Genomic DNA, 54,999 nt, shown 5'->3' on the forward strand with positions numbered 1-54,999 from the left:
AAGGAGGCAAAACAAAACAATGGCAAAGAAAAAGTTTGAAAGAAATAAACCCCATGTAAACATAGGGACCATCGGTCACGTTGACCATGGCAAGACCTCGCTGACAGCAGCGATTACGCTGACCCTGTCGAAAGCAGGCGGAGCTGAATTCATGGCTTATGACATGATCGACAAAGCACCTGAAGAAAGAGAACGCGGTATTACGATTAATACGGCCCACGTGGAATATGAAACGGAAAAACGCCATTATGCGCATGTGGACTGCCCGGGACATGCCGACTATGTAAAGAACATGATTACCGGAGCAGCGCAGATGGACGGAGCTATTCTGGTAGTAAGTGCGGCTGACGGCCCGATGCCGCAAACCCGTGAACACATTCTGCTGTCCCGTCAGGTAGGCGTACCGGCCATGGTAGTATTTTTGAACAAAGCCGACCTGGTAGACGACGCAGAACTGATGGAATTAGTAGAAATGGAAGTGCGTGAACTGTTGTCCAGTTACGAATTTCCTGGGGACGACATTCCGGTAGTAAGCGGATCGGCAGTAAAAGCATTAGAATGCGGCTGCGCTAAACGTGACTGCCAGTGGTGCGGAAAGATCATGGAATTGATGGATGCCGTTGACGAATACATTCCGACGCCGGAACGTGCAACTGACAAACCGTTCCTGATGCCGGTCGAAGACGTGTTCACCATTACCGGACGTGGTACGGTGGCAACCGGTCGTGTAGAACGTGGCGAAATTAAAGTCAGTGACACGGTAGAAATCGTGGGGATGACCGACAAAGCAAAATCGACGGTGGTAACCGGGGTAGAAATGTTCCGCAAACTTCTGGATTCGGCAGTAGCCGGTGACAACATCGGGGCGCTGTTAAGAGGTGTGGAAAGAAAAGACATTGAGCGCGGTCAGGTATTGGCCAAACCGGGATCAATTAAACCGCATACCAAATTTAGAGCAGAAGTATATGTACTGTCCAAAGAAGAAGGAGGGCGTCATACCCCGTTCTTTTCCAACTACCGTCCGCAATTTTACTTCCGTACGACGGACGTAACCGGAGTGATCACGTTGCCGGAGGGTGTAGAAATGGTAATGCCTGGCGACAACATTCAGATGGCAATTGAGCTGATTACCCCGATCGCGATGGAAGAAGGACTGCGTTTTGCCATTCGCGAAGGCGGCCGTACGGTTGGCGCCGGTGTGGTAACCGCTATCGAAGCATAAGACTCATTGGCTGTTTAACAGCCTGATATAAGGGCGACCGTTGGGCCGCCCTTATATCAGGAGTAAATATAAGTTCCTAGGCGATGACGTGGGAGGTTGCCCGCGTAGCTTGCGGGGAAATTTTCACGGAGAATGTCCGTTCATAGAAACCGGGCGATAAGGAGGAAAAAGTAATGGCTAAACAACAAAAAATCAGAATTCGTCTCAAAGCTTATGATCACAAAGCATTGGATCAGAGTGCGGCTCGAATTGTGGATACAGCGAAAAGAACCGGTGCATCCGTTTCCGGTCCCATACCACTTCCAACTGAGAAGAATATTTTTACAATTCTGCGTTCACCTCATGTCAATAAAGATTCCCGTGAGCAGTTTGAAATGCGCACGCATAAGCGCTTGATTGACATTGTAGAACCGACTTCGAAGACTGTAGACGCATTGATGCGTCTGGACCTTCCGGCTGGTGTGGACATAGAAATTAAGCTGTAGGAGGAGGTGGCAATAATGGCTAAAGGAATTTTAGGAAAAAAAATAGGTATGACGCAAATTTTCACTCCGGAAGGCAAGGTTGTTCCGGTAACGGTAGTGGAAGCCGGCCAAAGTGTTGTGCTCCAAAATAAAAGTGTTGAAAACGACGGCTATAATGCAGTGCAGTTGGGGTTTGGCGCTGTTAAAGATAAAAATGTCACCAAGCCGATGAAAGGGCATTTTGCCAAAGCTGGTGCCAAAGCAGTTCGGTTTATCCGCGAGATCAGACTTCCTGCTGCTTCTGAATATACTGTCGGACAATCAATTAATGCGGATATTTTTGCGGAAGGGGAACTGGTTGATGTAACCGGTACATCCAAGGGCAAAGGTTTCGCCGGTGGTATAAAACGTCATAATTTTAGACGCGGACCTATGGCTCATGGTTCCAAATCGCATCGTGAACCTGGTTCTATCGGTCCCCGCATGAGCGGTGGCGGCGGTAAAGTATTTAAAGGCAAAAAACTTCCTGGCCGCATGGGTGCTCAAAAAGTTACAATCCAACGCCTGAGTGTGGTAAGGGTGGATACCGACCGCAATTTGATTCTGATCAAGGGTGCAATTCCCGGCCCGAAGGGCGGCTATGTAATCATTAGAAATACCGTAAAACCTGTAAAATAAATTGACAGGTTCGGTGGTTTGCAAGCCAGGTGGTGCTGCGGATTCCGGGCCTCGAACCACGAAAGGAGGATGTGCTATATGCCGAAAGTAGCAGTATATAATATTGCCGGTAAACAGACTGGCGAAATGGAATTAAATGATAACGTTTTTGGCGTAGACGTAAACGAAGCTGTTTTGCATCAAGCTGTGGTAATGCAACTTGCCAGCCAACGCTTGGGCACAGCTGCTACAAAGACGAGAGGAATGGTACGCGGTGGCGGTAGAAAACCGTGGAAGCAAAAAGGTACAGGCCGGGCACGTGCCGGCAGCACCCGCTCCCCTATTTGGGTAGGTGGTGGTACTACGTTTGGACCGCAGCCTCGTTCCTATGCGTTTAGAATGCCGCGTAAACAACGCCGCTTGGCTATTAAATGTGCGCTTAGTGCAAAAGTTAAAGCGGAAGAGCTGGTTGTTGTGGAAGCCATTGAGTTTGCACAGCCTAAAACGAAAGATGTCGTGAAGATGCTTAGTGATTTTAATGCGGTTGACAGCAAAGCTTTAATTATTACCGGCGAATCGTTGGAAAATGTCGAGAAATCGTCGCGCAATATCCGGGGAGTAAAAGCCATTGCTTCCAATGGAGTCAATGTATATGATCTTTTGTATCATGACAAAGTGCTCATCACGAAAGATGCCGTGAATCGCATCGAGGAGGTGCTGGCATAATGGCAAATGCACGCGATATCTTAATCCGGCCATACATTACTGAAAAAACGACAGCTTTAATGGCGGATAACAAGTATACTTTTATTGTCCCCTTGCAGGCCAATAAAGTAGAAATCCGCCAGGCAGTTGAACAGGTATTTAAAGTAAAGGTAGAAGCGGTAAATACTCTGCGGGTTCTGGGTAAGACCAAACGGATGGGCAGAACCGAAGGTAAACGCCCGGATTTTAAAAAAGCAGTTGTAAAATTAGCTCCTGGCGAGCGTATTGAGTTCTTTGAAGGTGTATAACGAAAACTGTAAAAAGGAGGGGCACAAATGGCAGTAAAAAGCTTTAAACCCTATGCTCCGGGTAGAAGGTTTATGACGGTGGCCAGCTTTGCTGAAATCACCACTGACAAACCGGAACGTTCACTAGTTGAACGGCTGCAAAAACATGCCGGGCGTAATCAGCAAGGTCGTCTTACGGTAAGACACCAAGGCGGCGGCCATAAGCGCCTGTATAGAATAATTGACTTTAAGCGTAATAAAGACGGCGTTCCTGCAAATGTAGCCACAATTGAGTATGATCCTAACCGCTCAGCTCGTATTGCTCTCTTGCATTATGTCGATGGAGAAAAACGTTACATCCTGGCTCCGAACGGTTTGAAAGTTGGAGATAAGGTGATGAGCGGTCCGGAAGCCGATATCAAAGTCGGTAACGCATTGCCGCTTAAAAATATTCCTGTTGGTACTCAGCTTCACAACATTGAAATGAAGATCGGCAAGGGCGGCCAGATGGTTCGTTCGGCCGGTGCATCAGCTCAGCTGATGGCGAAGGAAGGCAATCATGCTCTTTTACGGCTTCCTTCCGGTGAGTTAAGGAAGGTACATGTAAATTGTAAAGCTACTGTGGGCCAGGTGGGCAACCTGGAACATGAGAATATTACAATCGGTAAAGCCGGACGTTCTCGCTGGCTTGGTATCCGCCCTGCCAATCGTGGTGTAGCTATGAATCCGATCGACCATCCGCATGGCGGTGGCGAAGGCCGCTCTCCTGTCGGCCGTAAGCATCCGGTTACTCCTTGGGGTAAACATGCTATGGGAGCTAAAACCCGTAAAAAGAAATCTTCTGATAAATTTATTGTCAAGAGACGGACGAAATAGGTAGAGAAGGGAGGACAATCAGGTGTCGAGATCTACAAAAAAAGGACCCTATGTTCATGAAAGCCTGCTGAAAAAAGTAGATGCTTTAAATGAGAAAAATGATAAAAAGGTTATCAAAACCTGGTCGCGTAGCTCTACCATTCTTCCTAGCTTTGTCGGACACACCATTGCGATTCATGACGGACGTAAGCATGTTCCGGTGTTTGTAACCGAAGATATGGTAGGTCACAAATTGGGTGAGTTTGCACCAACGCGTACCTATAAAGGTCATGGTGACAACGAAAGGTCAACCTCACTTAAATAAAATTACACCCGTTACTTGAAATAGTTGCCGAAAGGGGGCTAACACATGGAAGTCAAGGCAATTGCCAGACATATTCGCATTGCACCGCGTAAAATCCGTATCGTTATGGATTTGATCCGTGGGAAAAATGTTGGTGAAGCATTCGCAATCCTGAAGTTTACTCCGAAAGTCGGAGCGGAAGTTGTTGAAAAAGTGCTGAAATCAGCTGTTGCCAATGCTGAACACAATAACGACATGAATGCAGATAATCTTTATATTGCTGCTGCATATGTTGACCAAGGTCCTACTTTAAAACGTATACACCCAAGGTCACGTGGGCAAGCTTTTAAAATCTTAAAGCGCAGTAGTCATGTAACTGTTGTAGTAAAAGAAAGATAACCGGCGAAGGAGGGAAAAATAAGTGGGTCAAAAAGTTAATCCACATGGACTTAGAATCGGTGTTATTAAGACCTGGGACGCGAAATGGTATGCCGACAAAGACTATGCAAAAAACCTGCATGAAGATATTAAAATCCGTGATTTTCTTAAAGAAAAAACCTATACTGCTGGCGTATCCCAGATCCTTATCGAACGTGCGGCCAACCGTGTGAAAGTTACTATCCATACAGCAAAACCTGGTATGGTTATTGGTCGTGGCGGCGCCGGTATCGAGGAACTAAAAAAAGGTCTTAAAAAATTAACCGACAAACAAGTCGATCTCAATATTTCTGAAATTAAACAGCCAGAATTGGACGCTACTCTAGTGGCGGAAAATATTGCGGCGCAATTGGAAAGACGTATTGCTTTCCGACGGGCAATGAAACAATCGGTAACCCGTACCATGCGTCTTGGCGCAAAAGGTATTAAAGTGATGGTAGGCGGACGTTTGGGCGGTGCAGAAATTGCACGCAGCGAAAGCTACCGCGAAGGCAGCATTCCTTTGCACACATTAAGAGCGGATATTGATTATGGTACAGCAGAAGCTCATACTACTTACGGCCGTATCGGTGTAAAAGTCTGGATCTATAAAGGTGAAATTTTACCGGAAGTAAAAAAGACCGCTGCCGCTGTTGAAGGGAGCGAACAATAATGCTACTGCCAAAAAGAGTAAAACATCGTAAGCAATTTCGTGGACGTATGAAAGGCAAAGCGAACCGGGGCAATACTGTTTCCCATGGTGAGTTCGGACTGGCTGCGCTTGAACCGGCCTGGATTACCAACCGCCAGATCGAAGCAGCCCGTATTGCGATGACCCGTTATATTAAACGTGGCGGTAAAGTTTGGATAAAAATTTTCCCGGATAAACCGATTACGGCAAAACCGGCTGAGACCCGTATGGGTAGTGGTAAAGGTTCACCGGAATACTGGGTAGCCGTGGTAAAACCCGGACGCATTATGTTTGAGATGGACGGAGTCAGCGAAGAAGTGGCGAAAGAGGCAATGCGTTTAGCAGCACATAAACTTCCTATTAAGACTAAATTTGTAAAACGGGAAGAAGTGGCTAAAGAGCAGTCAGAAGTGGGTGGTGAAGTAGATGAAGGCTAAAGATATCCGCGATATGAGTGCGGCTGAACTGGATCAGAAACTAGCCGGCCTTAAAGAAGAGTTGTTTAACCTGCGGTTCCAACTTGCTACCGGACAGCTGGAAAACCCTATGCGGATAAAAGAGGTCAAGAAGACGATAGCCCGCATCAAAACTGTACAACGTGAGCAAGAAATCAAAGCTGAGCAGGCATAAACCAGCCTGGGGCATGGAATAAACGGACGTTCTCAAAATAAAGTAAAGATTGATTTTGGTCCCAGAGTACAAAACAATCTTTCAAGCAGGACGGAAGGAGGATGTTAGAACGTGACCGAAAGAAACGAGCGCAAAACCCGTATTGGTAAAGTGGTCAGCGATAAGATGGAAAAAACGGTTGTCGTGGCTGTCGAACGCTTGGTACCGCATCCGCTATATAAAAAAGCAGTAAAAAAGACGGTTAAATTTAAAGCTCATGATGAAAATAATGAAAGTCATATTGGCGATACCGTGGAAATCATGGAAACTCGTCCGTTGTCCAAGGATAAGCGTTGGAGAGTTGTAGAAATTATCGAAAGAGCAAAATAATGTCGATTCGCGGGTGTCCGATGTGCGTTAATTGACCCTCGCACCTCGCATTTTGTGAAGGAGGGATAAAGATGATCCAACAACAGACAATCCTCAATGTTGCTGATAACACCGGTGCCAAACAAATTATGTGTATCCGGGTTTTAGGCGGTTCTTTCCGCAAATATGCTAATATTGGCGATGTTATCGTGGCAGCAGTCAAAGATGCATCTCCTGGTGGCGTAGTTAAAAAAGGTGATGTGGTAAAAGCTGTCGTTGTACGATCCCAAAAAGGATTACGTCGTGCCGACGGCTCATATATTCGTTTTGATGAAAATGCAGCAGTGGTAATTAAAGAAGATAAAAGTCCCAGAGGTACGCGTATTTTTGGGCCGGTAGCGAGAGAACTCAGAGAAAAAGATTTTATGAAAATTATCTCGTTGGCACCGGAAGTAATCTAACGTTAGGAGGTGTCGGTAAGTGGCTGCAACCAATAAACTGCATGTGAAAAAAGGTGACACCGTTATTGTGTTATCAGGTAAAGATAAAGGTAAAAAAGGTAAAATTATCGAAGCTTTACCCAAGAAGAGCAAGGTTATTGTAGAAGGCGTAAACACGGTGAAACGCCATACAAAACCCAGCCAGAAACTGCCGCAGGGCGGTATTTTGGTCAAAGAAGCTCCTCTTAGCTCATCTAAAGTCATGCTGGTATGTTCCGCATGTGAAAAACCTACCCGCATTAAGAAGAATGTACTGGCGAGCGGAAAATCGGTACGTGTCTGCAAAAAATGCGGCGAAATCATTGATAAAGAGAAATAACACGCGGAAAGGAGGTAACTGCACATGGCCAGATTAAAAGAGAAATATACCAATGAAGTAGCGAAAGCTTTGATGGAAAAGTTCGGCTACAAAAATGTTATGGAAATCCCCAAAATTGAAAAAGTTGTTCTCAACATGGGTGTCGGCGAAGCGGTGGGAAATCCCAAAGCGTTAGATGCAGCGGTTGGCGACCTGACTACGATTGCCGGACAAAAACCGGTTGTAACCCGGGCAAAAAAATCAATCGCTGCCTTTAAGATTCGTGAAGGGATGGCTATCGGAACTAAAGTTACCCTGCGTGGCGAGCGTATGTATCAATTTTTAGATAAGTTGCTGAATGTTGCGCTGCCCCGTGTACGTGACTTCCGCGGTGTAAGCCCCCGTGCTTTCGACGGACGCGGAAATTATACACTCGGCGTTAAGGAACAGTTAATTTTCCCTGAAATTGAGTACGATAAAATTGATAAACTTCGCGGTATGGACATTATTATCGTAACAACAGCGAAAACGGACGAAGAGGCCAGGGAACTGTTAAGGCTAATGGGTATGCCATTCAGCGCGTAATGCGTAATAAGGAGGGAAATTTGTGGCTAAAAAGGCATTAATTGAAAAATGGAAAGCCGAGCCTAAATTCAAAGTGCGCAAATACAACAGATGCAAAGTTTGCGGTCGTCCACACGGCTATTTGCGGAAATTTGAAATGTGCCGTATTTGCTTCAGGGAATTAAGCTACAAAGGTGCTATTCCAGGGGTAACCAAAGCTAGCTGGTAGACAGGAAGGAATAGGAAGGAGGTTGTATTAATGGTAATGACCGATCCAATAGCCGATATGCTGACACGTTTACGTAATGCGAATTCGGTTTATCATGATAAAGTAGAAATTCCGGGCTCTAAAATTAAGCAGGCAGTTGCTGCCATTCTTAAAGACGAAGGTTTCATAAAGGATTACGAACTAATCAGTGATGATAAACAGGGCGTGATCCGGGTGAGCTTAAAATACGGCCCGAACCGCGAAAAAGTTATCACCGGTATTAAACGTATTTCCAAACCGGGACTTCGGGTTTATGCAAAAAGAGATCAACTGCCGCGCGTATTGGGCGGCCTTGGTATTGCAATCATTTCGACGTCTAAGGGAATTATGACGGACAAACAAGCGCGCCATAATGGACTGGGCGGCGAAGTACTAGCATATGTTTGGTAATTTTTGAAGTTAGGAGGTGCACAAGATGTCAAGAATTGGGAGAACACCGATTGCTATTCCGGCAGGCGTAACCCTCAAAATAGATGGCAACGTGGTAACGGTAAAAGGACCTAAAGGCGAACTTACCCGTACTGTTCATAAAGATATGATTTTGGAATTGGAAAAGGACACACTGTTGGTAAAAAGACCATCCGATGAAAAAGAACACAGATCCCTGCACGGTTTAACCCGTACACTGATCGCAAATATGGTTACCGGTGTAACAACTGGTTTCAGTAAAACCCTGGAAATCGCAGGTGTTGGTTACAGAGCGGCCAAATCCGGTACAAAACTGGCACTGACCTTAGGCTTTTCGCACCCTTTGGAAGTGGAACCGCCTAAAGGCTTGAGCATTGACGTTCCTGCTCCAAACAAAATCGTTGTATCGGGAACCGACAAAGAAGCGGTAGGCGCTTTAGCCGCTAAAATCCGTGGTTACAGAGAACCCGAACCGTATAAAGGCAAGGGCATTAAATATGAAGGTGAAGTGATTCGCCGTAAAGTAGGTAAAGCCGGCGGTAAAGGTAAGAAGTAAGATTCTTAGATAGAAAGGAGTGAACACCTTGCTTCGTAGAGAAAACAAAAACGTGTCACGCCAAAAAAGACACCGCAGAGTCCGTAAGAACATACTGGGAACAGCAGAAAGACCTCGCCTGAATGTCTTTCGGAGTTTGACGCATATCTATGCTCAGATCATTAACGATCAGACAGGAACAACTCTTGTCTCAGCCAGTACGCTGGATAAAGAAGTTAAGGGAAAACTGGAATATGGCGGAAATATTGAAGCGGCTAAAGTAGTCGGGGCTGAAATTGCCAAACGGGCTTTGGCGCAAGGAATCAGTAAAGTCGTATTTGACCGTGGCGGTTATATTTATCACGGCAGAGTAGCTGCTTTGGCAGCGGCAGCACGTGAAGCAGGGCTGGAATTTTAGGAAGAAGGAGGGACATTAATGGCCAGAATTGACTACACAAGTCTTGAGTTGAAAGAAAAAGTTGTATTCATCAATCGGGTAGCCAAAGTGGTTAAAGGCGGTCGACGCTTTTCCTTCAGCGCATTGGTTGTTGTCGGCGACGAGAACGGTCATGTTGGCGCAGGTCTGGGTAAGGCTTCCGAAGTACCTGAAGCAATCCGAAAGGGCATTGAAGATGCCAAGAAAAATCTCATAAAAGTTCCATTGGTTGGTACTACGATTCCTCACGAGATAGTGGGAATTTTTGGTGCAGGGAAGGTGCTTTTAAAACCGGCTTCCGAAGGTACCGGTGTTATTGCCGGCGGTCCTGTACGTGCCGTACTTGAACTGGCAGGCATTCATGACATCCTGACCAAATCGCTGGGTTCAGCTAATGCCAATAATGCTGTTCGTGCAACATTACAGGGTCTTGAGCAATTGAAACGGGCTGAGAAAGTTGCAGAACTTCGCGGTAAAACCGTTCAAGAACTTTTGGGCTAAGCCTAAAGGAGGAAACAAAGTGGCAAAACTCAAAATTACCCTTACCAGAAGCTTGATTGGCAGACCTGAAGATCAGCGTGCCACAGTAAGAGCTTTGGGCTTAGGTAAAACAAATAGCTCGGTAATACAAGAAGATAATGCGGTAATTAATGGTATGATCCGCAAAGTAGAACATCTGCTTACAGTAGAAAAAGTACAAGACTAAAGTTGAGAGGAGGCGCTATAAGTGAAATTACATGAGTTAACTCCTGCGCCTGGTTCAAAAAAAGTGCGTACCCGTGTTGGACGTGGACTTGGTTCCGGTCTTGGAAAAACTTCGGGTAAAGGACATAAAGGTCAGAATGCACGTTCTGGCGGCGGCGTCCGCCCTGGCTTCGAAGGCGGCCAAATGCCGATTTATCGCAGACTGCCGAAACGTGGTTTTTTCAACAAATTTGCTAAAGAATATTCCGAGATCAATGTGTCGGAGCTTAACCGTTTTGAAAACGGTGCTACCGTTGATTTAGAAGCTTTAGTAAACAGTGGGTTGGTGAAAAAGGTTCTTGATGGCGTGCGGATTTTGGGTAACGGCGAACTGACTAAGTCACTTACCGTTAAAGCAAACGGTTTTACCAAATCAGCAACCGACAAGATTACTGCTGCTGGCGGAAAAGTAGAGGTGGTATAGGTGCTTTCAGCCCTTTCCAATATACTCAAAATAACTGAATTAAGACAAAAAGTTTTATTTACGCTGGCAATGTTTTTGGTATTTAGAGCCGGAACACATATTCCAGTCCCTGGGGTTAATGCCGCGGTTATCGAGCAGATGTTTACCCAAGGAAACTTATTCGGTCTGCTTGATTTATTTTCCGGTGGTGCATTAAGTAAGTTTTCAGTATTTGCTATGAGTATTACGCCTTATATTAATGCTTCCATTATCATGCAGCTCCTGACGGTAGTAGTGCCGAAGTTTGAGCAGTGGGCCAAAGAAGGCGACGAAGGGCGAAAGAAAATTACCCAAATTACCCGTTATGGAACAGTGCTCTTAGGTTTTATCCAGGCTATGGGTATGGCAATCGGTCTAAAAGCCGCCATTGTCAGTCCGGGCATCGGATCAATCTTATTGATAGCTGTAACACTAACTGCCGGAACTACCTTTCTGATGTGGCTGGGTGAACAAATCACTGAAAAAGGAATAGGAAACGGTATATCACTGATTATCTTTGCTGGTATCGTATCAAGACTTCCCGATGGATTGTATGTCATCTACAAATATTTGGCGGCAGGTACCATTCAATGGTATAATGTACTATTATTTGCACTAATTGCCCTTGCAATGATTGTATTTGTTATTGCGATTCAACAGGGGCAACGTAGAATTCCCGTGCAATATGCTAAACGGGTAGTCGGCCGGAAGATGTACGGCGGACATTCCACACATATTCCGCTTCGAGTCAATCAAGCGGGTGTTATTCCGATAATCTTTGCGTCATCCGTGCTCATGTTCCCGGTAACCATTGCCCAGTTTATTAATGTTCCCTGGGTAAAAACCGTGGCAGGATGGTTTGCGTGGGGCACGCCGCTGCAAACAGTATTGTATGCACTGCTCATTATATTTTTCACGTATTTCTATACTGCGGTTACCTTGAATATATCGGATATGGCAGAGAACATGAAAAAACACGGCGGTTTTATTCCAGGGTTACGCCCGGGTAAACCGACTGCTGACTATTTAGATCGCGTAATGACTAGGATCACCCTTGCTGGATCAGTTTTCCTGGCGATTATTGCAATACTGCCAAATTTCGTGGCTGCTGTTACCAACATCCAAGGGGTATATTTTGGCGGTACTGCACTCCTGATTATTGTAGGGGTGGCTCTTGACACAATGAAGCAAATTGAGGCGCTGGTATTGATGCGTCATTATCAAGGCTTCATGAAGTAGAGAGGAGTAAGTTCAAATGTACATCCTGTTAATGGGACCGCCTGGTGCCGGTAAGGGAACTCAGGCGGTGCAATTGGTAGAGAAGCTTGGGATACCCCACATTTCTACCGGAGATATGTTCCGGGCGGCGGTGAAGGAAGGCACTGAACTTGGCAAACAGGCGAAAGCCTGCATGGATGCCGGGCAATTGGTGCCGGATGCGGTAACAATCGGCATTGTTAAGGAAAGACTGACGAAAGCTGACTGCAAAAAAGGTTTTATCTTAGACGGTTTTCCACGAACCCTGGATCAGGCCAATGCTTTGGACAGTACTCTTAAGGATTTGGGAATTAGCCTGACCCGTGTGGTAAATATCACTGTTCCCGCGGAAGATTTGATCAGTCGCATTACCGGACGCCGTATTTGTAAAAACTGTGGTGCAACCTATCATGTCACTTTTAATCCGCCGGCAGCGGACAGTAAGTGCGATAAATGCAGCGGAGAATTGTATCAGCGTGCTGATGATAGTGAAGCTACGGTGGCAAACAGGCTGAGTGTATATGCCAAGCAGACCGAACCTTTGATTGAGTATTATCGGACACAAGGTTTGTACAGTGAGATTGACGGCCGTCAGGAAATTGGCAAGGTATTTACCGATATTATGAATAGTCTGCGAGGCTCAGCGGTATGATTATCCTTAAATCCGATAGGGAGATTGAGTATTTGCGCGATGCCGGTCAGATTGTCGCTGAGACTTTTGTCGAGATTAAGAAAGCGATTAAGCCGGGAGTTACTACCCTGGAACTGGATCAAATCGCCGAAAAATATATAAAAAACCGTGGTGCGACTCCCGCCTTTAAGGGCTATCACGGCTTCCCCGGCAATATTTGTGCTTCGGTAAATGAAGAAGTGGTACACGGAATTCCAGGATTAAGAAAGTTAAAAAACGGAGATAATGTAAGTATTGATATCGGAGCGGTAATTAATGGATATAATGGGGATTCCGCAGTTACCCTGCCGGTTGGAGAAGTGGACGCCGAAATGCAGAAACTTCTTGATGTTACTGAACAGTCGCTGTATAAAGGGATTGAACAGGCCATTTCTGGCAATCGCCTTAGCGATATATCCCACGCGGTTCAGTCCCATGCTGAAAAGTACGGTTACGGCGTAGTGCGCGATTATGTCGGACACGGTATTGGACGGAATATGCATGAAGATCCCCAAATCCCGAATTATGGCAGCCCTGGACGCGGCCCACGATTAAAATCCGGTATGACGCTGGCTATAGAGCCCATGATCAATATGGGAACTTTTGAAGTGAAAGCCCTGGATGACGGATGGACAGTCGTAACACTGGACAAAAAACCTTCGGCACACTTTGAGCATACCGTGGCCATTACGGATAATGGACCGGAAATTTTGACCAAATTATAGGAGGCACGGCTGTGCAAGACGATCAACATGTCGTTCTTGGCCAACTTGTAACAAGTGTTGCCGGGCGTGATCATGGCGCTGATTATATAGTGGTGGGTATCGATGATAAGCCTCCCTATATTTATGTGGCAAACGGCTGCAACCATTCCGTAGCCAAACCAAAGAAAAAGAACATCCGGCATGTTAGGGCTTGGCAGCTTGTCAGTGTTGAAATGGCAAAAAAACTGACTGCAGGTGAAAAAGTTACTGATGAAGCTGTCCGTCAGGCTATTGCTTGTTTAGTAAGGCCGGATAATCTGTGATAAGCGGACGAGGAGGGACATCTCGTGTCCAAACAAGACGTAATTGAAGTGGAAGGTACTGTCGTCGAGGCTTTACCGAATGCCATGTTTCAAGTTGAACTAGAGAACGGGCATGTTGTGCTGGCTCATGTATCCGGTAAAATCCGGATGAATTTTATCCGCATACTGCCCGGGGATAGGGTAACGGTGGAACTTACACCGTATGATTTGAAACGGGGCCGCATTACCTATCGTTTCAAATAAGCTGCAAAATAATTTACAGAGTTTGTTTTTAATATAACGTTTGCAGTGTAGATAAAACAGACTCAAGGAGGAAGAAGCAAATGAAAGTAAGACCGTCGGTCAAACCCATTTGTGAAAAATGCAAGGTTATTAAACGTCATGGCAATGTCATGGTGATTTGTGAAAATCCTAAGCATAAGCAAAAACAAGGTTAAGGGGGTGTATGTATAGATGGCTCGTATTGCCGGAGTTGATTTACCGCGCGATAAAAGAATTGAGATTGCATTAACATATATTTACGGCATTGGACTTACTCTGTCAAAACAAGTACTGGCTGCCACCGGTATCAATCCTGACACTCGCACGCGGGATCTCACAGAAGAAGAAGTGTCAAAGCTGCGTGAAGCAATTGATAAGAACTACAAAGTGGAAGGCGACCTGCGTCGTGAAGAACAACTCAACATTAAGCGTTTGATTGAAATCGGTTCCTACCGGGGAAGACGTCATCGTATGGGCTTGCCTGTACGGGGACAACGTACTAAAACAAATGCCCGTACCCGCAAAGGACCCAAGCGGACTGTTGGAGCGAAACGTAAGAAAGCGTAAAGGAGGGATAAAGAGTGGTTGCGAAAAAAGTAGTTAGACCCAAAAGAAAAGAGCGTAAAAATATCGAACATGGTGTAGCCCACATCCGTTCGACCTTCAATAATACAATTGTTACTATTACCGATACGAAAGGTAATGCGCTGTCTTGGGCCAGTGCCGGCGGACTGGGATTTCGCGGTTCACGTAAAAGCACTCCTTTTGCTGCCCAGATGGCTGCCGAAACGGCTGCTAAAGCCGCAATGGAACATGGCCTAAAACAGATTGAGGTTTTTGTAAAAGGACCTGGTGCCGGACGTGAAGCGGCTATCCGCTCACTGCAGGCCGCAGGCTTGGAGGTCAATCTGATTAAAGATTGTACACCGGTTCCGCATAACGGATGCCGTCCGCCTAAACGGAGAAGAGTATAAGGATTTTCGGGAGGTGCTTAAGAGAGAATGGCTAGATATATAGGACCTGTTTGCAGACAGTGCCGTCGTGAAGGCGTAAAGCTGTATCTGAAGGGTGATAGATGCTACAGCGACAAATGCGCGTTTTCCAAACGTGGTTACGCGCCTGGTCAACATGGCCAGGGCCGTAAGAAAGTTTCTGAATATGGTATTCAGCTTCGTGAAAAACAAAAAGCACGCCGTGCATACGGTATTTTAGAACGTCAGTTCCGTGCTTACTTTGACAAAGCTGACCGCCAAAAAGGTATTACCGGTGAAAATTTGCTGGTATTATTAGAAAGAAGACTGGATAATGTAGTTTACCGTCTGGGCTTTGGCAGCAGCCGGAATCAATCCAGGCAATTGGTGCGTCATGGACATTTCACTGTCAACGGACGCCGGGTTAACATTCCGTCCTATCAAATTAAAGCCGGAGATGTGATCCAGGTCCATGAAAGCAGCAAAGAATCACCGATTATGAAAGAAGTAGCAGAAGGAATCGGCAGCAAAACCGTTCCTGCCTGGCTGGAGCTTTCAGCCGCCGATTTAAGTGGTAAAGTAGTACGCTACCCCAACCGTGAGGAAATTGACATTCCAATTCAAGAACATCTTATCGTTGAACTATACTCCAGATAACAACTGTGTGTAGTAGAAACTAGCAATTTACCCTCAGCCGTGGGTTATAGCGTAACTTCAGCAGTGCGCAAAGAGGAGGGTTTTTTTCGGATGAACGATATCGAAAAACCGAACATCGAAATCGTAGAAATTAGTGAAGACAGTCGATATGGAAAATTTGTTTGTGAGCCGTTAGAGCCGGGGTATGGTACTACGTTGGGGAATAGTTTGAGGCGTATCCTCCTCTCTTCGCTTCACGGAGCGGCGGTTACTTCGGTAAAAATCGAAGGCGTGCTTCACGAATTTTCTACCATTCCCGGTGTACGGGAAGACGTTACCGACATTATTTTAAACCTGAAAGAACTGTGCATAAAAATGCATACGGATGAGCCAAAGGTTTTACGGGTGGATTTTACCGGGGAAGGTGAAGTTACCGCTGCGGATATCCTTGCTGATGCCGATGTGGAAATACTGAATCCGGATATACATTTGGCTACCGTCGATGCCAGCGGTTCACTAAAAATGGAAATCACCGTAGAGCGTGGTCGCGGGTATGTTTCTGCTGATAAGAACAAAAGACCTGAACATGTTATCGGAGTTATCCCCATTGATTCAATTTTTTCACCTATTCAGCGGGTTAATTACAACACTACTGATACTCGTGTCGGCAATGTAACCAATTATGATAAATTGACCTTGGAAGTGTGGACTGATGGCAGTATAAGGCCGGAAGAGGCTGTCAGCAAAGCTGCCGGAATTATGATTGCCCATCTTAAACTATTCCAAAATATGGCAGGTATCCCAGCAGAGGAAGAAGGAACAGAAGGAACGTTCAATGAAGCACCGCAAGAAGGAACATCCAAAACGCTGGAAATGACCATTGAAGATTTGGATCTTTCGGTACGTTCCTATAACTGTCTGAAACGCGCTGGAATTAATACGGTAGCAGAATTAGTTCAAAAGACGGAAGACGATATGATGAAGGTCCGTAATCTCGGACGTAAATCAATGGAAGAAGTCAAGAAAAAACTCGTTGAACTTGGACTTTCGCTAGCCGAAACTGAAGAGTAGGGGAGGGAAGAAGCAAGTGGCTTATAGAAAGTTAGGACGTGACTCTAGTGCACGTAAAGCACTATTTCGCAGTATATTGACTTCCTTCTTTGCATACGAGCGTATTGAAACAACAGAAGCAAAGGCTAAAGAAATCAGCGGTTTGGCCGAAAAAATGATTACCTTAGCCAAGCGTGGCGATTTGCATGCTCGCCGCCAAGTTTTATCATACCTCATGGATGAAGAAGTCGTAAAAAAATTGTTTGACTCAATTGCACCTAAATATGCCGACAGACAGGGCGGATATACCCGCATCATGAAACTTGGTCCCCGGCGCGGTGATGCTGCACCGATGGCGATTCTGGAATTGGTGTAGTAAAATGAAGGCGACCATTTGGTCGTCTTTATTTCGCTTTTTCGTGGTGTCGACGTTCGTTTGCTCTTTTTTGAGCAAGCGAGCTTCGAACTCATGAAATAGATCGCAATATACAGTAGCTGCATAGCCGGCAGTGCACGGTGACAGGTATTTATTTTTGTTTTCTAAAATGCACTGTGCTTGAACAGTCTAGACAATAAAAATAAACCTCCGGCACTCTGCAGCGTCACATCATCATATTAACTTATATCGTTATGGGAGAGAAATCATGCAAGAGTTTGCAAAACTGGAAGGTATGGGCTATCACTATACTGACAATGAGGGCAGGCGCGTGGCTGCACTGCGACACATTGATTTAACAATACGGCGTGGAGAATTTATTGCTGTCATTGGGACCAATGGTTCAGGAAAATCGACCCTGTCCCGCCACTTCAACGCCCTGTTGCAGCCAACCCAGGGATACTGCCACGTATTGGGTATGGATACAACAAAACCGGAACATATCTGGCAAATCAGGCAAAACGTAGGTATGGTTTTTCAGAATCCGGATAATCAGATTGTGGCTACCATTGTAGAGGAAGATGTGGCTTTTGGGCCGGAAAATCTGGGGCTTTCCTCTACTGAAATTACCGGACGGGTAGCGGAGGCACTGGCTCTTGTCGGTATGGAAGAGTATCGTATGCATGCACCACATCTTTTGTCCGGAGGACAAAAGCAACGGATCGCTATTGCCGGGGTACTGGCAATGCGTCCAGAATGCCTGGTGCTGGACGAACCGACGGCCATGCTGGATCCACAAGGGCGTCATGAGGTGCTAGGCACCGTGCACAACCTGCATGAAAAGGAAGGTATGACCGTTATTTATATTACTCATTTTATGGAGGAAGCGGTCACCGCCGATCGTGTGATTGTTATGGATCAAGGGAATATCGTGCTGGACGGAACGCCGCAGCAGGTGTTCAGTCGGGTTCAAATATTAAAAGAGATTGGCCTGGATGTGCCGGTTGCCGCTGAAGTGGTGTATCGGCTGCAACAACAAAACATAGACCTGCCGGCGGGCATCATTACCAACGAGGCATTGGCGGTGGCGCTATGTCCATAGTTTTGCATGAAGTGACCCATGTCTATATGCAGGGTACTCCCTACCAGCGTGTGGCCATTGAAAATATAAATCTGGAAATTAAGCAGGGAGAGTTTGTCGGTATCATTGGGCATACCGGCTCAGGAAAATCCACTTTAATTCAGCATCTTAACGGACTGCTTAAGCCAACCAGCGGTGAAGTGCTGGTAGAAGGGGTGAATCTGGCTGGAAAAGGACTGGACGTAAAACAAGCCCGGCAAAAAATCGGCATGGTTTTTCAATATCCGGAGCACCAGCTGTTTGAAGAAACCATCTATGATGATATTGCGTTTGGGCCACGCAACTTAGGACTGCTGCCGGAAGAGGTGGAACGCCGGGTGCGGATGGGAATCGCCTTTGCCGGGCTGGACTTCGACACTTTTGCCAAACGGTCCCCTTTTCAACTCAGTGGCGGACAGATGCGCCGGGTGGCCATTGCCGGAGTGATCGCCATGCAGCCGGAATATTTGATTCTGGATGAACCTTCGGCCGGCCTTGACCCCAGGGGGCGTAATGAAATCTTTGAACATATCAGGCGGCTGTATCAGGAAACAGGAATTACCGTGATTTTGGTTTCACATCAAATGGAAGAAATCGCTAGTATGGCAAACCGTCTTATTGTGATGCATCATGGCCATATTTGTCAGGACGGTGAACCTCGGACAATTTTTACCAGATACCGGGAAAATTTGAAGGAGGCCGGGGTAGATGTGCCGCCTGTAACAGCACTGTTAGCAACCATCAAGGCAAAAGGTCTGGCGGTGGATGATACGGCCATCACTCTGGAGGAAGGCGTAGCTACTATTGCTGAGGCAGTCAGGGGGCGAAAATGATGTTAACCGATATTACACTGGGACAGTATTTTCCCGGGAATTCTCCGGTACACCAGCTTGATCCCCGCACCAAGATTATTGCCGTTTTACTTATCATATCGGCGGTGCTGCTGGCCACCAATTATCTAGCCTATTCACTTATCCTGCTTTTTGTGCTGGGAGTAACCTGGCTGTCTTCCATTCCTTTTATTATGGTCGCTAAATCGGTTAAACCATTGTGGATGATCATTCTGCTCACACTCATCATTCATTTTTTCAGCACGCCCGGCGTGACCATTGTCTCATTAGGGCCGCTTACCCTCACACAGGAGGGGGTAAGGCAGGGCACACTGATGGCTGCACGGCTGGTTTTACTTATTGTAGTTTCATCGTTATTGACGTTCACCACCTCGCCCATTGCATTGACCGATGCTATTGAGCGCTTACTTAAGCCCTTTCAAAAAATCGGGTTGCCGGCCCATGAACTGGCGATGATGATGACGATTGCCCTGCGCTTTATTCCCACTTTACTGGATGAAACCGACCGCATTATGAAAGCACAAGCATCCCGGGGGGCGGATTTTACTTCCGGGAATATCATCAAGCGGAGTAAAAATATGATACCGCTGTTGGTCCCCTTGTTTGTCAGTGCCTTCCGCCGGGCCGACGAACTGGCTACTGCCATGGAAGCCAGATGTTATCGCGGCGGCGAAAAACGGACACGAATGAGGGAACTGGCTTTTTCCGGCCGTGACATGGCCGCGTTTACGCTGGTTTTGGCGTTATTTGGCATCTTAGTGACTCTAAGGCTGTTATTAGGCGGAGCACTGCCCGTAGGATAGGAGGTTGCCAGGAGCATGACCCTGCCATTGGCTGATAGTCAAGATACACCTCGCAATATTAAGCTTACGATTGCTTATGACGGAACGGCCTATCACGGTTTTCAGCGTCAGAAAAATGCTCTGACCGTGCAGGAGGTGCTGGAAAACTGTCTGGAAAGGCTGTGCCGTCATAAAGTGAGCGTCGCTGGTGCCGGACGAACCGATACCGGAGTACATGCCTATGGGCAGGTAGTTAACTTTTTTACCTATACCCGTATTCCTGGCGAGCGGATAGCACCGGCTTTAAAAGGACTGCTGCCGCCTGATATTGTGGTGAAACGGGCCGAAGAAGTGGGGCAGCAGTTCCATGCACGGTTTAGCGCCCAAAGTAAAGTATATGTATACCGTATTTATCAACAGGAAACGGCAGATCCTTTTTTGCGGCATTATGCCTGGCACATCAGGCATAAGCTTAATGTGGAGGCTATACATTCAGCCCTGCAGGTAGTGGTGGGTACCCATGATTTTTCCGCTTTCCAGGCAGCCGGCGGGCCGAGGCGTGACCCGGTAAAAACCATATTGTCGGCAGCGTGCCGTAGAGAGGAAAGCATCCTGGAATTGTCTTTTTGGGGAACCGGGTTTCTCTATCATATGGTGCGCAATCTGGTGGGGACGCTTATTGAGGTGGGAATGGATAAACTGAGCAAAGCTGATTTTTCCTGCATTTTGGCTGGCGGTGACCGTACAAAGGCCGGTATGACCGCACCGCCGCAGGGATTGTATTTAAAAGAAATTTTTTATTAACGGTCTGGAGCAGTCAATTCATGTTTGGTGCTGGACCATGCGGCAGACACGTACTTATATTACCTGTTGGAAATAAAACATTACATTTTTTATTCAATTTATAAAAAAGTTGCGCTTTGCAAGTGATTATCCTTGACATTGAAAGTCGGATTGATTACAATGTTTTTATGAGATTTATGCCATGTATTCCATTAGCCCCGGAATCAAGGAATGTAATCGATTTGGACCCGTAATGTTTGTAACAAGGAGGGATACTATGAAAACAACGTTTATGGCAAATGCAGCCAATGTAGAACGTAAATGGTATGTTATAGACGCAGAAGGCAAAACCGTAGGTAGATTAGCCGCTGAAGTAGCAAAAATTCTTCGCGGTAAACATAAACCGACTTTTACTCCGCATGTGGATACCGGTGACCATGTTATCGTAGTTAATGCGGATAAGGTAGCATTTACCGGCAAGAAATTGATTCAAAAAACATATTTCCGTCATTCAGGCTATCCTGGAGGAACCACGTTTACTACTGCCGGAAAAATGCTGGCAGACAGACCGGAAAGAGTCATTGAACTGGCTGTAAAAGGCATGCTGCCGAAAAACAGCCTGGGACGCCAAATGTTCCGTAAATTGAATGTTTACAAAGGTTCGGCGCATCCACATGAAGCTCAAAAGCCGGAAGTACTGGAAATTGATATTAGATAATACCGGAAGGAGGAACATAGTATGGCATTAGTTAACTACTACGGCACAGGCCGCAGAAAAACTTCGGTTGCCAGAGTTCGTCTGGTTCCGGGTGAAGGCAACGTTATTATTAACGGTCGTCCGCTTGTTGAGTACTTTGGTTTAAAAACCCTTGAATTAATCGTAAAGCAGCCGTTGAATTTAACAGAAACTATTGGTAAATATGATGTATTGGCTAAGGTAGAAGGAGGCGGCCCCTCCGGTCAGGCAGGCGCTATCCGTCATGGTATTGCCAGAGCTTTGCTGAGAGTGGATCTGGAATATCGTCCGGCTTTGAAAAAAGCAGGATTTCTGACCCGTGACCCGCGCGAAAAAGAACGTCGTAAATATGGCCTTAAAAAAGCGCGTAAAGCCTCTCAGTTTTCCAAACGTTAATATTTTTAACGATAGAAACCCTGCAAATGTTGAGTTTGCGGGGTTTCTTTTGCTTTAAGCAGCTAAAACAAGCTGAAATTTTATTCATTAGTGACAGGTCAAAGAGAAACTATATCAAATTATAGCTTTGACTGACTGCCCATGGTTTATGAGTTAATATTTACAAAAAATGCAGCCCGGGAACTTATTGCCGGGCTGCATTTTTGTCCTGTTATTCTTTTGCCAGCGTGATAGGAGTCAGTTTGGCTTCCTCTGCGGTGGAGGGGCCGATGTAAGCGTTTTTCACCATGGAACCAAGAACGATGGCCTGACGTTTTTTTGCTGCTCCAAAATCAACATAAGGGGAATTGAGGGAAGGGGCATTAGGCAGTCCGGCCAACATGGCGATTTCAGCGAGATTTAAGTCGGCCGGCTGTTTACCAAAATAAATTTGGGCTGCCGGTCCGATCCCGTAAGCCCCCGAGCCAAAATAAATACTGTTCAGATACATCTCCAGTATTTCTTCCTTGGAATAACGAAGCTCCATATCCAAGGAAAGGAGGGCTTCTTCTACCTTGCGTCCCATAGTTTGGTCATGGGACAGGAAAATATTCTTTACCAGTTGCTGGGTAATGGTACTGCCGCCTTCGGCAATGGCCCCGGCCTGCATATTGACCAATGTGGCACGCAGTATACCTTCAATGTCAAGACCAATATGCTGATAGAAGCGATTATCTTCAACAGAAATAATGGCCTGCTGCATGGCGATGGGAATATCGGCCAGAGGGACATAACTTTCTGTATTTAATTTGGACTGTACTGCGGTTTTTAAAGCAACGATACGGTATAGGCGCTGACCGATCCCGGTTACATTTACTTCGCCGGCAGGCAGTTCCACTTCAGCGAACTGAGTAACCCGCGGTGCCAAATTCGTTTTTTTTTCTGATAGAACCGACAAGATGCTTGTGCCGCCGGCCCACCAGAAAGATGCTAAGAATAAAATCATGAGAAATAGCAAGAATCTCTTGATACGCATAATGCCCTCCTGTTATGTTAAAACAGCGGATGCCGGGTTTTATGACAACTGGTCTGTAAAACTCCGATACTATTATTCTACTCCAGATCTTACTTTTTGACTATAGTACGGACTAGTACCGTATCAATCCTAATCTTGTGGATACTGACGGTATATTTTCCGTAAACCTGCGTTGTCGTCATCTTCCATCATTCCTGATATGCGCGCATGGCAAAAAATCTCCGCAATCTAACCGGAATTTTTAGCCGGTCAAGGTGCTAGACAGTCATAGGACGCTGCCTTCCGTAGTATGATTGTAGAAATGGTTCCGGTATGCCGGAAGAATTTGGTGCGGAGGGATGAGCATGCGGATAGTGTCCATCCAGCGTAAAAATTGGCAATGGCTTGCTGTTTTCAGTGTGGCGGTTGTAGTTTTGAATTATTTGGCTATACGTTTTCTGGCAGCCGACGACATTGAAAATGTGAATCTGGAGAATTTACAGGGGCGGCGGATTGCCATTGACCCGGGGCATGGGGGGATTGACAGCGGGGCCAGCGGTCACGGTGTCATTGAAAAAGAAGTTAATATGGCGATAGCTGGAAAAGTTACAAAAATATTACAGGATCATGGTGCTGTAATATTTTTAAGCCGTGAGGGTGACAATGATTACTATACACGGGGAAAAGGCGGCAAACGCAACGATTTGTTAACCCGGATTGACAAAATAGAGCAAGCACAGCCCGAAGTGTTCGTCAGTATTCACTGTAATGCCATTAAGGGGCCGGATTTATCGGGAGCCCAGGTTTTTTACAGTCCCAAATTTGAACAAAGCAAGCAACTGGCAGAGGTTATGCAGCGGGCATTAAAAGATTTTCCTCCGGGTAATCGCAGGCAGGCAAAGCAGGATTTGCATATTTTAATGTTGAATGGAATCAAAGTTCCCGGTGTTCTTGTTGAAACCGGATATCTGACAAATAAAAAAGAAGCTTCCCGGTTAGCCGATCCGGCCTATCAGGAAGAATTAGCCGGGCATATTGCCAAGGCGTTAGCGTATCATTTCAGCAAAAATGCGGGACAATAAACTGAATTCATTGTAATATGCGGGAGGAATTGAGCGCCATGAACAATTTAGTGTCCTGTGCTTTACTGCCTCATCCACCGATTATGATCCCCGAAGTCGGCAAGGACGAAGTTCATACCATTCGTTCAACTATCACGGCTGTAGAGGAGGTAGCCCGGAAGATAAAAGACGATAATGTGCAAACCGTAGTGATTATTAGCCCTCATGGCCCTGCTTTTGAAGATTCGGTCAGCATCAGTATTCATCCCCGGCTGAAGGGAAATTTAGGGGCCTTTGGTGCACCGGATGTTGTCCTGGGCTTCGAAACCGATGGATTTTTGAGCCGCCATATTATAAAAAAAGCGGACCGGCTGGGAGTTAATCTGGTACAATTGACCGACGATCTGGCGAAAAACTACCGGTTTCCGTTAGCCTTGGATCATGGTGCCTTGGTGCCGCTATATTATTTACATAAAACCGGTTTCAAAGGACAACTGGTACATTTGTCGGTAGGAAATTTGCCTTATGAGGAAATGTACACTTTCGGTAAAGCGGTACAAGGAGCTATCGGCATGGCGGACAAGCGGGTGACGGTCATTGCCTCCGGGGATTTGTCACACCGTTTACTGCCGCAGTCGCCGCATGGCTATAGCCCGTCCGGGGCAAATTTTGACAGACAGGTTTTGACTGCATTAGCAGCACTCGATAGCAAAACCATTTTAAATCTAGATAAACAAATGATAGCCGAAGCGGGTGAATGCGGCCTGCGCCCCATTTGTTTTTTACTGGGCGTGGCTGGCGGACTGGCTATGCAGGGCAAAGTACTGTCCTATGAGGGACCGTTTGGTGTCGGATACGGTATTGTTTTGCTTACACCCACCGTACAAGGAGGGAAATAGTATGCCGGTAAACGAGAGGAGTTTCCCGGTAGAACTGGCTGCAAAGAGCCTCAGACATTATCTTGCCACCGGCAGCTTGCTGGACGTTCCGGTGAATTTGCCGGCTAAATGGCAGACACGAGCCGGTGTTTTTGTATCGTTGAAAAAACAGGGACAGTTGCGCGGCTGTATCGGAACCTTTCAACCGGTTCAAAGCAATATTGCCGCCGAAATTATCCACAACGCAGTCAGTGCCGGAACGCAGGATCCTCGCTTTCCCGCAGTAACCGAACAAGAACTGGACGAGATTTCTTTTTCAGTAGATATTCTGGAGCCGCCGGAAGCCATCCGAAGTTTGGCGGAGCTTGAACCGCAGAAATATGGCGTAATCGTCTCCTCTGGCCATCGCCGGGGATTGTTGCTTCCCATGCTGCCGGGCGTGGATACGGTCGAAGAACAGGTTGCCATTGCCAAAGACAAGGCCGGAATCGGCCAACAGGAACCAGTACAGCTTTATCGATTTACGGTTGCACGTTATACGTAACGAAGGTGAAAATATGCAAAGGGCACTTTACTACCGGAAAGGGACCAATAGTGTACAATGCCTGCTTTGTCCCAAAGAATGCAAGATCAGTGAGGGGCAAAGCGGTTTTTGCCGGGTACGGCAAAACAGGCAGCAAACTTTATATGCCCAAAATTACGGAGTTTGCTCTGCTTATGCCCTGGATCCGGTGGAAAAAAAGCCGCTTTTTCATTTTTTCCCCGGCAGGCAGATTCTGTCGATCGGAACCTGGGGCTGTAATTTTACCTGCCATTTTTGTCAAAACTGGCGAATCGCCCAAGAAATGCCCGAGCTTGTCTCTCTCTCCCCGTATCAGGTAGCTGAATTAGCTTTTGAACAAACGCAACTGGGAAATATCGGAGTAGCTTATACGTATTCCGAGCCCGTTGTCTGGTATGAGTATGTGCTGAATACCGCCAGACAGGTGAAAGAACACGGTCTGAAAAATGTCATGGTTACCAATGGGTTTATCAATCACGAACCTTTATCTCAGCTTTTACCGTATCTGGATGCTCTGAATATTGATGTAAAAGCCTTTACCGGTGAGTTTTATCAAACGGTATGCGGCGGTCAGCTGGAGCAGGTCAAACGGACGGTTGAACTGGCGGCGGCATCATGTCACGTGGAGATTACCACCCTGCTGGTTCCCGGGTTGAATGACGATGAAAGCGAGATAGAAGCCCTGGCCCGTTGGTTAAGTGACGTGAATCCCGATATTCCGCTGCACATTTCCCGCTATTTTCCTAATTACCGGCTACATAAGCCGCCTACTTCGGCGGCGACGCTGGAAAAAGCCCGGCAAACAGCCGGAAAATATTTACATTATGTATATTTAGGAAATATGGGAGACAAGGGAGTCGATACCTATTGTCCGGTCTGCGGCTATAAAGTAATTGACCGCGTGCGCAGGGAGAGTGTTTTATCCAGTGATAAAAAATGCCCCCGATGCAGGGGCAGTATACCAATTAGCGGTGATGTAACATATTAATGGATTGCTTTTTTCTTTACCCGGCCGCCCATCACGTCGTGCACGTCGTTAATGGTGACAAAGGCTTCTTCGTCTTTTTCCTGGACAATTCCTTTTAATTTGGCGATTTCCAGCCTGGTTACAACCGAATAGAGAACTTTTTTTTGTGTTCCGGTGTAGCCGCCTTCGCCGTGCAGGACGGTTACGCCACGGCCCAGACGTGCGATCAGAGCGGAAGCAATTTCATCAGGGTTGTCCGATACAATGATAACGCCTTTGGACTCATCCAGACCTTCGATAGTGATGTCAATTACCTTGTAGGCTATATAGTAGGCTGCCAGGGAATACATGGCTTTATCCCAGGTATAGACTAAGCCGGCACTGCCCAGAATGAATAAATTAAAAAACATGACAATTTCGCCGACGGAAAATCCTGTTTTCTTATCCATAATGATAGCAATAATTTCCGTACCATCCAGTGAGCCGCCGTAGCGAATGATCAAACCTACACCGACGCCGACAATAATGCCGCCGAAGATAGCTGCCAGGAAGAGGTCATTGGTTAGTTGCGGTACGGGATGCAGGAGCGATGTCCATAAGGCCAGTGAAAGAACCGAAAATAAAGTGGACAAGGCGAAGGTTTTACCGATTTGCATATAGCCGAGATACAAAAACGGCAGGTTTAGTACTATTAAAAACAAACTCATTGGCAGATGACTCAAATGGCTGGCCATGATGGAAATGCCGACGATTCCTCCGTCAATAATCTGATTCGGGATTAAAAACTCTTCCAAACCGACCGCTGCCAATAGTGAGCCAAGAAATAACATCAGGTACTTTTTGCCGTAGGAAATGGCCCGATTCTTTTTCTTAATCAATCATATCGCTTCTCCTTTTATGTTTATTCGTCAAATTTATATAATTATACCATAATTTCTCCGATTGCTCCAGTTCCTGATGACGGAGGATTGGCAGGATGAATAGGGTTTGCATGATTTTGAAAAAAGATATTCCAAACGGTTAATCTCAAAAATATTCGCATTAGCGGCTGCTGGCTTCGGTTGCATGCCGTTGAAGGGCATGACAAATTTGTCCATAACTGAGGTATGGCCGGTAAACGAAATGCAATACAAAATACAAAAGGTATTGCATTTTTATTCATATAGGCGTATAATTATTAATCATTAGGGGGGGATGCAATGAAAATCAGCATTATTGGTGCAACCGGATATACGGGGGAAGAGCTGCTTAGACTTCTGGCAGGTCATCCGGACGCTGAAATCGTACATATTACCTCGGAAAGCCAGACAGGGGCAGCTATTCAAACGGTGTATCCTCACCTCAGGGGATTTTATGATAAAAAACTGGAAAGCCTTAGAGAGCTGGAGGCTATGGCTGACAGCGATGTGGCCTTTATTGCCCTGCCGCACGGTCATGCGATGGAAGCCGGGAAACAGCTTTCCCGGATGGGGGTTAAAGTGATTGATCTGGGGGCGGACTATCGCTTCCGTGATCCGGCGGTTTATGAGCAGTGGTACAGGGTTCCTCATACCTACAGGGATGCTCAGGCCGTATATGGATTGACGGAATTGTATCGTGCCCAGGTGAAAGAAGCCTCTATTGTTGGAAATCCCGGCTGTTTTACGACAGCCAGTATTTTAGCACTAGCACCTCTGGTGAAATTCCGGCTGATTGAACTGGATACCATGATTGTCGACGCTAAGTCGGGAGTATCCGGAGCGGGCCGGGGGCTGAACCTTAGCAGTCATTTTACCGAAGTATTTGAAAATCTGAAGGCCTATAATATTGCCGGGCATCGCCATACTCCGGAAATTGAACAGGCACTTGGGGAAATAGCGGGTTCTGCTGTGACTGTCAGCTTTACGCCGCATTTGATTCCCATGGCGCGCGGTATTTTAAGCACCTGTTATGCCGGCATTAAGCCGGGAGTTAGCGCCGGTGACATTGATGCTGCGTTTCAAGCGCTTTATGCCGGTGAGTTTTTTATCAGGCTGTTAGGCCGCGGCGGCTATCCGGCCACCAAGAATACCCGCGGTTCGAATTTTTGCGATTTAGGCTGGCATATCGACAGCCGTACCAATCGTGTCATTGTGGTTTCGGCAATTGATAATCTGGTAAAGGGCGCAGCCGGTCAGGCAGTGCAGAATATGAATGTGATGTTCGGGTTGGATGAGCGGGCCGGCCTCACGCAGGTACCTTTGTATCCGTAAGACAACAACAAGAACTTCAGACGGCTGAATGCCGCTGCGATAATATGGGAGGCTGCAAAATTATGTTTAAAGATATTACAGGTGGTATTACCGCACCACAGGGGTTTAAAGCTGCCGGTGTAAAAGCCGGTTTGAAAAAGAGCGGCAAGGAAGATGTTGCGGTCATTTATAGTACGGAACCGGCGGCTGCTGCCGCCGTGTTTACCACCAACACGATGGCGGCGGCTCCGGTTATTGTCTCCCGTCAGGCTGCCGAAAAAGGCAAGGCTTCGGCGATTATTGTCAATTCCGGTTGTGCCAATGCCTGTACTGGTGAACAGGGGCTGGCCGATGCCAAGGCCATGGCCAGAATTACGGCGGATTTACTGGGCGTGGCTCAGGATGAAGTGCTGGTTGCTTCTACCGGCATAATTGGCGTTACCCTGCCAATGGAAAAGGTTGCAGCCGGTATAAATAAAACCGTCGGGGAGCTGTCGGTGGAAGGAGCGGCCAAAGCGGCACAGGCCATTATGACAACCGACACGTTTGCCAAAAGCTGTGCGTATGAATTTGAACTGAGTGGCAAAATGGTTCGTATTGCCGGTATTGCAAAGGGATCGGGCATGATCCATCCCAATATGGCGACCATGCTGTCTTTTATCACCACCGACGCTGCTATCGCAGCACCGGTGTTAAAGCAGGCGCTGACCGAAGCAGTGGGTGTATCCTTTAATATGGTATCGGTAGACGGTGATACCAGCACTAATGATATGGTTGCGGTACTGGCCAATGGACTGGCCGGCAACACGGTTATCGCCGACAGTGCCGGTAAGGACTATCAGTTGTTTAGTAAAGCGTTGACTGCCGTTTGCATTGATCTGGCTAAAATGGTAGCGCGTGACGGCGAAGGCGCTACGAAATTCCTGGAAGTCAATGTGTCCGGTGCGGCCAGCTTTGCCGAAGCAAAAAAAGCTGCCATGGCTATTGCCAAGTCGCCGTTGGTGAAAACAGCTTTCTTTGGTCAAGACCCGAACTGGGGACGTATTTTATGTGCCGTTGGTTATTCCGAAGCAGCCGTGGTGCCGGAGAAAACGTCTTTAGATATCAGCGGCATTACCATTGTAGAGAACGGATTGGGCGTTCCATATGACGAACATGCTCTGCGTACGGTCATGGCGGCCCATGATATTGTTGTGAATGTTGATTTGGCTGCCGGCGCTGCCAAAGCTACCGTCTGGACCTGTGATTTCTCTTATGAATACGTTAAAATCAACGGAGAATATCATACCTGATAACAGACGCCTAAAAATGAAAAGTACGATAAGCCGGCTTAAGTGCCGGTTTTTCCTATAAAGGAGTGTTGCGGATGGTGAACTCGCCGGAGAGAACGGCAGCCGTACTGATTGAGACGTTGCCGTACATGCAGTTATTTACCGGTAAAACGGTTGTAATCAAATATGGCGGCAATGCCATGATTAATGAAGAGTTAAAGCAGCAGGTCATCAAGGACATTGTTTTAATGAAATGCGTAGGCATGCGTCCGGTTGTAGTCCATGGCGGCGGCCCAGAAATAACCGGTTTTTTAAAACAGCTGGGTAAACAGTCTTCTTTTGTCAGCGGGCTGCGCGTGACGGATACCGAAACGGTGGAAGTCGCCGAGATGGTATTGACCGGAAAAATAAACAGCGAGATTGTCTGCCTCTTGAATAGTCAGGGTGCCAAAGCCGTGGGATTGAGCGGCAAGGATGCCAACCTGGTTATAGCGGAAAAGCATCTGGCCGAGGTTTATGAAAACGGTGCAGTCAGACAGGTCGATATTGGTTTTGTCGGTGATGTGGTAAAAATCAATACCGGACTTTTGCATACCTTGCTGGATCAGGATTACATTCCGGTGATTGCGCCGATCGGCAGTGGTACGGACTATGCGACATATAACATCAATGCCGACTATGTTGCCGGAGAAATTGCCGGTGCGCTGGGAGCGGAAAAACTGATGCTGCTGACCGATGTGGAGGGGATTTACCACGATTACCACGATAAAAGCACTTTTATTTCCACCCTGACTTTTGACAATGCCAAAGAGATGATCCAGGAGGGCATAATCGACGGGGGGATGATTCCCAAAGTGGAAGCCTGCATCCGGGCGTTGTCGGGCGGAGCCGTCAAAGCGCATATTATCGACGGACGGCAGCCGCATTCGCTGCTTTTGGAGATTTTTACCTCGAAAGGGATTGGCACGGAGATTGTAAAAGAGGGTTAGCCTGCATTGGTGTTGGGAGACAAGTTGGTATAAAGGAGGAGAACAGCTATGGATCAACAGACGGTTATGAAAACCGATGAACAGTATTATATGAAAGTGTTTGCCCGGTATCCGATTGTGCTGTCGTACGGAGAAGGGCCCTATGTATATGACAGCAATGGGAAAAAATATATTGATTTTTTAGGCGGTATTGCCGTGAATGTGCTGGGGCATGCCCATCCGAAGCTGGTGGCGGCGATTACCCGGCAGGCAGGACGGTTGATTCACTGTTCCAATCTTTATTACACCGAAGAACAGGCATCGCTGGCCGCCAAGCTGGCCGAGGCCAGCGGTATGGACCGGGTGTTTTTCGGCAATAGCGGTGCGGAAGCCAATGAAGGCGCCATTAAACTGGCCCGTAAGTACGGCAAGACCGTCAGCCCGGTAAAAGTGGAGATAATTTCCGCTTACGAATCCTTTCACGGACGGACGCTGGCTGCCCTGACAGCTACCGGACAGCCTAAATACCATAAAGGGTATGAGCCGCTGCCGGGCGGATTTAAACACGTGCAGTATAATAACCTGGAAGAACTGAAAAACCTGATGTCGCCCGAACGGACCTGTGCTGTTCTATTGGAACCTATCCAGGGCGAAGGCGGGATTAATATGCCGGCACCGGGATATCTGGAGGCGGTGCGCGACCTTTGCGACCAGACGGGAGCACTGCTCATTTTTGATGAAATTCAGACCGGGATGGGACGGACCGGCCGGATGTTTGCCTACCAGACCTTCGGTATTAGGCCGGATATTGCCACTGTGGCCAAGGGACTGGGCGGTGGAGTGCCGATCGGAGCCTTTATGACAACGGATAAGATTGCAGCGGCGTTTGCCCCTGGTGATCATGGCACTACTTTTGGCGGTAACCCGCTGGCTTGTGCCGCCGGCAATGCCGTACTGGACAGTATTGCCGAAGAAAACCTTCTGGCTAATGCCGCGGCTATGGGTGAGTACCTGGATGAACAGCTTACAAAATTAAAGAGCAAATATCCGCAGTGGATTACTGAGGTGCGGGGTAAGGGTCTGATGATAGGTGCCAAGTTGACAAAACCCGGACGGGACATCGTCAACCAGTGCCTGGAGCAGGGTGTCATCATTAATTGTACGGCCGGAGATGTGCTGCGTTTTGTTCCGCCACTGAACATCAACAACGGTCATATTGATGAAGTCATGGCCGTACTGGACAGTGTGCTGGCTGCACAATAAGGCTGGGAAGGCTGTTGCGGGGACGTGGAAGGACCTCCGTTAACAGCCCCCTTCCGGCTTCACGATTTCTTTAGAGACAAAACTGCAAGTGGTTACCGGCCGGTTATACCGGCTTAATCATTTTGACAGTCAAGATGGATGTTTGTATAATGATAAAGTGGGGGTTAATACCATGGGAATACAAGGAAAGGATTTATTGTCCATTCATGATTTATCGGTTGCCGAGGTATCCGAAATACTGGATGTAGCTGAAACGCTGAAGGCCAAACAACAACGGGGTGAGGAACATCATTGGCTAAAAGGCAAAACGTTAGGCATGATTTTTCAAAAGTCTTCGACCCGTACCAGAGTGTCTTTTGAGGTTGGCATGTGGCAACTGGGCGGTTTGGCTTTATTTTTGAGCGATAGGGATTTGCAGATTGGCAGAGGAGAACCGATAAAGGATACGGCGCGGGTTTTGTCGCGCTATATGGACGGGATCATGATCCGTACCTTTTCCCATGATGAAGTCAAAGAATTGGCCCGCTATGCGACCATTCCCATTATTAACGGGCTGACCGATTTACTCCATCCCTGTCAGGCGCTGACTGATATTTTTACCGTTAAGGAGCATAAAGGCGAGTTGAAAGGCCTCAAAATGGCATTTATTGGTGACGGTAACAATATGTCTCATGCTTTGATGCAGGCCTGTGCCAAAGTGGGAATGCATATTACGGTAGCCAGCCCGTCTGCCTATGCGCCGGATACCGCCATTGTGGACGAAGCGCGGGCTGATGCCGCTGTTTTTGGCAGCCGGGTGGAGGTTGTGACCGATCCCTTTGCTGCAGCTAAAGACGCCGATGTGTTGTATACCGATGTCTGGGCCAGCATGGGGCAGGAAGCCGAACAACAGAAACGGGAACGCGATTTTAGCGGATTCCAGATAAACCGTGAACTGCTGCAGACAGCTAAAAAAGATGCCATTGTCTTACACTGCCTGCCGGCGCATCGCGGGGAAGAAATCACCGAGGAAGTAATGGAAGGGCCGCAGTCGGCAGTTTTCGACGAAGCCGAAAACCGTTTGCATGTTCAGAAGGCAATCATGGCACTGTTAATGGCGAAAAATAAGAATCAATAAGATACATGTAGAAATATACAGTAATTAGGAGGATATAGGAATGAGTGCGATCAAAAAGGTAGTCCTGGCCTATTCCGGCGGACTTGATACTTCGGTTATTATTCCGTGGCTTAAAGAGAATTATCAGTGCGAGGTTATTGCCATGTGTGCCGATGTCGGTCAGGGTGATGAACTGGCACCGGTACGGGAAAAAGCCATTAAGTCGGGTGCCAGTAAAGTATATATTGAGGATCTGACCAAACCGTTTGTTGAAGAATATATCTGGCCTACCTTAAAGGCCGGTGCTGTTTATGAGGGAAAATATCTCCTGGGGACGTCGTTTGCAAGGCCGATTATTGCCAAGGCCATGGTTGCCATTGCCGAAAAAGAGGGCGCCGATGCCATCTGTCATGGCGCGACCGGCAAGGGCAATGATCAGGTGCGGTTCGAACTGACGGTCAAAGCCCTGGCACCACATCTGCAAATTATTGCCCCGTGGCGTATCTGGGATATCCGTTCCCGGGAAGATGCCATTGATTATGCGGAGAAACATGGTATCCCCGTTCCTGTTACCAAAAAACGTCCATACAGCATGGACCGTAATATCTGGCATTTGAGTCACGAGGGTGCTGACCTGGAAGATCCCTGGAATGCCCCGCAGGATGATGTGTATATGGTGACTACCACACCGGAACAGGCACCGGATGTTCCTGCTTATGTGGAAGTAACCTTTGATCAGGGAATACCGGTCGCAGTTGACGGCGAAAAGCTGGATGCGGTGGCTCTGCTGGAAAAACTCAATGCGTTGGGATCTGCCAACGGCATCGGCATTACCGATATTGTCGAAAACCGTCTGGTAGGCATGAAGTCACGCGGTGTATATGAAAATCCGGGCGGAGCCATTTTATACTATGCGCATCGCGAACTGGAGTATCTGACACTGGATCGTGCCACACTCCATTATAAAGAACAGGTGGCTGTGCGCTACGCCGAACTGGTATATGACGGCATGTGGTTTTCACCGCTCAGGGAAGCGCTGGATGCATTTGTTAATTCCACGCAGCAGACGGTCAGCGGCATTGTCCGCCTGAAGCTGTATAAAGGCAATATCATCAGTGCCGGTGCTAAATCTCCTTATTCCCTATACCATGAGGGATTTGTCACATTTGGCCGTGATGAAGTATATAATCAGAAAGATGCCGAGGGCTTTATCAATCTCTTCGGTTTACCGCTTAAAGTCCGTGCGCTGATGCAGAAGGAGAACAAGTAGGATGTCCAAACTTTGGGGCGGCAGATTTGCTAAAAATACCGATGTAATGGTGGAGGAGTTTACCTCCTCCATTTCCTTTGATCAACGTATGTACAGGGAAGATATCGCCGGCAGCATAGCCCATGCCCGGATGCTGGCCAAATGCGGCATTATCGATACCACAGAGGCAGAAACCATTATTGACGGCCTGCAGGCCATTCTGGCCGATATTGAAAACGGTACTTTTTCGTTTGAAGTTTCGCTGGAAGATATTCATATGAATATTGAAAAACGGTTAACCGAACGGATCGGAGCGGTGGGCGGCAAGCTGCATACCGCGCGCAGCCGCAACGACCAGGTGGCGCTGGATACCCACATGTACCTGAAGAAAGAAATTGAAGTCATTGCCGGGCTGATTGCCGATATGCAGCAGGCTATTTTGGATGTAACGGAAAAATATCCCCGGGCGGTGATGCCGGGGTATACTCATTTACAGCGGGCGCAGCCCATTTTATTCGCTCATCATATGCTGGCCTACTTTTTTATGCTGGCCCGTGATTTTAGCCGCCTAAAAGGCGTATGGGAGCGCACGGATATGATGCCTTTGGGAGCAGGCGCCCTGGCTGGTACCACCTTTCCGATCGACCGGCATTTTGTTGCCGAGCAGCTTCACTTCAGTCAGATTTATGAAAATAGCATGGACGCCGTCAGTGACCGTGATTATATTATGGAGTTTCTTTCTTTTGCTTCTATTCTCATGATGCATTTAAGCCGTATCAGTGAAGAAATTATTCTCTGGTCTTCCAGTGAATTTTCCTTTATTGAGCTGGATGATGCCCATTGTACCGGTTCCAGCATTATGCCGCAGAAGAAAAATCCGGATGTGGCGGAATTGGTGCGGGGGAAAACCGGCCGGGTATTCGGGCACCTGATGGCAATCCTCACCGTATCCAAGGGCCTGCCGCTGGCCTATAATAAAGATTTGCAGGAAGATAAGGAAGGATTGTTTGATGCCATTGATACAGTCAAATTCAGCCTGACTACTTATGCTTCCATGCTCAGGGCCATGCGGGTTAATGAAAATAGAATGCGCAGTGTGTTGCGCAACGACTTTTCCAATGCTACCGATATGGCGGATTACCTGGTGAAAAAGGGACTGCCCTTCCGCCAGGCCCATGAAGTTGTCGGTAAATGTGTGGCTTATTGTATTGAGCAGCAAAAATGGCTGATGGATGTATCGCTGGAAGAATTCAAATCCTTTTCGGAGCTGTTTGAACAGGATATTCTGGAAGCCATCCAAATTGAGACCTGTGTGGATGCCCGTAACTCCTATGGTGGCACATCGTCCGTACAAGTAAGACAAGAGATTACAATTGCCCGGAAGATGATGGATAAGCAGCGGATGGTACTTGACATGTATACAAAGGGCAACATATAATAATAGTATTAGGCAATAGATTCCAAATTAATAGATTCCAGAATTGTGAGGCTGGTTAAAAACACAGGCTTTTGCTTTGTCGTTTTTAACCAGCCTTTGGCACAAACTAAAAATAGTAGGGGGCATTTCACTATGGCAATTCCAGTAACAATGGCCGACATTCTGCACAGCGTACCCGCTGAGGATAAACTGGGATTTGGCACAATCTTTACCGATCACATGTTTGTCATGGATTATGAAGCGGAGAAAGGCTGGCATTCTCCCCGAATTGTTCCGTATGAAAAATTCGGCGTATATCCGTCCAATATGACGCTGCATTACGGCCAGGCTATTTTTGAAGGCATTAAGGCCTTCCGGACGGAGGATGACCGTATTGTTGTATTCCGGGTGAATGATTATTTGAACCGTTTTAATCAATCGGCTGATCATCTGTGTATTCCGCGAATTGATGTCAGGGAAGTAAAACAGGGATTATTCCAACTGCTGGAGATAGAAAAAAAATGGGTCCCCAGTAAGCTGGGAACCGCATTGTATATTCGTCCGTTTATTATAGCTACCGATCCTTATGTCGGTGTTAAGGTGTCGGATACTTACCGGCTGTTTATCATTTTATCACCTGTCGGTGCCTATTATGCCGCCGGTTTCAATCCGGTCAGCATTAAGGTGGAAGACAAATATGTACGGGCTACACCGGGCGGTTTGGGTGAAGCCAAGACTCCGGCCAACTATGCTATGAGTCTGCGGGCACAGGTGGAGGCCAAGAAAGAAGGCTATACGCAGGTATTGTGGCTGGACGCCATCCATCGCAAATACATTGAAGAAGTCGGTACAATGAACATTCTTTTCAAAATCAACGGCGAGATTATCACTCCTGCTCTTAACGGCAGTATTCTTAGCGGTATTACCCGCCGTACCGTGCTGGAGGTAGCACGTGACTGGGGGGTAAAAGCCACTGAACGCCAAATTTCAATCGAGGAAGTATATGAAGCGCATGACAAGGGCACACTGGAAGAAGTGTTCGGCTCAGGCACAGCAGCGGTAATTTCACCGGTCGGTGAGCTTTCCTGGAAGGGTAAAAAAATCACGATCAACAACAATCAAACCGGCGAGACTGCTCATAAGCTCTTTGATTATATTACCGGCTTGCAATACGGAAAACAGGAAGATAAGTTTGGCTGGGTGGAAACAGTAACCAAATTATAATGTCCATGAAATGCAAAATATCTTCGGCATACAATCGCCGGAGATATTTTTTTTCCAAACAAACAATAATCGCTAAAGGTTTTTCCTAATAATGGGTAGAATAATGTAATGAACTAATTCATTATTTATAAGGGGTTATTTTATGTTATTGCAAATTCGGGGTATACTGTCAACAATAGGGCTGCTGGATATTGTTGATATAGTATTAGTGGCTGTTGTTTTATACAAGCTGTATATTTTGATTAAGGATACCCGTGCTATTGCGCTGGTTAAGGGTCTCATCGTACTGCTAATGGCCACTCTGGTAAGTAAATGGCTGGATCTTAACGTAATTAACTGGCTGATGCAAAAAACGATGACCGTTGTCCTGGTGGCTTTGCCGGTGGTTTTTCAGCCCGAATTAAGAAGGGCACTGGAGCAACTGGGACGGGGGAACGTATTCCGCAAACGTGCCTTCTTGAACGAAGAGGAAACGGAACTGTTGTTGGATGAACTGGCTAAGGGAGTTGCCGTACTGTCGAAAAATAAGATCGGGGCGTTACTCGTATTGGAACAGGACACCGGTTTGAATGATTATATTGAAACCGGAATTAAAGTCGACGGTTTGGTCTCCAATGAATTTCTGATCAATATCTTTATCCCGAATACGCCGATGCATGACGGAGCGGCCATCCTGCGCAGTGACCGTGTCATTGCCGCCGGCTGCCTTTTGCCGCTGACCGAAGACCGGAGCCTCAATAAGGAACTGGGCACACGGCACCGGGCCGCGATCGGGATTAGCGAGCAGACAGATGCCGTGGTTATTGTTGTCAGTGAAGAAACAGGAACCATTTCACTGGCAAGAAGCGGACGGCTCATTCGCTATCTGGATGTAGACAGTCTGAGAGAACACCTGCGGCCTCTATTTGTTGTTAAAAAACATCTGAAAATTACCGACTACTTAAACTGGAGGCAGTCGTCATAATGGACAGAATCCCAGGAAAACATAACGTTGCAAAAATTATTGCCTTGATTATGGCGGCCATTCTTTGGATCTATGTCATGAATGAACAAAATCCGCCGACCGAAACTTCTATTGAGGTGCCGCTTGAGGTCCGCAACCTGAGTTCTAATTATGTCGCCATGGATGTACCGGGACAGATCAGAATTAAAGTTCGGGCGGTACGAACGCTGATTTATGGTATCCGCTCGCACGACATCCAGGCCTATGTGGACCTGAAAAACGCACCGGAAGGGAAATATACCGCACAGGTAAATACCGTCCTGCCTCCGGGATTTGAACTGGTGGAAGTCAATCCGGACAAGGTAACCATTAACCTCGATCCTATTTCCAGCAAAAAAATGCCGGTTGAAGTGCGTTTGAGCGGGGCGATAACAACAGGAATGGTTGTAGGTAAAGTGGCAGTGGATACGGAACAGGTTACCGTTCAGGGGCCAAAATCACTGCTAAATGCGGTAGAAAAATTAGTTGCCAATGTGGATATTTCCGAAAAATATGCCGATTTCACAGCCGAGGTTCCACTGACGGCGTATAATCGCGATAACAAGAAACAGGAAGGGATTACGTTAAATCCGACAAATGTAAAGGTTTCGGTTACACTGGCGCAGAGCGTCACCAAAAAAACGGTTGATGTCAAACCCATCCTTTCCGGTGAATTGGGGACCGGTATTGTGCTGCAAAGTATCACCTGCGAGCCGGCTAAGATAGAAATTTCCGGTGATCCCCAGGTTTTGGGAAGAATTGATTTTGTATACACCGAACCCATCAATATGGCCGGAATTGATAAAAATATCAGCAAAGTGGTCAAGCTGCAGCTGGGCGAAAATGTGGCGGCACAACAAAACACGGTTACCGTGCATATTGTTGTGGGGACGAATCCGGCTATACCGCTGCCGCCCAAGCCTTAATGGAAAAATCTACTTTTCGTACAACAGCTGATAGTATATAATATATGAGGTGCGTACTTATCAGGGTGCGGCCGGGAAAGTATGTGGATTTCGTCGTCCGCAAATATAGTAAGGTGGTTGAAACTACTTGCTGCGTATAATGAACTTACGTGTGCCGATTGACAATAATGATTCACCGACTGAATTGGCTGCCCGCAGACTAAAGCTACCGGCAAGCGCCATCCACGAAACCATGATTGTCCGCCGGGCCCTTGATGCCCGGCGCAAACATAATATTAATTTTGTATATTCTCTTGAAGTAAGGACGAAAGTTCCGGAAGGTCAGGTATTATCCCGGCTTCGTTCAGACCGGGATGTCGCAGCGGTAGCGGAACCTGCGGTGATGCCTGTTGTACCCGGTGAAAAAGTTCTGCCTTCCCGTCCGGTGGTTGTCGGCCTGGGCCCAGCCGGTATGCTGGCGGCGCTGACACTGGCGCGCTACGGCTACCGGCCGCTGGTTTTGGAACGGGGGCGTGATGTAGACAGCCGTTCCCGGGATGTGGCTCACTTTTGGCAGACGGGCAGTTTTAATGCCGTCTCGAATGTGCAGTTTGGTGAAGGCGGGGCAGGAACTTTTTCCGACGGCAAACTGACAACCCGGGTACAGGATCCGCGGATGAGGGAAATTCTTGATATTTTTGTAGAAGCCGGTGCAGCTCCGGAAATCCGGTATCTGCATAAACCGCATATTGGTACCGATAAACTGCGTCAGGTGGTAAAATTCATCCGCCAGCGGATTATAGAACTGGGCGGTCAGGTGGAGTTTGAAGCCCAGGTAACCGATGTCGATGTGAAAAATGGCTGCCTGCGGGGGGTGGTAGTGAATGAGAACCGGTATATCCCTTGTCAGGTTGCTTTGTTGGGGATCGGGCATAGCGCCAGAGATACCTACCACATGCTGCACCGCAGGGGACTGGCGATGGAGGCCAAACCTTTTGCTATCGGCGTGCGCATTGAACACCCCCAGCAGTTGATTGACCGGGCACAATACGGTCCAATGGCCGGCCATCCCAAGCTGGGGGCGGCTGACTATGCCTTGGTATATCATCACAAATCCACGGGCAGAACGGCTTACTCTTTCTGTATGTGCCCCGGCGGCCAAGTGGTTGCCGCCGCTTCGGAAGCGGGCGGTGTAGTGACTAACGGGATGAGTCTGTACAGCCGTTCATCAGGGATAGCCAATAGTGCACTGGTTGTCAATGTCGATCCGGCCGATTATGGCCGGGGAGTTTTAGACGGCATTGCTTTTCAGCGACGGTATGAGGAACTGGCTTTTCAGTGCGGCGGCAGCGACTATCAGGCCCCGGTGCAGGCGGTAGGCGATTTTCTGACCGGAAAACACGGCAGTCAGGACTTTTTGGTATCCCCCAGCTACTGTCCGGGCACAGTCATTACCGACCTTACGTTGTGCCTGCCGGATTTTGTCAGCCATACCTTATTTCATGCGTTGCCGGATTTTGACCGGAAAATAAAGGGGTTTGCCCATCCTGAGGCCGTGATGACCGGAGTTGAGACGCGAACCTCGGCTCCTGTGCGCTTAAGGCGGGATGAACAGTATTGTTCGGTAAATACCGGCGGTATTTATCCGATTGGCGAAGGCGCCGGCTATGCGGGCGGTATTATGAGCGCCGCCATTGACGGATTGAATGCTGCCATTGCCTTAATAAACAACTACAAACCATGTTGAGCGCGCCTGCGTTCGTTGTGAATAGAAGGGAGAACAGCAATTTATGGGAAAACTATTTGGAACCGATGGTGTACGCGGGGTAGCCAACGCGCAACTAACTGCGGAAATGGCCTTTAAACTGGGCCGTGCGGCAACTGCCTTTTTCGGCAAAGAACATGTGAGGCCGGTTTTTTATATCGGACGTGATACACGGATTTCCGGGCAGATGCTGGAAGCCGCTTTGGCGGCGGGAATTTGTTCCGCCGGTGGTCAGGCGGTACTCCTGGGCATTGTGCCGACACCGGCTGTTGCCTATTTGACGCGCAAGCATCAGGGACAGGCAGGGGTAGTCATTTCCGCTTCGCATAATCCCTACCCGGATAATGGTATTAAATTTTTTGCCGGCACCGGTTATAAACTGCCGGATGCGGTGGAAGACAAGCTGGAAGAACTGGTATTGGCCGAAGACGATTCCATGCCCAGGCCAACCGGGGAAAATGTCGGCACCATCACGCACCATCATGACCTTATCAAAGAATATATTGATTATGTAGTAAGTACCGTAAACTGCCGTTTTGATCAGCTTAAAATTGTTGTGGACTGTGCGCAGGGGGCGGCTTACGAGATAGCGCCGGTAGCCCTTAAACGGCTGGGAGCGGATGTGATTGTATTACATAATCAACCCACCGGTACGAATATCAATGACGGCTGTGGCTCGACCCATCTGGAAAAACTTCAGCAGGCGGTGAAAGAGCACCGGGCCGATATCGGCATTGCGCATGACGGTGATGCCGACCGTTGTCTGGCTGTAGACGAAACCGGGGCAGTTGTCGACGGCGACCAGATGATGGTCATCTGTGCACTGAACCTTATGCGTCATGGAAAACTAAAAGACAATACATTGGTTACCACGGTCATGAGCAATATCGGCCTGCATCAGGCGATAAAAAAAGCCGGCGGCAAGGTGCTGGTGACGCAGGTAGGGGACCGTTATGTGCTGGAAGGTATGCTGGAAAAGGGATATGTTTTGGGTGGCGAGCAGTCCGGCCATATCATTTTCAGTGATTACAGCACGACTGGTGACGGCGTGCTGACCGCCCTGCAACTGATCAATGCAGTAAAAGAGAGCGGTAAAAAAGTATCGGCCTTGGCCGGACTAATGACCCGTTTTCCGCAAATGCTGGTCAATATCCGGGTGGCAACCAAGGATGGCTGGCAGGATAACCGGCAAATCAGTGAGGCTATCAAAGCTGGTGAGAATGAACTGGGTGATGAGGGACGGATACTGGTCCGCCCTTCCGGTACGGAACCGCTGATCCGGGTTATGGCGGAGGGCCCGCAGCTGGATCATTTAGAAAAGATTGTGAAAAATATTGCCGATGTGGTTAAAAAGGAACAGGGCTGAGTTGACCACAGGGGAAAATTATATTACAATGGTTATGGCAAAGGAGCACCCCGGTGCTCCTTTGTATATACTATGGTGGGAGGTGAGAGATGGATAAAAATACGAAAATCATGCATAGTAAGAAAAGCGCTGGTGCTTGCGTTATCTGGACGGAAAAGATTCTTTACGCAAGCAGACGAGGAAGAGGTTTATCGAGTAGTCAGCGGATACCTCTCGGCATGTTGCAGGCCGTAAAACAGCCCTACAAAACCACCGGGCGACTCGTGGGACAAAAAGGCTGCCGCAAAGACAACTGAATAATGATGTCATGTCGATTTGCATATTAGGAGGATAATATAATGTGTGGTATTGTTGGATATATCGGCCCTAATCAGGCCGCACCTTTTTTGATCGAAGGCTTGACGAAACTGGAGTACCGGGGTTATGACTCCGCCGGGATTGCGGTATTTGATGGTAAAGAGATCAACGTAGAGAAAAGTGTGGGCCGTTTGGGGATTCTAAAGAAAAAGATAGAAACCGCCTCTCCGAACGGACATGTAGGAATCGGGCATACCCGCTGGGCGACCCACGGGCGTCCTTCTGATGTCAACTCCCATCCGCACACCGATTGTACGGGAAAATTTGTCGTTGTGCATAATGGCATTATTGAGAATTACCTGCACTTAAAGGAAAAACTCATTGCCAGGGGACATGTGTTTTCTTCCGAAACGGACACCGAAGTGGTAGCCCATTTGGTGGAAGAATATTACGAAGGCGATTTTGAAGCCGCAGTAAGAAAAGTGCTAGCTGAAATCGAAGGCTCCTATGCATTGGTTTTCATGACCGAACATGATCCGGACAAAATCATTTGTACCAAACAGGACAATCCGTTGGTTATTGGCCTGGGTAACGGTGAGAATTTTATTGCGTCCGATATTCCGGCGATTATTAACCGTACCCGCAAGACCTATATCTTAAGCGACGGTGAAATGGCGATTGTAACCAAGGATTCCGTCTGGGTTATGAACCGCCAGGGCGTGCCTGTTACCAAGAAGGTCTTTGAAGTCAATTGGGATGCGGAAGCCGCTGAAAAAGGCGGTTATGAGCATTTCATGATTAAAGAAATTTATGAACAGCCCAAGGCTATCCGGGAGACGATGTCCGGACGTTTGGCGAAGGATAACAGTACGATCCTTTTTGATGAACTGAAATGGACGCAAGGCGAGGTTGCCGCTATTAATAAAATCGCCATTGTCGCCTGCGGCACCGCCTACCATGCCGGTATTGTCGGCAAGTATTATCTGGAAAATCTGGCCCGCATTCCGGTGGAAGTGGATCTTGCTTCCGAATTCCGTTACCGCTCGCCACTGATTGATGACAAGACCATGGTGATCGTCATCAGCCAGTCGGGAGAGACACTGGATACGCTGGCCGGCTTGAAAGAAGCGAAACGTCTCGGTGCGAAAACGCTGGCCATCACCAACGTGGTGGGTTCCTCCATTGCCCGTGAGGCCGATAACGTCATCTATACCTGGGCCGGTCCGGAAATCGCGGTGGCTTCCACCAAAGCGTATACGACCCAGCTGGTGACCTTGTGCATGCTGGCTATTTATATGGCCGGACTGCGGGAAACCCTGCCGCCCGCCAGGATTCAGGAACTGATTGGAGGCCTGCGCAATCTGCCGGCTCAGGCGCATGAGATACTCGAAGATGTGGAACCGATTAAAACCTTTGCCCAGCAGTACGGTTTTAATGAAGACGTGTTTTTCATTGGACGCGCACTGGACTACTGCGTTGCCCTGGAAGGTTCCTTAAAACTGAAAGAAATATCCTATATCCATGCCGAAGCGTATGCTGCCGGAGAACTGAAACACGGAACACTGGCGCTCATCATTGAGGGCGTTCCGGTCATTGCCCTGGCTACCCAGCCGGATGTATACGAAAAAATGCTCAGCAATATCAAGGAAGTAAAAGCCCGTGATGCCGTGGTTATCGGGATTGCGATGAAGGGCGACGACCATATTCACAACTATGTCGATCACACCATCCATATCCCGGCCGCCCACAAATATCTGGCACCGCTGCTCGCCGTCATTCCGCTGCAACTCTTGGCTTATTATGCGGCCATTACCCGCGGCTGCGACGTGGATAAACCGAGAAATTTGGCAAAATCGGTTACTGTTGAGTAAACCGGAAGCTTATGCAACAAGTAAATTATAAAAATTTGTTCTGAATTAGGATCGCCCATGCCGTTAAGCATGGGCGATCTTTATTTGAAAAAAGGGAAAAAATAGAACAACTGGCTTGACAAACACGTTAAGATATCGTAATGTCGTAATGTCAGGTATATTATCTGCCAATAATAGACAGTATAATTAGAGAATGATGTCAGGAGGAAACATTTGATGCAAGAGATGATCGTCAAAATAGATAAGAACAGCCATATTCCTTTGTATTATCAAGTAAAAGAAGATATAACCCAACGGATTAACAGCGGTGAATTGTCGGAAGGTGAACTTTTGCCATCTGAAAACGACCTCATGAATATGTATTCCGTAAGCAGGACCACCATCCGTCAAGCCGTAGACTTACTGGTGAGGGAAGGCTTTTTAGAAAAGCGCAGGGGAGTTGGGACCTTTGTTTTAAAACCAAAGTCTTTTTTTTGGGATTTAGCTGAATTACGAAGTTTTGATGAAGTAATTAAACGTAAGGGCCTGAAAAGTACAACCAAAGTAATCAATGTAAGTAAAGTTAAAAGAAATAAAGAATTAGAAGAGGTTTTTGGCGATAATTACGATTATTTTTACCAACTGGACCGTATAAGATATATTGAAAATGATCCCCTTGAGTTGGTTACTACTTATGTTCCTTTTGATTTGGCACCTTATCTGGATCAATTTGATTTTTCCGAGAATTCCTTGTTTACTGTGTTAAGAAATGAATTTAATATAAATATAAAATATGCAGACAAAACATTTAACGCGATCAATGTTACCAAAGAAGATTCAGAAATTCTAAATATAAAAAAGAATACGGCGATTCAATTGGTAATTACTGTGACTTATGATGATCATAACAGACCTGTGGAATACTCGGTTTCTAGAGACAGGGGATTGATATCCCGTTTCAAAGTGATTTTGAGCAGGGCGGATTGAGTGGCGTAACTAGTTATAAAGCAATAGAGAAAATGGGTAGAAGATTTTGTGTAAGTGGTATGAGTGATCTTCCTTAATAACCGGAAGTGAAGCTTATTAAGCACTTATGCAGAATTTTTTTTTGCCCTTAAGCCGGACTCTAATTGTTTTTGAAAGGGGCATCTGTTCAATAAGTTCGTAACTGTTGGCAAATATCTAAATATTTCTTTGCAACTGCAAGAATGGTATAGTTTTTTCTTCGGAGATATCCCTCTGATGATTTTTCAAAAGCAGGGAGGTTATGTTGCAATACTTGTTTGATGCAATTCCTTTTAGTTTTATGATATCAAAAATGTAAGAATAGACAGTAAATTCTGTCGAAATATGAGGTAGAAGCGTTGACAGGTAAAATGAATAGTGATATTATTATATCACGACATCACGATGTCTGTAGAAAGGAAAAGGAGGAATTATCTTATGATTTCGAATTGGATCGATCTAAAAGACAAAGTAATCATTGTTACCGGAGGAAGCATGGGCATTGGTTCCCGTATTGCGGAAAATCTTATTGTCAATGGGGCCAGGGTTGTCATTGCAGATTTAGCCAGCACGGATAAGTTTGTTAACAACGATAACGTTTTATTTGTTGAATGCAATGTAACGAAAAAGGCTGACGTTGAAAAAATGGTTAATGTAGTGGTTGAGAAATATGGAAAAATTGACGGACTGGTTAATAATGCCGGGGTGAACCGGGCCCGTTTATTGGTAGATTATTATAACGGTGATAAGCGTCACGAACTAAGTGAAGAGGATTTTGACTTTATGGTAAATGTAAATCAAAAAGGCGTATTTTTATGTACCCAGGCGGTAGCCCGGGTAATGATCCCACAACGGAACGGGGTGATTATTAATATTAGTTCTGAAGCCGGCATGGAAGGTTCAAAAGGGCAAAGTGTCTACTCTGCGACCAAGGGTGCCGTAAATTCGTTTACATTATCCTGGGCGAAAGAACTGGGGCAATTTAATATCAGAGTGGTAGGAGTTGCGCCCGGAATTAACGAGCCTACGCCAATGGGCAATCTCAAGCATGTAGAAGACCTGGCCTATACCAGAGGAATCAAAGCTTCTAATGTTTCCGGTGATTATGCAAAAGTAATTCCCTTGGGCAGAGTGGGAAAACTCGATGAAATCGCCGATTTAGTAAGCTATTTAAATTCAGAACATTCGAGCTATATCACGGGCACTATTATGAATATTACCGGAGGCAAATCGCGGGGGTGAAGTCTGACGGGCAATCTTCCGGGCAATCCGGAAGAACGAAAGTATATTTGATAAGGGCTTTTATAGGAGTTTTATAGCGAACAAGGCGGGTGAAGATAATGAAAGCTGTGCATTTTGGTGCCGGTAGCATCGGAAGAGGCTTTATCGCTGATTTATTGCATGATTCCGGTTATGATATTGTCTTTTTGGATGTAGATGATCACTTAATTAACCAAATCAATCATACAGGGACTTATAATCTTTACTTAATTAATGAACATTTTAGCAAAAAAACAATTAATCAGGTGAAAGCCATCTCTTCGCTTAGCAATGAAAAAGAAGCTATTGAGGAAATACGAACGGCCGATCTGATTACAACCTCTGTTTGGGCGGATAATCTGCCTAAAATAGCGCCAATTCTGGTAAAGGGGCTTAAAGAACGCCGGAAAACGAAAGCAGCTAAAATTAATCTGTTAGCATGTGAAAATGCTTTGTTTAACAGCGAAATATTAAAAAGAGAGATACTAAAAATTGCTGACGGGTTTACCGAAAGTGATTTGAATGAAGTTGCGGCATTTCCTAATACCGCTGTTGACAGGCTGGTTTTGGAGGCTGTACGTGATGGTGAGCGAGTAATTGACATTGGCTCGGAGCATGAATTGGTAATTGAAAGAAACAAACTGGCGGACCCTGGAATCGAACCAATCAAAGGGGCAGTCTATACCGATAATTTACAAAAATATATTGAACGCAAGCTCTATATTATTAATTGCGGTCATGCCTGGGCGGGTTACATGGGTCATATATACGGATATACCGGCATGCAGGATATTTTTCATAACGAGCAGTTAGTTTCCGGAGTTAGAGAAGTTATGCTGGAATCTTCCGGGTTATTAGCCCAAAAATATGATTTTTCCCTGGAGGATTTAAAAGCGTATATCGAATTTGCTATTGCCAGATTTCAAACTCCGGGTATTACAGACACGGTTAACCGTGTTGCCAGATCCCCCATTAGAAAGCTACAACAAAATGAGAGATTAACCGGACCCTGTATACAATGCGAGGAATACGGGCTTCAGAATTCGCGCCTTTTACAGGGAATAGCTGCGGCCTTCTTATTTAACAACCCTGCAGATGAACAGAGCGCCGCGTTGCAATACCATATTAAAAAGTATGGTATTGCTGAATCCATACCCTTTTATACCGCCATTCCTGCTGATTCCCGGATGTATGCAGTGATTCTGGAGCAGTATGGAAGTTTGAAAAATTATCATTAAACATTACGAGGGGGTGAATTGTTTGACAGAATTTACAAATCAGGCGGGAGTAACACTGGTTCACGCTGTGATTGATGCAATAAAAACCAACCGGAATTATCTTAGTGAAATTGACGGGGCTGTTGGCGATGGCGATCACGGCATCAATATGAGCAAAGGCTTTACACTGGCTGAAGCTGAGCTTAAAGAATCAATGAACATGGGCGACGGTTTTATGCTCATTAGTACGATCTTGGTCAGCAGGATTGGCGGATCGATGGGGCCGTTATATGGGAGCTTTTTTAAAGGATTAAGTGCTGCCGCTAACCATAGTGAAAGCATTGACAAACATAAAATGTTCGAAATGCTGAATACAGCCTATCGTAATATTTCGGAATTAACAGCAGCAAAAATTGGCGATAAGACCTTGATTGATGTGTTAGAGCCGGCAGTTAGCGCATACAAAAGAGAGTTAGACAACGATGGCAGTTTTGAAGAATGCCTAAACAGCATGCTTATTGCCGCAGGTGAAGGGTTGGAGGCTACCAAACATATGGTGGCAAAATTAGGCAGAGGCAGCAGACTGGGCACAAGAACACTAGGCCATCAGGATGCCGGGGCAACTTCCTGCTACATTATTCTAAAAGCACTTGCCAAAACGGCCACCGGTTTAATGAACGAATAAAGGGGAGGTGTTACCATGCAAAGATTTGTAAATAATCCGGATTTTATTGTTGACGATATGTTGGCCGGTTTTGTTAAGGTACATCGAGAAGTAAGTTTGTCCTCAAAAAATGACCGTGTTGTGAAATTGAATAAGTTATCGGCTACCAATAAGGTAGGACTGGTAACCGGTGGAGGAAGTGGCCATGAACCGGCATTTTTAGGGTATCTCGGAGATCACTTGCTGGATGCGGTAGCCATTGGTGAAGTATTTGCTTCTCCACCGGCCCAGGCTTTCTATGATGCTATGGTAGAAGCCGATAACGGAAACGGTGTAGCCTGCCTGTTTGGTAACTATGCCGGAGATAACATGAATGTAAAGATGGCGGTACAAATGGCAAAAGAGGCCGGTATTACGGTTAAGTATGTCACGGCCAATGACGATGTTGCCTCAGCTTCTCAAGAGACCAAAGAAAAACGGCATGGCATTGCGGGAGGGTTCTTTATGTGGAAGATTGGAGGAGCAAGGGCGGCGCTTGGCGGGACTCTGGATGAGGTTATCCGGTCTGCCCAAAAAGCTGTGGACCATACGAGAAGTATTTGTGTAGGTCTGGCTCCCTGCACTATTCCGGCTGTCGGCAAAGCAAATTTTCAAATTTCACCGGGCACTATGGAATTTGGCGTTGGCCATCATGGTGAGGCTGGAATGAAAGTAGAGAAGCTGGGAACAGCAGATAAAATAGCGGAAGAGATGACTGCTTCGTTATTGGATGACTTCGAGTTTAGTGCAAAACAGGAATTAGCCGTCATGGTTTCCGGTTTGGGCAGTACGCCGTTAATGGAGTTATATGTTCTTTATAGTAAGGTTGAGCAAATGCTAAGAAGCAGTGGACATGATATTTTTCGGGTATATATTGGTGACTACGTTACTTCGCTGGATATGAATGGTGCATCGTTAACCATCATGAGCGTAGATGAAGAACTAAAAGAGTTATTAAACTATCCGGCTTCACCGGTTGGCATAAAAAGCTATTGATTAACAAGAGCCTTACCGGAAATCTGCTGCACCAGGTTTACCTTGGTGAAGTCAATGAGGAGAATTTGCTATGCATGAACAAAACAACAGACCTTGGATTATATTGATAACTCATGGAAGGTTTGGCGAAGAACTTAAAAAGAGTGCGGAAATGATCGTAGGAGCAATGACTGACGTGTATTGCTTTTCCCTGGTAGAAGGAATGGACCCCATAGATCTCACGGCGGCTCTTAAAGAGAAATTGAACGGGGCACCGGAGAACACTGTTATTCTCACCGATTTTTATGGAGGGACTCCTTCTAATGTGGCGGCCCGGTTTGCTACAGAAAAAGAATATACAGTGATTTGCGGACTAAACTTATCAATTCTTATTGAAGCCGAAATGATTAGATATAAAGGCAACTACGAGAATTTGAGTGAAAGGATACTTTCGGCCGGTGTAGACAGTGTAAAGAATATTACTGAAATGATGAAAGTGAGGAGAGGACATGATTAACGGAATTAAATTGGTGCGAATTGATTTTAGGTTAATTCATGGACAAGTTGTTACCAAATGGAGCAATACGATATCGGCGGAAAAAATTGTGGTTGTAAACGACCAACTTTCCAAGGATGAGTTTATGGCTGACATCTATGTAATGGCAGCTCCTCCGGGAATCGCAGTGGAGGTGTTGTCGAAAGCGGATTTTGTAAAAAAAGCCGAAGCGGGAAGTTATTCAACCGGAAATGTTTTAGTATTATTTAAAAATATCGAAGACGCTAAAACGGTAGCAGAGATGGGCATAAAATTCAGGCAAGTGCAGGTCGGCGGACTGGGAAGCGGCGGGGGAAAACAATCGGTAGTCAAAGGGATATCCATCGATGTTAACGATGCACAAAATTTATCTGTAATACAGGCCACCGGCGCAGAAGTGACCTTCCAAGTGACTCCGGAAGAACCAAAATTATCCTTAGACAAAGCGATCAAAAAAGTGGGGGTGTAAATATGGACATGTTGGGAGTAAGCATATTTGTCGGTATCTGGTATTGGATTTGTAAAACAGACATTGGTTACGCAATTACTCACGCCATCAGGCAACCTTTATTTGCTGCTCTGCCGATAGGCTTCCTTATGGGGGATGTCACCCAGGCCATTATCATCGGAGCGGCTGTGCAAATTTTATATATTGGACTGGTAGCGGCAGGATCTAACCTCCCGGCTGATGACTGCCTGGCCGGGTTGATCGCCATTCCCATTGCCGTCAAGTCCGGCCTCACACCGGAATTGGCCATCGCTATTGCCGTCCCGGTGGGTTTAATGGGTGTTTTTGTGGATCAATTGCGAAAAACAGTTAACGTCATATTTGTTCATATGGCGGATAAATACGCACAGCAGGGGAATATCAAACAGATTCAGCTTTGCGCCGTCGTATATCCCACCATCTTGAGCTTCTTTATGCGTTTCCCGATTCCCTTTTTCGCCACCTTGTACGGCGCAAACGCCGTGGATTCCTTTATGCAAGGAGTGCCCCAGTGGCTGATTCACGGCTTCAGCGTAGCAGGCGGATTACTGCCGGCCCTTGGCTTTGCCTTAACCATGTTCGTTATTGGGAAAAAGAATCTGTTGCCCTGGTTTTTTATCGGTTACTTTATGATTCAGTTTAGTGGAATTCCGGTTATCGGAGCAGCCATTTTCGGATTATGCGCCGTGCTATTAATCAACGCTTATAGTAAGAGGGAGGTTTTATAAATGGAGACTGCAAAATCCGGTTTAATAACAGAACAAGACGTAAAAAGGAGCTGGCTGACTTACTATATCACAGCTGAAATGGCGATCTCCTATGAACGGCTGCAAGCCTTGGGCTTAACATTTTCCCTGATTCCTATATTAAAGAAACTGTATCCAAAGAAAGAAGACCTGTCGGCGGCATTACAGCGGCATCTGGTATTTTATAATACGGAAGCCGTGTTTGGATCGGCCATAAACGGGATTACAATCGCCATGGAAGAGAAAAAAGCCCAGGACGAAGCGATTGAAGAGGATGCCATTACGGGGTTGAAAACCGGGCTAATGGGGCCGTTGGCAGGTATCGGAGATTCGATTGACTGGGCCACCTTAAAGCCGATTATCTTTGCCCTGGGCGCAACCTTGTCGGCAACAGGCAGCCCGATCGGTGCGTTTGTATTACTGCTGCTACCGATTATACAGATTATGATAGGTTTGAATTTATCTGTCTACGGTTACCGGGCCGGTAATGCCTCCATTAGGGGAATATTACAGTCCGGACGGATTAAAGAATTAATTACAGGCGCCAGTACCTTAGGCTTATTTATGATGGGAGCGTTGTCGTCCACCTATGTAAAGGTGTCCACCCCGGTACAGCTGAGTTTTGGCAGCGGGAACAAACCGTTTGTATTACAGGATGTTCTTAATGGGATTGTACCTGGCCTGTTGCCGTTGGTGGCTGTGTTAGCCTTATATTGGTGGCTGAGTAAGAAAAGTCAGAACATGGTGCTTATTATGATCGTCATGATTGCGATTTCACTGATAGGTGCTTTTATAGGAATTTTATAGTGAAGAAGCTTAATCGAGGATAAGTTATAATGCTTTTCGGCATAGGAGTCGCTTCGTCAATGGAGCTATAGGCCTTCCATTGGCAGCATAAGTAACTATTAAAAATGAGGAGATCGTTAAATGAAATTACAATTAGCTTTAGATGAACTAAAATTAGAGGACGCGTTACACTTTGCGGAAAAAGTAATAGACTATGTAGATATTATTGAAATTGGGACACCCTTTGTCATTGAGGAAGGAATGAATGCGGTTCGCAGATTTAAAAATAAATTTCCACATAAGGAAATTTTGTCTGATGAAAAGATTATGGATGGTGGCTATCACGAATCTGAATTAGCCTTTGATGCAGGAGCAGAATATGTAACCGTATTGGGTGTAACCGATATCTTAACGGTTAAGGCGTGCCTAAAAGCAGCAGACGATCACAAAAAACAGGTAGTCGTAGACATGATCTGTGTAGAAGATTTGGCAAACAAAGTTAAGCAAATGGAAGAAGCGGGAGTACATGTGCTGGCGGTTCATACCGGTGCAGACCAACAAGCTGCAGGCCATACTCCGCTTGATGATTTAAAAATTATGAAAGAACATGCTAAAAAAGCAAAAATTGCGGTAGCCGGGGGCATTACCAGTAAAACAATTGACCAGTATGTCGAGCTGAATCCGGATATTATCATTGTGGGAACCGGGATAACTCATGCCAAGGACCCGGTGCTGGAAGCAAGGTTAATTAAAGAGGCCATGGAAAGATCAAAATAGGAGGGAGTTAAGCCATGGTAATATGTAATAACTTAATTTCAATTATTAACGAATTGGCTGAAGATGCAAAACAAGTTGACGGTGAAGCGATAGTGGCTGTCGAGGAGTTAATAAAAAAAGCCGACAGAATTTTTGTTGCGGGGGCCGGGCGATCCGGCTACGCAGCACGTGGTTTTGCCAACCGGCTAATGCATTTAGGATATACGTCATATTTCGTAGGTGAACCGACAACTCCATCCATTCAAAAAGGGGATATATTAATTATAGGTTCAGGTTCAGGCGAAACCGGAAGCTTAGTTACAATGGCCGAAAAAGCCAAAAAACAAGGGGCTGTATTAGCTACTTTAACTATTTTTCCTAATAATAGAATTGGATCAATGGCAGATGCCTGCATTAAAATTCCCGGTGTAACTTCAAAAGTAGGAGAAGCCAGCGGCAAGGCGGCTTCTATTCAGCCAAAAGGCAATTCGTTTGAGCAACTAAGCTGGTTAATTTATGACAGTATGATTATTGACTTAAAAAAAGCCTTGGGACAAACGGATGATGATATGTTTTCCCGGCACGCTAATCTTGAATAGGATGTCTAGCATTTAACTGGAAGCTAGGCCGTGTTTTCTTAGGTGATAGCGAAAATTCAATATTAGAAAACATAGCCTAGAAGACAGTTGGTGTATTTTACATGAGTTCCAGGTTAAACTGTATTAATTTTTTTATGGGCATTTATCTTTGATATGGGTTTAATGTTCGACATAGCTTAAATAAAGGACGAATTCGCCTATAGGAAAGCTGGCGTTCATATGTTTAGGGGTATAACTAACCTTCTTGTGGTAATAATGATTACAGGCAGGCGGAATGAAAAATATGCAAGTGCGAATTGGAATAATTAATCAGCCGGTGCGGTGGTTGGAGAGACCATTGCAACCGGTTTTTTTTATGGTTAAATTTTGCAGAATAGGATGTAGTTAAACTTAAACCAATAAAGGTTTAGGTCTGCCAATTGTGTAGCTGTTTTCAAAGTGAATAGATTTTATACAGAGTGTATCCTAACGCACTCCTTAAAAAATACTTGACTTGGAGTTAACTTCAAGTGATAGACTGAATTTCAAGGAGGTAACCATGACGATTGCGGAAGAAATTGAAGTATTAAATTGTAAAAGGATAGCAAGCGAATCTATACTCTTAGGTGGTACCCGGTACTAGGGTCTATAAAGATGTTTATAAAAGAATAGAGGCTAACGATAATGTTAAATAATGAAAAATATATAACCCTGATTAATTATTTAAAGAAAATGGAAAAGGTTGTCTTGGCTTTTTCCGGAGGAGTAGACAGTAGCTTTTTACTTAAAGTGGGTAAGGAAGCCTTAGGCGATAACATTAAAGCCGTGACCATCCAATCTCCGTATATTCCTAAATGGGAAGTCGAAGAAGCAAAAGAATTAGTAACAGAACTCGGTGTAGCGTTTGAAATCCTGGAAGCACCGATTATTGATGAAATTAGAAATAATCCTGAAAACAGGTGTTATCTTTGCAAAAAGGCGGTATTTAGCCAGATTAAAGCTATTGCGCAGAAAGAAGGCTATCAGTATGTGATTGATGGTACCAATTTTGATGATATAGGTGACTATAGGCCGGGATTAAAAGCGTTGAAGGAGCTAGATATAAAAAGTCCTTTATTCGAGTGTCAATTAACGAAACAGGAAATAAGAAGTTTATCCAAGGGACTAGGACTTGGTACCTGGGATAAACCGCCTTATGCCTGTTTATTGACGAGAATACCCTATGGAAATGAACTGAAGGAAGAAGATTTTGCCAAGATAGAAAAAGCGGAAACATATATGATGGACAGAGGATTCCGGGCGGTTAGAGTGCGATGCCATGACAATTTAGCCAGAATTGAAGTGGATAATAAGGATAAAAGTAAATTATTTAATGAGGAGCTTCTTAAAGAAATAGCTGATAAGCTTAAAGAATTTGGCTTCAAGTATGTAACTTTGGATTTAGAAGGGTATAGGGTTGGAAGCTTTAATGAGACAATAGGCAACAAATAGCAACGGTCTAGCTTTAAGATGTGTTAGGAGTAACTCCTGATATTATATCTTGGATATCGGGAGGTGAAGCCATGACGATTACGGAAGTAAGCGAAAAGTTCAATATCCAGCAGGATACACTCCGTTATTATGAACGTATCGGGCTGATTCCCCGTGTGAACCGCAATAAAAGCGGAATCAGGGATTATACGGAAGAAGACTGTAAGTGGGTTGAATTTATCAAATGTATGCGAAATGCAGGTCTTCCAATAGAAGTATTGATTGAGTATGTGGCGCTGTTTCAACAGGGTGATGAAACCATGGGGGTAAGAAAAGAACTTTTGATCGAGCAGCGTAAGCAGCTCATAACAAGAATGGAAGAGATGAAAGGAACGCTGGAGCGTCTGGATTACAAAATTGCAAGATATGAACAGGCAGTAGTAAAAAAGGAAAATTCCTTAAAAA

General features: G+C 46.3%; 72 protein-coding genes (1 of these 72 only partly in view). 70 read left to right on the forward strand and 2 right to left on the reverse strand.

From position 1 onward, the window contains the following. Positions 1-19: 19 nt before the first annotated feature. From tuf to rpsI, 39 genes are all read left to right on the forward strand, one after another. Entirely contained in the window at positions 20-1,222 is a 1,203-nt protein-coding gene (gene tuf, locus P22_RS06040; RefSeq protein WP_054259336.1) for an elongation factor Tu, read from the forward strand. Between the two features lie 173 nt (positions 1,223-1,395). Continuing rightward, complete coding sequence (gene rpsJ, locus P22_RS06045) at positions 1,396-1,707, forward strand: 30S ribosomal protein S10 (protein WP_054259337.1); 312 nt, start codon at positions 1,396-1,398, stop codon at positions 1,705-1,707. 15 nt (positions 1,708-1,722) lie between these two features. Next, a complete protein-coding gene (gene rplC / locus P22_RS06050; protein WP_054259338.1) occupies positions 1,723-2,364 on the forward strand; it encodes a 50S ribosomal protein L3 in 642 nt (213 codons plus the stop codon). Between the two features lie 78 nt (positions 2,365-2,442). After that, positions 2,443-3,069, forward strand: a complete 627-nt coding sequence (gene rplD, locus P22_RS06055; RefSeq protein WP_054259339.1) for a 50S ribosomal protein L4 — start codon at positions 2,443-2,445, stop codon at positions 3,067-3,069. Next, positions 3,069-3,356 carry a 50S ribosomal protein L23 gene (gene rplW, locus P22_RS06060; RefSeq protein WP_054259340.1) on the forward strand — a complete coding sequence of 96 codons (288 nt, stop codon included), beginning with the start codon at positions 3,069-3,071 and terminating at the stop codon, positions 3,354-3,356. Before rplD ends, rplW begins: the two co-directional genes overlap by 1 nt. Before the next feature lie 27 nt (positions 3,357-3,383). After that, complete coding sequence (rplB, locus tag P22_RS06065) at positions 3,384-4,211, forward strand: 50S ribosomal protein L2 (RefSeq protein WP_054259341.1); 828 nt, start codon at positions 3,384-3,386, stop codon at positions 4,209-4,211. Positions 4,212-4,233: 22 nt separating this feature from the next. Then, positions 4,234-4,515 carry a 30S ribosomal protein S19 gene (rpsS, locus tag P22_RS06070; protein ID WP_054259342.1) on the forward strand — a complete coding sequence of 94 codons (282 nt, stop codon included), beginning with the start codon at positions 4,234-4,236 and terminating at the stop codon, positions 4,513-4,515. Between the two features lie 45 nt (positions 4,516-4,560). Beyond that, complete coding sequence (gene rplV, locus P22_RS06075; protein ID WP_054259343.1) at positions 4,561-4,893, forward strand: 50S ribosomal protein L22; 333 nt, start codon at positions 4,561-4,563, stop codon at positions 4,891-4,893. A gap of 22 nt (positions 4,894-4,915) precedes the next feature. Then, positions 4,916-5,584: a 30S ribosomal protein S3 gene (gene rpsC / locus P22_RS06080; protein ID WP_054259344.1), complete on the forward strand. Its 669-nt coding sequence runs from the start codon at positions 4,916-4,918 to the stop codon at positions 5,582-5,584. Beyond that, positions 5,584-6,039, forward strand: a complete 456-nt coding sequence (gene rplP / locus P22_RS06085) for a 50S ribosomal protein L16 (RefSeq protein WP_054259345.1) — start codon at positions 5,584-5,586, stop codon at positions 6,037-6,039. Before rpsC ends, rplP begins: the two co-directional genes overlap by 1 nt. Continuing rightward, positions 6,029-6,232 carry a 50S ribosomal protein L29 gene (gene rpmC / locus P22_RS06090; RefSeq protein WP_054259346.1) on the forward strand — a complete coding sequence of 68 codons (204 nt, stop codon included), beginning with the start codon at positions 6,029-6,031 and terminating at the stop codon, positions 6,230-6,232. The genes rplP and rpmC overlap by 11 nt, the downstream gene beginning before the upstream one ends. A 111-nt stretch (positions 6,233-6,343) precedes the next feature. After that, positions 6,344-6,601, forward strand: a complete 258-nt coding sequence (rpsQ, locus tag P22_RS06095; RefSeq protein WP_054259347.1) for a 30S ribosomal protein S17 — start codon at positions 6,344-6,346, stop codon at positions 6,599-6,601. Positions 6,602-6,672: 71 nt separating this feature from the next. Further along, the gene (rplN, locus tag P22_RS06100; protein ID WP_054259348.1) at positions 6,673-7,041 is read left to right on the forward strand and encodes a 50S ribosomal protein L14; all 369 of its coding nucleotides are present in this window, start codon (positions 6,673-6,675) and stop codon (positions 7,039-7,041) included. 19 nt (positions 7,042-7,060) lie between these two features. Further along, positions 7,061-7,399, forward strand: a complete 339-nt coding sequence (gene rplX, locus P22_RS06105; RefSeq protein ID WP_054259349.1) for a 50S ribosomal protein L24 — start codon at positions 7,061-7,063, stop codon at positions 7,397-7,399. Positions 7,400-7,423: 24 nt separating this feature from the next. After that, a complete protein-coding gene (gene rplE / locus P22_RS06110) occupies positions 7,424-7,963 on the forward strand; it encodes a 50S ribosomal protein L5 (RefSeq protein ID WP_054259350.1) in 540 nt (179 codons plus the stop codon). A gap of 22 nt (positions 7,964-7,985) precedes the next feature. Then, positions 7,986-8,171, forward strand: coding sequence for a type Z 30S ribosomal protein S14 (locus P22_RS06115; RefSeq protein WP_054259351.1), 186 nt, complete (start codon positions 7,986-7,988; stop codon positions 8,169-8,171). Between the two features lie 30 nt (positions 8,172-8,201). Beyond that, entirely contained in the window at positions 8,202-8,600 is a 399-nt protein-coding gene (rpsH, locus tag P22_RS06120) for a 30S ribosomal protein S8 (RefSeq protein WP_054259352.1), read from the forward strand. Positions 8,601-8,625: 25 nt separating this feature from the next. Further along, entirely contained in the window at positions 8,626-9,174 is a 549-nt protein-coding gene (rplF, locus tag P22_RS06125; RefSeq protein ID WP_054259353.1) for a 50S ribosomal protein L6, read from the forward strand. Positions 9,175-9,202: 28 nt separating this feature from the next. Continuing rightward, the gene (rplR, locus tag P22_RS06130; protein WP_054259354.1) at positions 9,203-9,571 is read left to right on the forward strand and encodes a 50S ribosomal protein L18; all 369 of its coding nucleotides are present in this window, start codon (positions 9,203-9,205) and stop codon (positions 9,569-9,571) included. An 18-nt stretch (positions 9,572-9,589) separates the two neighbouring features. After that, on the forward strand, positions 9,590-10,090 hold the full coding sequence (gene rpsE, locus P22_RS06135; RefSeq protein ID WP_054259355.1) for a 30S ribosomal protein S5: 501 nt from the start codon (positions 9,590-9,592) through the stop codon (positions 10,088-10,090). A gap of 19 nt (positions 10,091-10,109) precedes the next feature. Continuing rightward, positions 10,110-10,295, forward strand: a complete 186-nt coding sequence (gene rpmD / locus P22_RS06140; RefSeq protein WP_054259356.1) for a 50S ribosomal protein L30 — start codon at positions 10,110-10,112, stop codon at positions 10,293-10,295. 21 nt (positions 10,296-10,316) lie between these two features. Next, a complete protein-coding gene (gene rplO, locus P22_RS06145) occupies positions 10,317-10,757 on the forward strand; it encodes a 50S ribosomal protein L15 (protein ID WP_054259357.1) in 441 nt (146 codons plus the stop codon). Further along, positions 10,758-12,014 carry a preprotein translocase subunit SecY gene (gene secY, locus P22_RS06150; RefSeq protein ID WP_054259358.1) on the forward strand — a complete coding sequence of 419 codons (1,257 nt, stop codon included), beginning with the start codon at positions 10,758-10,760 and terminating at the stop codon, positions 12,012-12,014. Positions 12,015-12,030: 16 nt separating this feature from the next. After that, on the forward strand, positions 12,031-12,684 hold the full coding sequence (locus tag P22_RS06155; RefSeq protein WP_054259359.1) for an adenylate kinase: 654 nt from the start codon (positions 12,031-12,033) through the stop codon (positions 12,682-12,684). After that, positions 12,681-13,427 carry a type I methionyl aminopeptidase gene (gene map, locus P22_RS06160; protein WP_054259360.1) on the forward strand — a complete coding sequence of 249 codons (747 nt, stop codon included), beginning with the start codon at positions 12,681-12,683 and terminating at the stop codon, positions 13,425-13,427. Before P22_RS06155 ends, map begins: the two co-directional genes overlap by 4 nt. Positions 13,428-13,438: 11 nt before the next feature. Then, positions 13,439-13,729 (forward strand): KOW domain-containing RNA-binding protein, encoded by a 291-nt coding sequence (locus tag P22_RS06165; RefSeq protein ID WP_054259361.1) that lies wholly within the window; start codon positions 13,439-13,441, stop codon positions 13,727-13,729. A gap of 24 nt (positions 13,730-13,753) precedes the next feature. Further along, positions 13,754-13,972: a translation initiation factor IF-1 gene (gene infA / locus P22_RS06170; protein ID WP_054259362.1), complete on the forward strand. Its 219-nt coding sequence runs from the start codon at positions 13,754-13,756 to the stop codon at positions 13,970-13,972. An 80-nt stretch (positions 13,973-14,052) separates the two neighbouring features. Beyond that, positions 14,053-14,166 carry a 50S ribosomal protein L36 gene (rpmJ, locus tag P22_RS06175; protein WP_054259363.1) on the forward strand — a complete coding sequence of 38 codons (114 nt, stop codon included), beginning with the start codon at positions 14,053-14,055 and terminating at the stop codon, positions 14,164-14,166. A 16-nt stretch (positions 14,167-14,182) separates the two neighbouring features. Next, entirely contained in the window at positions 14,183-14,557 is a 375-nt protein-coding gene (gene rpsM, locus P22_RS06180) for a 30S ribosomal protein S13 (RefSeq protein WP_054259364.1), read from the forward strand. 14 nt (positions 14,558-14,571) lie between these two features. Next, a complete protein-coding gene (gene rpsK / locus P22_RS06185; protein ID WP_054259365.1) occupies positions 14,572-14,964 on the forward strand; it encodes a 30S ribosomal protein S11 in 393 nt (130 codons plus the stop codon). A gap of 27 nt (positions 14,965-14,991) precedes the next feature. Further along, positions 14,992-15,618: a 30S ribosomal protein S4 gene (gene rpsD / locus P22_RS06190; RefSeq protein WP_054259366.1), complete on the forward strand. Its 627-nt coding sequence runs from the start codon at positions 14,992-14,994 to the stop codon at positions 15,616-15,618. Positions 15,619-15,708: 90 nt separating this feature from the next. Next, complete coding sequence (locus tag P22_RS06195; RefSeq protein WP_054259367.1) at positions 15,709-16,668, forward strand: DNA-directed RNA polymerase subunit alpha; 960 nt, start codon at positions 15,709-15,711, stop codon at positions 16,666-16,668. A 16-nt stretch (positions 16,669-16,684) separates the two neighbouring features. Beyond that, positions 16,685-17,023: a 50S ribosomal protein L17 gene (rplQ, locus tag P22_RS06200; RefSeq protein ID WP_054259368.1), complete on the forward strand. Its 339-nt coding sequence runs from the start codon at positions 16,685-16,687 to the stop codon at positions 17,021-17,023. Positions 17,024-17,291: 268 nt separating this feature from the next. Further along, entirely contained in the window at positions 17,292-18,125 is an 834-nt protein-coding gene (locus P22_RS06205; RefSeq protein WP_054259369.1) for an energy-coupling factor transporter ATPase, read from the forward strand. Further along, positions 18,116-18,976 (forward strand): energy-coupling factor transporter ATPase, encoded by an 861-nt coding sequence (locus P22_RS06210; protein WP_054259370.1) that lies wholly within the window; start codon positions 18,116-18,118, stop codon positions 18,974-18,976. Before P22_RS06205 ends, P22_RS06210 begins: the two co-directional genes overlap by 10 nt. Beyond that, positions 18,976-19,797, forward strand: coding sequence for an energy-coupling factor transporter transmembrane component T family protein (locus P22_RS06215; RefSeq protein ID WP_054259371.1), 822 nt, complete (start codon positions 18,976-18,978; stop codon positions 19,795-19,797). Before P22_RS06210 ends, P22_RS06215 begins: the two co-directional genes overlap by 1 nt. A 15-nt stretch (positions 19,798-19,812) precedes the next feature. Further along, on the forward strand, positions 19,813-20,580 hold the full coding sequence (gene truA, locus P22_RS06220) for a tRNA pseudouridine(38-40) synthase TruA (RefSeq protein ID WP_054259372.1): 768 nt from the start codon (positions 19,813-19,815) through the stop codon (positions 20,578-20,580). A gap of 256 nt (positions 20,581-20,836) precedes the next feature. Further along, positions 20,837-21,277, forward strand: coding sequence for a 50S ribosomal protein L13 (gene rplM, locus P22_RS06225; RefSeq protein WP_054259373.1), 441 nt, complete (start codon positions 20,837-20,839; stop codon positions 21,275-21,277). Positions 21,278-21,298: 21 nt separating this feature from the next. Next, the gene (rpsI, locus tag P22_RS06230) at positions 21,299-21,691 is read left to right on the forward strand and encodes a 30S ribosomal protein S9 (RefSeq protein ID WP_054259374.1); all 393 of its coding nucleotides are present in this window, start codon (positions 21,299-21,301) and stop codon (positions 21,689-21,691) included. A gap of 211 nt (positions 21,692-21,902) precedes the next feature. Here the strand turns inward: rpsI and P22_RS06235 are convergent, their stop codons facing one another. Then, entirely contained in the window at positions 21,903-22,706 is an 804-nt protein-coding gene (locus P22_RS06235) for a transglycosylase domain-containing protein (RefSeq protein ID WP_054259375.1), read from the reverse strand. A 344-nt stretch (positions 22,707-23,050) separates the two neighbouring features. On the opposite strand from P22_RS06235, the gene P22_RS06240 reads away from it, so the two are divergent. The 4 genes from P22_RS06240 to amrS are packed head-to-tail and all read left to right on the forward strand — an operon-like array spanning position 23,051 to position 26,174. Further along, on the forward strand, positions 23,051-23,767 hold the full coding sequence (locus P22_RS06240; protein WP_235814567.1) for an N-acetylmuramoyl-L-alanine amidase family protein: 717 nt from the start codon (positions 23,051-23,053) through the stop codon (positions 23,765-23,767). Positions 23,768-23,805: 38 nt separating this feature from the next. Continuing rightward, entirely contained in the window at positions 23,806-24,645 is an 840-nt protein-coding gene (gene amrB / locus P22_RS06245) for an AmmeMemoRadiSam system protein B (protein ID WP_054259377.1), read from the forward strand. A 1-nt stretch (position 24,646) separates the two neighbouring features. Then, the gene (gene amrA / locus P22_RS06250; RefSeq protein WP_054259378.1) at positions 24,647-25,168 is read left to right on the forward strand and encodes an AmmeMemoRadiSam system protein A; all 522 of its coding nucleotides are present in this window, start codon (positions 24,647-24,649) and stop codon (positions 25,166-25,168) included. 13 nt (positions 25,169-25,181) lie between these two features. Beyond that, the gene (gene amrS, locus P22_RS06255) at positions 25,182-26,174 is read left to right on the forward strand and encodes an AmmeMemoRadiSam system radical SAM enzyme (protein ID WP_054259379.1); all 993 of its coding nucleotides are present in this window, start codon (positions 25,182-25,184) and stop codon (positions 26,172-26,174) included. On the opposite strand, the gene P22_RS06260 is transcribed toward amrS, so the two are convergent. After that, entirely contained in the window at positions 26,171-26,983 is an 813-nt protein-coding gene (locus tag P22_RS06260; protein ID WP_054259583.1) for a YitT family protein, read from the reverse strand. The two genes, amrS and P22_RS06260, sit on opposite strands and share 4 nt — an antisense overlap. A gap of 369 nt (positions 26,984-27,352) precedes the next feature. Between P22_RS06260 and argC the strand changes: the two genes are divergently transcribed. The 27 genes from argC to P22_RS06400 form a co-directional block, all read left to right on the forward strand. Then, positions 27,353-28,384, forward strand: a complete 1,032-nt coding sequence (gene argC, locus P22_RS06270; RefSeq protein ID WP_054259381.1) for an N-acetyl-gamma-glutamyl-phosphate reductase — start codon at positions 27,353-27,355, stop codon at positions 28,382-28,384. A gap of 62 nt (positions 28,385-28,446) precedes the next feature. Next, positions 28,447-29,655: a bifunctional glutamate N-acetyltransferase/amino-acid acetyltransferase ArgJ gene (gene argJ / locus P22_RS06275; RefSeq protein WP_054259382.1), complete on the forward strand. Its 1,209-nt coding sequence runs from the start codon at positions 28,447-28,449 to the stop codon at positions 29,653-29,655. A 74-nt stretch (positions 29,656-29,729) separates the two neighbouring features. Then, the gene (gene argB / locus P22_RS06280; protein WP_054259383.1) at positions 29,730-30,623 is read left to right on the forward strand and encodes an acetylglutamate kinase; all 894 of its coding nucleotides are present in this window, start codon (positions 29,730-29,732) and stop codon (positions 30,621-30,623) included. A 48-nt stretch (positions 30,624-30,671) separates the two neighbouring features. Beyond that, entirely contained in the window at positions 30,672-31,865 is a 1,194-nt protein-coding gene (locus P22_RS06285; protein WP_054259384.1) for an acetylornithine transaminase, read from the forward strand. 172 nt (positions 31,866-32,037) lie between these two features. Then, positions 32,038-32,982, forward strand: a complete 945-nt coding sequence (gene argF / locus P22_RS06290) for an ornithine carbamoyltransferase (RefSeq protein WP_054259584.1) — start codon at positions 32,038-32,040, stop codon at positions 32,980-32,982. A gap of 40 nt (positions 32,983-33,022) precedes the next feature. Continuing rightward, positions 33,023-34,231, forward strand: a complete 1,209-nt coding sequence (locus P22_RS06295) for an argininosuccinate synthase (protein ID WP_172675815.1) — start codon at positions 33,023-33,025, stop codon at positions 34,229-34,231. A 1-nt stretch (position 34,232) separates the two neighbouring features. Continuing rightward, positions 34,233-35,648, forward strand: coding sequence for an argininosuccinate lyase (gene argH, locus P22_RS06300; protein ID WP_054259385.1), 1,416 nt, complete (start codon positions 34,233-34,235; stop codon positions 35,646-35,648). 132 nt (positions 35,649-35,780) lie between these two features. Continuing rightward, positions 35,781-36,851: a branched-chain amino acid aminotransferase gene (locus tag P22_RS06305; RefSeq protein WP_054259386.1), complete on the forward strand. Its 1,071-nt coding sequence runs from the start codon at positions 35,781-35,783 to the stop codon at positions 36,849-36,851. A 142-nt stretch (positions 36,852-36,993) separates the two neighbouring features. Further along, entirely contained in the window at positions 36,994-37,815 is an 822-nt protein-coding gene (gene cdaA, locus P22_RS06310; RefSeq protein WP_054259387.1) for a diadenylate cyclase CdaA, read from the forward strand. Next, complete coding sequence (locus tag P22_RS06315) at positions 37,815-38,759, forward strand: CdaR family protein (protein WP_054259388.1); 945 nt, start codon at positions 37,815-37,817, stop codon at positions 38,757-38,759. The genes cdaA and P22_RS06315 overlap by 1 nt, the downstream gene beginning before the upstream one ends. Before the next feature lie 127 nt (positions 38,760-38,886). After that, complete coding sequence (locus P22_RS06320) at positions 38,887-40,485, forward strand: NAD(P)/FAD-dependent oxidoreductase (RefSeq protein ID WP_054259389.1); 1,599 nt, start codon at positions 38,887-38,889, stop codon at positions 40,483-40,485. Between the two features lie 43 nt (positions 40,486-40,528). After that, positions 40,529-41,869: a phosphoglucosamine mutase gene (glmM, locus tag P22_RS06325; protein WP_054259390.1), complete on the forward strand. Its 1,341-nt coding sequence runs from the start codon at positions 40,529-40,531 to the stop codon at positions 41,867-41,869. Positions 41,870-41,958: 89 nt separating this feature from the next. Further along, entirely contained in the window at positions 41,959-42,165 is a 207-nt protein-coding gene (locus P22_RS06330) for a hypothetical protein (RefSeq protein ID WP_054259391.1), read from the forward strand. 42 nt (positions 42,166-42,207) lie between these two features. After that, complete coding sequence (glmS, locus tag P22_RS06335; RefSeq protein WP_054259392.1) at positions 42,208-44,037, forward strand: glutamine--fructose-6-phosphate transaminase (isomerizing); 1,830 nt, start codon at positions 42,208-42,210, stop codon at positions 44,035-44,037. Positions 44,038-44,253: 216 nt separating this feature from the next. Next, positions 44,254-45,003, forward strand: coding sequence for a GntR family transcriptional regulator (locus P22_RS06340; protein ID WP_054259393.1), 750 nt, complete (start codon positions 44,254-44,256; stop codon positions 45,001-45,003). A 456-nt stretch (positions 45,004-45,459) separates the two neighbouring features. Then, the gene (locus P22_RS06345; RefSeq protein ID WP_054259394.1) at positions 45,460-46,263 is read left to right on the forward strand and encodes an SDR family oxidoreductase; all 804 of its coding nucleotides are present in this window, start codon (positions 45,460-45,462) and stop codon (positions 46,261-46,263) included. 98 nt (positions 46,264-46,361) lie between these two features. Continuing rightward, positions 46,362-47,519 (forward strand): mannitol-1-phosphate 5-dehydrogenase, encoded by a 1,158-nt coding sequence (locus P22_RS06350; RefSeq protein ID WP_054259395.1) that lies wholly within the window; start codon positions 46,362-46,364, stop codon positions 47,517-47,519. A gap of 22 nt (positions 47,520-47,541) precedes the next feature. Continuing rightward, positions 47,542-48,183, forward strand: coding sequence for a dihydroxyacetone kinase subunit DhaL (dhaL, locus tag P22_RS06355; protein ID WP_054259396.1), 642 nt, complete (start codon positions 47,542-47,544; stop codon positions 48,181-48,183). Positions 48,184-48,198: 15 nt separating this feature from the next. Beyond that, positions 48,199-49,197: a dihydroxyacetone kinase subunit DhaK gene (locus tag P22_RS06360; RefSeq protein ID WP_054259397.1), complete on the forward strand. Its 999-nt coding sequence runs from the start codon at positions 48,199-48,201 to the stop codon at positions 49,195-49,197. Positions 49,198-49,267: 70 nt separating this feature from the next. Continuing rightward, positions 49,268-49,693, forward strand: a complete 426-nt coding sequence (locus tag P22_RS06365) for a PTS sugar transporter subunit IIA (protein WP_054259398.1) — start codon at positions 49,268-49,270, stop codon at positions 49,691-49,693. Next, on the forward strand, positions 49,686-50,180 hold the full coding sequence (locus P22_RS06370; RefSeq protein ID WP_054259399.1) for a PTS sugar transporter subunit IIB: 495 nt from the start codon (positions 49,686-49,688) through the stop codon (positions 50,178-50,180). The genes P22_RS06365 and P22_RS06370 overlap by 8 nt, the downstream gene beginning before the upstream one ends. Before the next feature lie 2 nt (positions 50,181-50,182). Continuing rightward, complete coding sequence (locus tag P22_RS06375; protein ID WP_216598039.1) at positions 50,183-50,926, forward strand: PTS mannose/fructose/sorbose/N-acetylgalactosamine transporter subunit IIC; 744 nt, start codon at positions 50,183-50,185, stop codon at positions 50,924-50,926. Continuing rightward, entirely contained in the window at positions 50,927-51,751 is an 825-nt protein-coding gene (locus tag P22_RS06380; RefSeq protein WP_054259400.1) for a PTS system mannose/fructose/sorbose family transporter subunit IID, read from the forward strand. It begins immediately after the preceding gene. A 120-nt stretch (positions 51,752-51,871) separates the two neighbouring features. Next, entirely contained in the window at positions 51,872-52,507 is a 636-nt protein-coding gene (hxlA, locus tag P22_RS06385; protein ID WP_054259401.1) for a 3-hexulose-6-phosphate synthase, read from the forward strand. A gap of 14 nt (positions 52,508-52,521) precedes the next feature. After that, positions 52,522-53,085: a 6-phospho-3-hexuloisomerase gene (gene hxlB, locus P22_RS06390; RefSeq protein WP_054259402.1), complete on the forward strand. Its 564-nt coding sequence runs from the start codon at positions 52,522-52,524 to the stop codon at positions 53,083-53,085. Positions 53,086-53,748: 663 nt separating this feature from the next. Continuing rightward, positions 53,749-54,555: an ATP-dependent sacrificial sulfur transferase LarE gene (larE, locus tag P22_RS06395; RefSeq protein WP_054259403.1), complete on the forward strand. Its 807-nt coding sequence runs from the start codon at positions 53,749-53,751 to the stop codon at positions 54,553-54,555. 71 nt (positions 54,556-54,626) lie between these two features. Next, a protein-coding gene (locus P22_RS06400; protein ID WP_054259404.1) for a MerR family transcriptional regulator crosses the window boundary here: on the forward strand, positions 54,627-54,999 show its 5' portion. The gene runs 11 nt beyond the window's last position; only the first 373 of its 384 coding nucleotides appear in the window; the start codon lies at positions 54,627-54,629; its stop codon lies beyond the right edge, outside the window.

The organism is Propionispora sp. 2/2-37 (genome assembly GCF_001298735.1).
GTDB lineage: Bacteria > Bacillota > Negativicutes > Propionisporales > Propionisporaceae > Propionispora.

What these genes read in the sequence shown, in the direction of transcription:
- rplW (WP_054259340.1), top strand. Translation starts at nt 3,069, where the DNA reads ATGGCAAATGCACGCGATATCTTAATCCGGCCATACATTACTGAAAAA.
- P22_RS06375 (WP_216598039.1), top strand. Translation starts at nt 50,183, where the DNA reads ATGGACATGTTGGGAGTAAGCATATTTGTCGGTATCTGGTATTGGATT.
- P22_RS06360 (WP_054259397.1), top strand. Translation starts at nt 48,199, where the DNA reads ATGCAAAGATTTGTAAATAATCCGGATTTTATTGTTGACGATATGTTG.
- amrB (WP_054259377.1), top strand. Translation starts at nt 23,806, where the DNA reads ATGAACAATTTAGTGTCCTGTGCTTTACTGCCTCATCCACCGATTATG.
- P22_RS06305 (WP_054259386.1), top strand. Translation starts at nt 35,781, where the DNA reads ATGGCAATTCCAGTAACAATGGCCGACATTCTGCACAGCGTACCCGCT.
- argF (WP_054259584.1), top strand. Translation starts at nt 32,038, where the DNA reads ATGGGAATACAAGGAAAGGATTTATTGTCCATTCATGATTTATCGGTT.
- rplM (WP_054259373.1), top strand. Translation starts at nt 20,837, where the DNA reads ATGAAAACAACGTTTATGGCAAATGCAGCCAATGTAGAACGTAAATGG.
- P22_RS06205 (WP_054259369.1), top strand. Translation starts at nt 17,292, where the DNA reads ATGCAAGAGTTTGCAAAACTGGAAGGTATGGGCTATCACTATACTGAC.
- rpsH (WP_054259352.1), top strand. Translation starts at nt 8,202, where the DNA reads ATGGTAATGACCGATCCAATAGCCGATATGCTGACACGTTTACGTAAT.
- P22_RS06155 (WP_054259359.1), top strand. Translation starts at nt 12,031, where the DNA reads ATGTACATCCTGTTAATGGGACCGCCTGGTGCCGGTAAGGGAACTCAG.
- P22_RS06285 (WP_054259384.1), top strand. Translation starts at nt 30,672, where the DNA reads ATGGATCAACAGACGGTTATGAAAACCGATGAACAGTATTATATGAAA.
- rplB (WP_054259341.1), top strand. Translation starts at nt 3,384, where the DNA reads ATGGCAGTAAAAAGCTTTAAACCCTATGCTCCGGGTAGAAGGTTTATG.
- argB (WP_054259383.1), top strand. Translation starts at nt 29,730, where the DNA reads ATGGTGAACTCGCCGGAGAGAACGGCAGCCGTACTGATTGAGACGTTG.
- amrS (WP_054259379.1), top strand. Translation starts at nt 25,182, where the DNA reads ATGCAAAGGGCACTTTACTACCGGAAAGGGACCAATAGTGTACAATGC.
- P22_RS06330 (WP_054259391.1), top strand. Translation starts at nt 41,959, where the DNA reads ATGGATAAAAATACGAAAATCATGCATAGTAAGAAAAGCGCTGGTGCT.
- cdaA (WP_054259387.1), top strand. Translation starts at nt 36,994, where the DNA reads ATGTTATTGCAAATTCGGGGTATACTGTCAACAATAGGGCTGCTGGAT.
- argJ (WP_054259382.1), top strand. Translation starts at nt 28,447, where the DNA reads ATGTTTAAAGATATTACAGGTGGTATTACCGCACCACAGGGGTTTAAA.
- P22_RS06240 (WP_235814567.1), top strand. Translation starts at nt 23,051, where the DNA reads ATGCGGATAGTGTCCATCCAGCGTAAAAATTGGCAATGGCTTGCTGTT.
- rplC (WP_054259338.1), top strand. Translation starts at nt 1,723, where the DNA reads ATGGCTAAAGGAATTTTAGGAAAAAAAATAGGTATGACGCAAATTTTC.
- P22_RS06195 (WP_054259367.1), top strand. Translation starts at nt 15,709, where the DNA reads ATGAACGATATCGAAAAACCGAACATCGAAATCGTAGAAATTAGTGAA.
- rplE (WP_054259350.1), top strand. Translation starts at nt 7,424, where the DNA reads ATGGCCAGATTAAAAGAGAAATATACCAATGAAGTAGCGAAAGCTTTG.
- amrA (WP_054259378.1), top strand. Translation starts at nt 24,647, where the DNA reads ATGCCGGTAAACGAGAGGAGTTTCCCGGTAGAACTGGCTGCAAAGAGC.
- argH (WP_054259385.1), top strand. Translation starts at nt 34,233, where the DNA reads ATGTCCAAACTTTGGGGCGGCAGATTTGCTAAAAATACCGATGTAATG.
- P22_RS06315 (WP_054259388.1), top strand. Translation starts at nt 37,815, where the DNA reads ATGGACAGAATCCCAGGAAAACATAACGTTGCAAAAATTATTGCCTTG.
- P22_RS06365 (WP_054259398.1), top strand. Translation starts at nt 49,268, where the DNA reads ATGCATGAACAAAACAACAGACCTTGGATTATATTGATAACTCATGGA.
- glmS (WP_054259392.1), top strand. Translation starts at nt 42,208, where the DNA reads ATGTGTGGTATTGTTGGATATATCGGCCCTAATCAGGCCGCACCTTTT.
- glmM (WP_054259390.1), top strand. Translation starts at nt 40,529, where the DNA reads ATGGGAAAACTATTTGGAACCGATGGTGTACGCGGGGTAGCCAACGCG.
- rpsE (WP_054259355.1), top strand. Translation starts at nt 9,590, where the DNA reads ATGGCCAGAATTGACTACACAAGTCTTGAGTTGAAAGAAAAAGTTGTA.
- rpsJ (WP_054259337.1), top strand. Translation starts at nt 1,396, where the DNA reads ATGGCTAAACAACAAAAAATCAGAATTCGTCTCAAAGCTTATGATCAC.
- rpsI (WP_054259374.1), top strand. Translation starts at nt 21,299, where the DNA reads ATGGCATTAGTTAACTACTACGGCACAGGCCGCAGAAAAACTTCGGTT.
- P22_RS06340 (WP_054259393.1), top strand. Translation starts at nt 44,254, where the DNA reads ATGCAAGAGATGATCGTCAAAATAGATAAGAACAGCCATATTCCTTTG.
- rpsM (WP_054259364.1), top strand. Translation starts at nt 14,183, where the DNA reads ATGGCTCGTATTGCCGGAGTTGATTTACCGCGCGATAAAAGAATTGAG.
- P22_RS06235 (WP_054259375.1), bottom strand. Translation starts at nt 22,706, where the DNA reads ATGCGTATCAAGAGATTCTTGCTATTTCTCATGATTTTATTCTTAGCA.
- P22_RS06380 (WP_054259400.1), top strand. Translation starts at nt 50,927, where the DNA reads ATGGAGACTGCAAAATCCGGTTTAATAACAGAACAAGACGTAAAAAGG.
- rpmJ (WP_054259363.1), top strand. Translation starts at nt 14,053, where the DNA reads ATGAAAGTAAGACCGTCGGTCAAACCCATTTGTGAAAAATGCAAGGTT.
- rpsD (WP_054259366.1), top strand. Translation starts at nt 14,992, where the DNA reads ATGGCTAGATATATAGGACCTGTTTGCAGACAGTGCCGTCGTGAAGGC.
- P22_RS06210 (WP_054259370.1), top strand. Translation starts at nt 18,116, where the DNA reads ATGTCCATAGTTTTGCATGAAGTGACCCATGTCTATATGCAGGGTACT.
- P22_RS06345 (WP_054259394.1), top strand. Translation starts at nt 45,460, where the DNA reads ATGATTTCGAATTGGATCGATCTAAAAGACAAAGTAATCATTGTTACC.
- P22_RS06260 (WP_054259583.1), bottom strand. Translation starts at nt 26,983, where the DNA reads ATGTTATTTCTTGGCTCACTATTGGCAGCGGTCGGTTTGGAAGAGTTT.
- truA (WP_054259372.1), top strand. Translation starts at nt 19,813, where the DNA reads ATGACCCTGCCATTGGCTGATAGTCAAGATACACCTCGCAATATTAAG.
- hxlB (WP_054259402.1), top strand. Translation starts at nt 52,522, where the DNA reads ATGGTAATATGTAATAACTTAATTTCAATTATTAACGAATTGGCTGAA.
- larE (WP_054259403.1), top strand. Translation starts at nt 53,749, where the DNA reads ATGTTAAATAATGAAAAATATATAACCCTGATTAATTATTTAAAGAAA.
- rpmC (WP_054259346.1), top strand. Translation starts at nt 6,029, where the DNA reads ATGAAGGCTAAAGATATCCGCGATATGAGTGCGGCTGAACTGGATCAG.
- rplF (WP_054259353.1), top strand. Translation starts at nt 8,626, where the DNA reads ATGTCAAGAATTGGGAGAACACCGATTGCTATTCCGGCAGGCGTAACC.
- map (WP_054259360.1), top strand. Translation starts at nt 12,681, where the DNA reads ATGATTATCCTTAAATCCGATAGGGAGATTGAGTATTTGCGCGATGCC.
- argC (WP_054259381.1), top strand. Translation starts at nt 27,353, where the DNA reads ATGAAAATCAGCATTATTGGTGCAACCGGATATACGGGGGAAGAGCTG.
- P22_RS06295 (WP_172675815.1), top strand. Translation starts at nt 33,023, where the DNA reads ATGAGTGCGATCAAAAAGGTAGTCCTGGCCTATTCCGGCGGACTTGAT.
- tuf (WP_054259336.1), top strand. Translation starts at nt 20, where the DNA reads ATGGCAAAGAAAAAGTTTGAAAGAAATAAACCCCATGTAAACATAGGG.
- P22_RS06350 (WP_054259395.1), top strand. Translation starts at nt 46,362, where the DNA reads ATGAAAGCTGTGCATTTTGGTGCCGGTAGCATCGGAAGAGGCTTTATC.
- rplN (WP_054259348.1), top strand. Translation starts at nt 6,673, where the DNA reads ATGATCCAACAACAGACAATCCTCAATGTTGCTGATAACACCGGTGCC.
- rplV (WP_054259343.1), top strand. Translation starts at nt 4,561, where the DNA reads ATGGAAGTCAAGGCAATTGCCAGACATATTCGCATTGCACCGCGTAAA.
- P22_RS06215 (WP_054259371.1), top strand. Translation starts at nt 18,976, where the DNA reads ATGTTAACCGATATTACACTGGGACAGTATTTTCCCGGGAATTCTCCG.
- rplP (WP_054259345.1), top strand. Translation starts at nt 5,584, where the DNA reads ATGCTACTGCCAAAAAGAGTAAAACATCGTAAGCAATTTCGTGGACGT.
- rplD (WP_054259339.1), top strand. Translation starts at nt 2,443, where the DNA reads ATGCCGAAAGTAGCAGTATATAATATTGCCGGTAAACAGACTGGCGAA.
- P22_RS06370 (WP_054259399.1), top strand. Translation starts at nt 49,686, where the DNA reads ATGATTAACGGAATTAAATTGGTGCGAATTGATTTTAGGTTAATTCAT.
- hxlA (WP_054259401.1), top strand. Translation starts at nt 51,872, where the DNA reads ATGAAATTACAATTAGCTTTAGATGAACTAAAATTAGAGGACGCGTTA.